Origin of the sequence: Alcanivorax sp. 24 (genome assembly GCF_004360225.1) — a bacterium.
Classification (GTDB): domain Bacteria; phylum Pseudomonadota; class Gammaproteobacteria; order Pseudomonadales; family Alcanivoracaceae; genus Alloalcanivorax; species Alloalcanivorax xiamenensis.
The window spans coordinates 1-57265 of record NZ_SNUA01000006.1 but is presented as its reverse complement, the minus strand read 5'-3'; the positions used below and the strand labels follow the sequence as shown (position 1 = coordinate 57265).

Annotated in this window: 53 protein-coding genes (1 of these 53 cut by a window edge); 26 read left to right on the top strand and 27 right to left on the bottom strand. The window is 62.8% G+C overall.

What is annotated here, in order from left to right; genetic code table 11:
• Both E0L37_RS09935 and E0L37_RS09930 read left to right on the top strand, forming a co-directional pair.
• On the top strand, window positions 1-1041 hold the 3' portion of the coding sequence (locus E0L37_RS09935) for a murein hydrolase activator EnvC (protein WP_133491594.1). 144 nt of this gene lie to the left of the window's left edge; only the last 1041 of its 1185 coding nucleotides appear in the window; the start codon falls outside the window, past its left edge; the stop codon is at window positions 1039-1041.
• A 52-nt stretch (window positions 1042-1093) separates the two neighbouring features.
• Window positions 1094-2383, top strand: coding sequence for a S41 family peptidase (locus E0L37_RS09930; RefSeq protein ID WP_133491593.1), 1290 nt, complete (start codon window positions 1094-1096; stop codon window positions 2381-2383).
• Between the two features lie 141 nt (window positions 2384-2524).
• On the opposite strand, the gene glp is transcribed toward E0L37_RS09930, so the two are convergent.
• The 16 genes from glp to hisB form a co-directional block, all read right to left on the bottom strand.
• A complete protein-coding gene (glp, locus tag E0L37_RS09925) occupies window positions 2525-3760 on the bottom strand; it encodes a gephyrin-like molybdotransferase Glp (protein WP_133491592.1) in 1236 nt (411 codons plus the stop codon).
• A 188-nt stretch (window positions 3761-3948) separates the two neighbouring features.
• Window positions 3949-4878 carry a bifunctional molybdenum cofactor biosynthesis protein MoaC/MoaB gene (gene moaCB / locus E0L37_RS09920; RefSeq protein WP_133491591.1) on the bottom strand — a complete coding sequence of 310 codons (930 nt, stop codon included), beginning with the start codon at window positions 4876-4878 and terminating at the stop codon, window positions 3949-3951.
• Window positions 4875-5402, bottom strand: coding sequence for a molybdenum cofactor biosynthesis protein MoaE (locus tag E0L37_RS09915; RefSeq protein WP_236564097.1), 528 nt, complete (start codon window positions 5400-5402; stop codon window positions 4875-4877). The genes moaCB and E0L37_RS09915 overlap by 4 nt, the downstream gene beginning before the upstream one ends.
• A 2-nt stretch (window positions 5403-5404) precedes the next feature.
• Window positions 5405-5653 carry a MoaD/ThiS family protein gene (locus E0L37_RS09910; RefSeq protein WP_133491590.1) on the bottom strand — a complete coding sequence of 83 codons (249 nt, stop codon included), beginning with the start codon at window positions 5651-5653 and terminating at the stop codon, window positions 5405-5407.
• The gene (moaA, locus tag E0L37_RS09905; RefSeq protein ID WP_133491589.1) at window positions 5653-6657 is read right to left on the bottom strand and encodes a GTP 3',8-cyclase MoaA; all 1005 of its coding nucleotides are present in this window, start codon (window positions 6655-6657) and stop codon (window positions 5653-5655) included. The genes E0L37_RS09910 and moaA overlap by 1 nt, the downstream gene beginning before the upstream one ends.
• Before the next feature lie 2 nt (window positions 6658-6659).
• Window positions 6660-7253 (bottom strand): molybdenum cofactor guanylyltransferase MobA, encoded by a 594-nt coding sequence (gene mobA, locus E0L37_RS09900; RefSeq protein WP_133491588.1) that lies wholly within the window; start codon window positions 7251-7253, stop codon window positions 6660-6662.
• Window positions 7253-9949, bottom strand: coding sequence for a nitrate reductase (locus E0L37_RS09895; RefSeq protein ID WP_133491587.1), 2697 nt, complete (start codon window positions 9947-9949; stop codon window positions 7253-7255). Before E0L37_RS09895 ends, mobA begins: the two co-directional genes overlap by 1 nt.
• The gene (gene nirB, locus E0L37_RS09890) at window positions 9946-11412 is read right to left on the bottom strand and encodes a nitrite reductase large subunit NirB (RefSeq protein WP_133491586.1); all 1467 of its coding nucleotides are present in this window, start codon (window positions 11410-11412) and stop codon (window positions 9946-9948) included. Before nirB ends, E0L37_RS09895 begins: the two co-directional genes overlap by 4 nt.
• A 25-nt stretch (window positions 11413-11437) precedes the next feature.
• Window positions 11438-12781 (bottom strand): MFS transporter, encoded by a 1344-nt coding sequence (locus tag E0L37_RS09885; RefSeq protein WP_133491585.1) that lies wholly within the window; start codon window positions 12779-12781, stop codon window positions 11438-11440.
• 275 nt (window positions 12782-13056) lie between these two features.
• Entirely contained in the window at window positions 13057-13977 is a 921-nt protein-coding gene (locus tag E0L37_RS09880) for a bile acid:sodium symporter family protein (protein WP_133491584.1), read from the bottom strand.
• A gap of 70 nt (window positions 13978-14047) precedes the next feature.
• Window positions 14048-14461 (bottom strand): alternative ribosome rescue aminoacyl-tRNA hydrolase ArfB, encoded by a 414-nt coding sequence (arfB, locus tag E0L37_RS09875; RefSeq protein ID WP_133491583.1) that lies wholly within the window; start codon window positions 14459-14461, stop codon window positions 14048-14050.
• A gap of 118 nt (window positions 14462-14579) precedes the next feature.
• Entirely contained in the window at window positions 14580-15041 is a 462-nt protein-coding gene (locus tag E0L37_RS09870) for a YaiI/YqxD family protein (RefSeq protein ID WP_133491582.1), read from the bottom strand.
• A complete protein-coding gene (gene hisF / locus E0L37_RS09865; RefSeq protein WP_133491581.1) occupies window positions 15038-15811 on the bottom strand; it encodes an imidazole glycerol phosphate synthase subunit HisF in 774 nt (257 codons plus the stop codon). Before hisF ends, E0L37_RS09870 begins: the two co-directional genes overlap by 4 nt.
• Window positions 15812-15825: 14 nt before the next feature.
• The gene (hisA, locus tag E0L37_RS09860; RefSeq protein WP_133491580.1) at window positions 15826-16566 is read right to left on the bottom strand and encodes a 1-(5-phosphoribosyl)-5-[(5-phosphoribosylamino)methylideneamino]imidazole-4-carboxamide isomerase; all 741 of its coding nucleotides are present in this window, start codon (window positions 16564-16566) and stop codon (window positions 15826-15828) included.
• Window positions 16567-16617: 51 nt separating this feature from the next.
• Complete coding sequence (gene hisH, locus E0L37_RS09855; protein WP_133491579.1) at window positions 16618-17259, bottom strand: imidazole glycerol phosphate synthase subunit HisH; 642 nt, start codon at window positions 17257-17259, stop codon at window positions 16618-16620.
• Between the two features lie 101 nt (window positions 17260-17360).
• Window positions 17361-17966 carry an imidazoleglycerol-phosphate dehydratase HisB gene (gene hisB, locus E0L37_RS09850; protein WP_133491578.1) on the bottom strand — a complete coding sequence of 202 codons (606 nt, stop codon included), beginning with the start codon at window positions 17964-17966 and terminating at the stop codon, window positions 17361-17363.
• A 414-nt stretch (window positions 17967-18380) separates the two neighbouring features.
• Between hisB and E0L37_RS09845 the strand changes: the two genes are divergently transcribed.
• Entirely contained in the window at window positions 18381-18689 is a 309-nt protein-coding gene (locus E0L37_RS09845) for a GNAT family N-acetyltransferase (RefSeq protein ID WP_133491577.1), read from the top strand.
• A 93-nt stretch (window positions 18690-18782) separates the two neighbouring features.
• The gene (locus E0L37_RS09840; protein ID WP_133491576.1) at window positions 18783-19598 is read left to right on the top strand and encodes a RimK family alpha-L-glutamate ligase; all 816 of its coding nucleotides are present in this window, start codon (window positions 18783-18785) and stop codon (window positions 19596-19598) included.
• Here E0L37_RS09840 and E0L37_RS09835 read toward each other — a convergent pair.
• Window positions 19523-20746 carry a hypothetical protein gene (locus tag E0L37_RS09835; RefSeq protein WP_133491575.1) on the bottom strand — a complete coding sequence of 408 codons (1224 nt, stop codon included), beginning with the start codon at window positions 20744-20746 and terminating at the stop codon, window positions 19523-19525. The two genes, E0L37_RS09840 and E0L37_RS09835, sit on opposite strands and share 76 nt — an antisense overlap.
• A gap of 135 nt (window positions 20747-20881) precedes the next feature.
• Here E0L37_RS09835 and serB point away from each other — a divergent pair, with 135 nt between their 5' ends.
• The 5 genes from serB (at window position 20882) to E0L37_RS09810 (ending at window position 27429) form a co-directional block, all read left to right on the top strand.
• Window positions 20882-22111 carry a phosphoserine phosphatase SerB gene (serB, locus tag E0L37_RS09830; RefSeq protein WP_133491574.1) on the top strand — a complete coding sequence of 410 codons (1230 nt, stop codon included), beginning with the start codon at window positions 20882-20884 and terminating at the stop codon, window positions 22109-22111.
• A 230-nt stretch (window positions 22112-22341) separates the two neighbouring features.
• A complete protein-coding gene (locus E0L37_RS09825) occupies window positions 22342-22860 on the top strand; it encodes a sigma-70 family RNA polymerase sigma factor (RefSeq protein ID WP_133491573.1) in 519 nt (172 codons plus the stop codon).
• A gap of 2 nt (window positions 22861-22862) precedes the next feature.
• A complete protein-coding gene (locus tag E0L37_RS09820) occupies window positions 22863-23837 on the top strand; it encodes a FecR domain-containing protein (protein WP_133491572.1) in 975 nt (324 codons plus the stop codon).
• 316 nt (window positions 23838-24153) lie between these two features.
• Window positions 24154-26562, top strand: coding sequence for a TonB-dependent siderophore receptor (locus tag E0L37_RS09815; protein WP_133491571.1), 2409 nt, complete (start codon window positions 24154-24156; stop codon window positions 26560-26562).
• 9 nt (window positions 26563-26571) lie between these two features.
• Window positions 26572-27429 carry an alpha/beta hydrolase gene (locus E0L37_RS09810; RefSeq protein WP_133491570.1) on the top strand — a complete coding sequence of 286 codons (858 nt, stop codon included), beginning with the start codon at window positions 26572-26574 and terminating at the stop codon, window positions 27427-27429.
• Window positions 27430-27632: 203 nt separating this feature from the next.
• On the opposite strand, the gene E0L37_RS09805 is transcribed toward E0L37_RS09810, so the two are convergent.
• From E0L37_RS09805 to E0L37_RS21855, 3 genes are all read right to left on the bottom strand, one after another.
• A complete protein-coding gene (locus E0L37_RS09805; RefSeq protein WP_133491569.1) occupies window positions 27633-29132 on the bottom strand; it encodes an NAD(P)/FAD-dependent oxidoreductase in 1500 nt (499 codons plus the stop codon).
• A 259-nt stretch (window positions 29133-29391) separates the two neighbouring features.
• The gene (locus E0L37_RS09800; protein ID WP_133491568.1) at window positions 29392-30261 is read right to left on the bottom strand and encodes a CHAD domain-containing protein; all 870 of its coding nucleotides are present in this window, start codon (window positions 30259-30261) and stop codon (window positions 29392-29394) included.
• 188 nt (window positions 30262-30449) lie between these two features.
• Window positions 30450-30575 (bottom strand): hypothetical protein, encoded by a 126-nt coding sequence (locus tag E0L37_RS21855; protein ID WP_255433142.1) that lies wholly within the window; start codon window positions 30573-30575, stop codon window positions 30450-30452.
• A 59-nt stretch (window positions 30576-30634) separates the two neighbouring features.
• On the opposite strand from E0L37_RS21855, the gene E0L37_RS09795 reads away from it, so the two are divergent.
• From E0L37_RS09795 to E0L37_RS09785, 3 genes are all read left to right on the top strand, one after another.
• The gene (locus E0L37_RS09795) at window positions 30635-31879 is read left to right on the top strand and encodes an acyl-CoA dehydrogenase family protein (protein WP_133491567.1); all 1245 of its coding nucleotides are present in this window, start codon (window positions 30635-30637) and stop codon (window positions 31877-31879) included.
• 101 nt (window positions 31880-31980) lie between these two features.
• Entirely contained in the window at window positions 31981-32226 is a 246-nt protein-coding gene (locus tag E0L37_RS09790) for a type II toxin-antitoxin system CcdA family antitoxin (RefSeq protein WP_133491566.1), read from the top strand.
• The gene (locus E0L37_RS09785; RefSeq protein WP_133491565.1) at window positions 32226-32543 is read left to right on the top strand and encodes a CcdB family protein; all 318 of its coding nucleotides are present in this window, start codon (window positions 32226-32228) and stop codon (window positions 32541-32543) included. Before E0L37_RS09790 ends, E0L37_RS09785 begins: the two co-directional genes overlap by 1 nt.
• Window positions 32544-32557: 14 nt before the next feature.
• Here E0L37_RS09785 and E0L37_RS09780 read toward each other — a convergent pair whose 3' ends face one another.
• The 4 genes from E0L37_RS09780 to E0L37_RS09765 form a co-directional block, all read right to left on the bottom strand.
• Window positions 32558-33100, bottom strand: coding sequence for a CbrC family protein (locus E0L37_RS09780; RefSeq protein ID WP_159660912.1), 543 nt, complete (start codon window positions 33098-33100; stop codon window positions 32558-32560).
• Between the two features lie 394 nt (window positions 33101-33494).
• Window positions 33495-35162 (bottom strand): NAD(P)/FAD-dependent oxidoreductase, encoded by a 1668-nt coding sequence (locus tag E0L37_RS09775; RefSeq protein ID WP_133491563.1) that lies wholly within the window; start codon window positions 35160-35162, stop codon window positions 33495-33497.
• A gap of 52 nt (window positions 35163-35214) precedes the next feature.
• Window positions 35215-36144: a ferritin-like domain-containing protein gene (locus tag E0L37_RS09770; RefSeq protein ID WP_133491562.1), complete on the bottom strand. Its 930-nt coding sequence runs from the start codon at window positions 36142-36144 to the stop codon at window positions 35215-35217.
• A 29-nt stretch (window positions 36145-36173) separates the two neighbouring features.
• Window positions 36174-37019, bottom strand: coding sequence for an SDR family oxidoreductase (locus E0L37_RS09765; protein ID WP_133491561.1), 846 nt, complete (start codon window positions 37017-37019; stop codon window positions 36174-36176).
• Window positions 37020-37132: 113 nt separating this feature from the next.
• Here E0L37_RS09765 and E0L37_RS09760 point away from each other — a divergent pair, with 113 nt between their 5' ends.
• Window positions 37133-37744, top strand: coding sequence for a TetR/AcrR family transcriptional regulator (locus tag E0L37_RS09760; protein WP_133491560.1), 612 nt, complete (start codon window positions 37133-37135; stop codon window positions 37742-37744).
• Between the two features lie 117 nt (window positions 37745-37861).
• On the opposite strand, the gene E0L37_RS09755 is transcribed toward E0L37_RS09760, so the two are convergent.
• Both E0L37_RS09755 and E0L37_RS09750 read right to left on the bottom strand, forming a co-directional pair.
• On the bottom strand, window positions 37862-38311 hold the full coding sequence (locus tag E0L37_RS09755) for a DUF2147 domain-containing protein (protein ID WP_133491559.1): 450 nt from the start codon (window positions 38309-38311) through the stop codon (window positions 37862-37864).
• A gap of 96 nt (window positions 38312-38407) precedes the next feature.
• On the bottom strand, window positions 38408-39532 hold the full coding sequence (locus tag E0L37_RS09750) for an aminotransferase class V-fold PLP-dependent enzyme (protein ID WP_133491558.1): 1125 nt from the start codon (window positions 39530-39532) through the stop codon (window positions 38408-38410).
• A gap of 326 nt (window positions 39533-39858) precedes the next feature.
• Here E0L37_RS09750 and E0L37_RS09745 point away from each other — a divergent pair, with 326 nt between their 5' ends.
• Window positions 39859-40788, top strand: coding sequence for a 2-hydroxyacid dehydrogenase (locus E0L37_RS09745; RefSeq protein ID WP_133491557.1), 930 nt, complete (start codon window positions 39859-39861; stop codon window positions 40786-40788).
• A 207-nt stretch (window positions 40789-40995) separates the two neighbouring features.
• Here the strand turns inward: E0L37_RS09745 and E0L37_RS09740 are convergent, their stop codons facing one another.
• The gene (locus E0L37_RS09740) at window positions 40996-44292 is read right to left on the bottom strand and encodes a carboxyl transferase domain-containing protein (RefSeq protein WP_133491556.1); all 3297 of its coding nucleotides are present in this window, start codon (window positions 44290-44292) and stop codon (window positions 40996-40998) included.
• Window positions 44293-44456: 164 nt separating this feature from the next.
• On the opposite strand from E0L37_RS09740, the gene E0L37_RS09735 reads away from it, so the two are divergent.
• The 12 genes from E0L37_RS09735 to E0L37_RS09680 form a co-directional block, all read left to right on the top strand.
• Window positions 44457-45101: a TetR/AcrR family transcriptional regulator gene (locus tag E0L37_RS09735; protein ID WP_133491555.1), complete on the top strand. Its 645-nt coding sequence runs from the start codon at window positions 44457-44459 to the stop codon at window positions 45099-45101.
• A gap of 85 nt (window positions 45102-45186) precedes the next feature.
• The gene (locus tag E0L37_RS09730) at window positions 45187-46197 is read left to right on the top strand and encodes an ABC transporter ATP-binding protein (RefSeq protein ID WP_133491554.1); all 1011 of its coding nucleotides are present in this window, start codon (window positions 45187-45189) and stop codon (window positions 46195-46197) included.
• A gap of 2 nt (window positions 46198-46199) precedes the next feature.
• Window positions 46200-47255 carry an ABC transporter ATP-binding protein gene (locus E0L37_RS09725; RefSeq protein WP_133491553.1) on the top strand — a complete coding sequence of 352 codons (1056 nt, stop codon included), beginning with the start codon at window positions 46200-46202 and terminating at the stop codon, window positions 47253-47255.
• A gap of 40 nt (window positions 47256-47295) precedes the next feature.
• Entirely contained in the window at window positions 47296-48882 is a 1587-nt protein-coding gene (locus E0L37_RS09720; RefSeq protein ID WP_133491552.1) for an ABC transporter substrate-binding protein, read from the top strand.
• A gap of 48 nt (window positions 48883-48930) precedes the next feature.
• Entirely contained in the window at window positions 48931-49890 is a 960-nt protein-coding gene (locus E0L37_RS09715) for an ABC transporter permease (protein ID WP_133491551.1), read from the top strand.
• Window positions 49887-50783 carry an ABC transporter permease gene (locus E0L37_RS09710; protein ID WP_201303779.1) on the top strand — a complete coding sequence of 299 codons (897 nt, stop codon included), beginning with the start codon at window positions 49887-49889 and terminating at the stop codon, window positions 50781-50783. Before E0L37_RS09715 ends, E0L37_RS09710 begins: the two co-directional genes overlap by 4 nt.
• 162 nt (window positions 50784-50945) lie before the next feature.
• Window positions 50946-52619, top strand: coding sequence for a class I adenylate-forming enzyme family protein (locus tag E0L37_RS09705; protein ID WP_236564098.1), 1674 nt, complete (start codon window positions 50946-50948; stop codon window positions 52617-52619).
• A gap of 110 nt (window positions 52620-52729) precedes the next feature.
• Window positions 52730-54607, top strand: a complete 1878-nt coding sequence (locus E0L37_RS09700) for a choice-of-anchor I family protein (protein WP_133491549.1) — start codon at window positions 52730-52732, stop codon at window positions 54605-54607.
• A gap of 199 nt (window positions 54608-54806) precedes the next feature.
• Window positions 54807-55247: a MarR family winged helix-turn-helix transcriptional regulator gene (locus E0L37_RS09695; RefSeq protein WP_133491548.1), complete on the top strand. Its 441-nt coding sequence runs from the start codon at window positions 54807-54809 to the stop codon at window positions 55245-55247.
• Window positions 55248-55373: 126 nt separating this feature from the next.
• The gene (locus tag E0L37_RS09690) at window positions 55374-55820 is read left to right on the top strand and encodes an antitoxin Xre/MbcA/ParS toxin-binding domain-containing protein (RefSeq protein ID WP_133491547.1); all 447 of its coding nucleotides are present in this window, start codon (window positions 55374-55376) and stop codon (window positions 55818-55820) included.
• A complete protein-coding gene (locus tag E0L37_RS09685; RefSeq protein ID WP_133491546.1) occupies window positions 55817-56287 on the top strand; it encodes an RES family NAD+ phosphorylase in 471 nt (156 codons plus the stop codon). The genes E0L37_RS09690 and E0L37_RS09685 overlap by 4 nt, the downstream gene beginning before the upstream one ends.
• Before the next feature lie 290 nt (window positions 56288-56577).
• On the top strand, window positions 56578-57265 hold a 688-nt coding region (locus E0L37_RS09680; RefSeq protein ID WP_133491545.1), incomplete at its 3' end, for an IS4 family transposase.

Below are 57265 nucleotides of genomic sequence, written 5' to 3'. Positions count from 1 at the left end.
CTGCAGGCGAAGCTGCGCGACACCGAAAAACGCATCGGCACCCTGGGCCGCGAACAACGCCACCTGGACCGGGAAGTTCAGGACGCGGAACAGCGCCTGGCCGAGACCGAACAGCGCCAGGCCGAACTGGCGGCGGAGAAAAAGGTGCAATTATCATGGCTGGCCCGCACCGTGCGGACCAGCTACCAGGCCGGCCGGGAGGAGCGCATCAAGCTGCTCCTCAACCAGGAAGACCCGGAGCGGGTAGCCCGGTTGTTACGCTACCAGGAATACTTCCAGCGCGCGCGGCGGGATCGCCTGGTCAATCTGGAAGGTGAACTGGTCGACCTGCGTCAGGTGGCCCGGGAAGTGGCCGAAGCCCGCGCCGACCTGCTGGACCGGCGTACCGCCCTGGCCCGGCATCGCGAGGAGCTGGAGGCCGCCGGCCGTGAACGGGAGAAGGCGCTGGCCGCCCTTGGTCAGTCATTGGAGAACCGCGGCGGCCAGTTGAGCAGCCTGCGCGCGGATCAACAACGCCTGGAGCGTCTGCTGGAGCAGATGCGCCAAGCCGCCGAACAGGCGGCACGGGAGAGCGCCCCAAGCGGGCCTAGCCGCCCCGCCGCGAGCAGCGGCACCCCCTTCGGCAAGCTGGCGGGCGGTTTGCCCTGGCCGGTGCACGGCCCGGTGCTGACCAGCTACAACAGCCGCCGGGAAGGGGAACTACGTTGGACCGGCGTGATTCTGGGCGTGGACGAAGGCACTCCGGTGCAGGCCGTACACCCGGGACGAGTGGTATTCGCCGACTGGCTGCGTGGCTTCGGCCTGCTCATTATCCTCGATCACGGTGACGGCTACCTGACACTCTATGGCTACAATCAAAGCCTGCTGCGCCAGGTCGGTGACCAGGTCGCCACCGGCGATGTGCTGGCACTGGCGGGCCGTTCCGGCGGCAACAGCCGCAGCGCGCTGTACTTTGAAATCCGCCATCGCGGCAAGGCGGTGAACCCGGCGCGCTGGTGCGACCGCCGTGTTACACTGCCGCCCATTGCCCGTAACGACTGATCGACCGTAACAACTGATCGCCCGCGCCAACTGACGCCAGGATTAGAGCCTCATGTTGAAACTGCCTCACGCTGTTCTGCGCCATACCCTGCTCGCTCTTGCTCTTTCCGTTCCCACCCTGCACGCCGCCACTCCCGAGTCCCTGGACGATCAGGCTCGCGAAGCCGGCGTACCGGTGACCCAGTTGCGGGCCTTCGCCGAAGTGCTGGAACGGGTGCGCGGCGCCTATATCGAGGAAGTGGACGAGAAGGAGCTGCTCAACGCCGCCATCCGCGGCATGCTCTACGAGTTGGATCCGCACTCCGCTTACCTGACGCCGGATCAGTTCGAGGACCTGCAGACCACCACCACCGGCGAATTCGGCGGCCTGGGCCTGGAAGTGACCATGGAAGACGGCTTCGTCAAGGTGGTCACCCCGATTGACGATTCCCCCGCCGCCCGTGCCGGCATCCGCGCTGGCGATCTGATCCTGAAAATCGACGACACTTTCGTCAAGGGCCTGAGCCTGGAAGAGGCGGTGGAGAAAATGCGCGGCGAGCGTGGCTCCAAGGTGTCCCTGTCGATCCTCAGCGAAGGAGAGGAGCAACCGCGCACGGTGGTACTGGAGCGGGACCGCATCAAAGTACAGAGCGTGAAACAGGAAGCCCTGGAGCCCGGCTACGGTTATATCCGCATCTCCCAGTTCCAGAACAACACCGGCATGGAGACCGGCAAGGCGCTGGAGAAGCTACAAAAAGAAGGCAATCTCAAGGGACTGATCCTGGACCTGCGCAATAACCCGGGCGGAGTTCTGGACGGCGCCGTGCAGGTGGCGGATCTGTTCCTCAACAAGGGGCTGATCGTTTACACCCAGGGCCGTGACGAGGCCAGCCGTAACGATTACCGCGCCCACGCCGGTGACCAGCTTCAGGGCCTGCCGCTGGTGGTGCTGGTGAACGGCGGCTCCGCCTCCGCTTCGGAGATCGTCGCCGGCGCCCTGCAGGATCAGGGGCGCGCCGTGATTGTTGGCAATCGCACCTTCGGCAAAGGCTCGGTGCAGACGGTCCTGCCGATCAGCGGCGACAGCGCGCTGAAACTGACCACCGCCCGTTACTACACCCCCGAAGGACGCTCGATCCAGGCGGAAGGCATCGTTCCCGACATCAAAGTGGAAGTGGCCAGCGTCAAATTGCTCAAGGAACACCTGCCACGGGAGGCGGACCTGCCCCACCATCTGATGAACCAGAATGGCGAGAACGGGCCAGCGGAAGAACCGGAAGAAGAACCCCTGGCCAGCCGCGACTATCCACTGTCCCAGGCGCTGTCGATTCTCAAGGGGATTACGCTGGCGGGGAAACGCTAGAGAAGACCCTTCCCACAGACTGGCCTACGAAGCCGCTGTGGGAAGCGGCCTTGGCCGCGAATGCCCCCCATTCGCTTGCAAGCAAGCTTCCCACAGCGGCTTCGTGGCAAGCTCTGAATTCATCTTTCCAGTCACCCGATATCATTTCAGTGCCAGCCAGCGCACCACCGAATCCGCCCTCCAGGCGTCATCACCGGCCGGCACCCAGGCCAGCACATCGGCGGCCATCAGGTTGGACAGCATATGCGACGCCTGACGCGGTAACGGCGCCAGTGCCGTGGCACCGGTGAGGGGGTCGGTTTGCAACCGCATACGCAGCCACTGATCGCGGCGATCGTCCGGACGCGCGTCTTCGAGTAAGCGGGCATGGCCCCAGGGCGGCCCCGCCGGATCGCCTTCCAGTACCCGCAGCACTTCCGCCACGTGCACCGTCAGCCCCACCAGCACCGCCGCCGGATTGCCCGGCAACCCGATCAGCGCGGTGCCTTCCCGGGTCCCGAACCACAGCGGCTTACCCGGCTTTTGCGCCAGCTTCCAAAAGTGCCGTGTCACCCCGAGCCGTTCCGCCACTTCCGGCACATAATCCCGGTCGCCCACGGACACGCCGCCAGTGGTGATAATCACGTCCGACTCCGCCAGCGCCTGCTCCAACGCCTGGCAAACGTCCTCGAAACGATCCGCCACCGCCTGGCAGCGCACCAGCGGCTGCCCTCGCTGCGCCAGCCAGCCACGCACCAGCGGACCGTTGGCGTCATAGATTTGCCCAGGCCTCAGCCGCTCCCCCACCGGCCTGACTTCGTCGCCGGTCACCAGCACCGTCACCCTGGCTTTCGGATACGCCTTCACGTTCGCCACGCCGGCCATGGCCAGTGCCGCCAGCCGGCCGGCGTCCAGCCGTGTGCCGGCCGCCGCCAATTCGGTACCGACTTGCAGTTCCTCACCCTGGTGTCGCAGATCCGTGTCCGGCGCCACCACGCGATCCACGCGGATGGCGTCCTCCTCACGGACCACCCACTCCTGACGCACGATGGTATCGGCCCCCGGCGGTACCGGCGCGCCGGTCAGAATGCGCACTACCGTCTCTCGGGCCAGGGCGGCGCCGGCGCCTTGCCCGGCCGGGTTTTCACCGCTCAACCGTAAGCGGGCCGGGTGCTCCGTCGTGGCGTTCGCCAGGTCCGCGCTGTGCGCCGCATAGCCATCCACCGCGCTCTGATCGAACAGCGGCAGATCCACCGCCGCCCGCGCCGGTGCCGCCAGCACCTGGCCCAAAGCCTCTTCCACCGGACAGTCACTGGCCGATAACGGCGCCAACACGCGCCGGTACGTGGCCAGAGCCTCGGCCACCGGCAGCAGTCCCGGCGTGGTACCGCATCCCATCAGAGCGTCTCCTTCAATCTGGTCTTGGGGATAGGAATTCGGCCATATTCGCTGCCAAGGCAGCTTCCCACAGAGAAAGCTACGGAGCCGCTGTGGGAAGCTGCCTTGGCAGCGAATATGGCTCTCTTCCAGGAAAAGACCTCGATCTCTTTGCGGCCGGCGTCAAACGTCCCGCGCCACTGCGCTTATCACTGATAACCGCCCGGATGCGGGCGGCCGGCCCGGCACACTTCCAGCAGATGCACCAGCCCTGGCAACAGCGCCGCCAGCGTCTCCTCCGCGCCGCGCCGGCTGCCCGGGAAGGTCACCACCACGCTCTCTCCGGCCAGGCCGGCAATGCCTCGGGACATCATGGCGTAGGGAGTGCGACGCTGACCAAAGTCCCGGGCCGCTTCCATTACCCCGGGCAGTTCGGTGGTCAACATGGGTTGCACCGTGTCCACGGTGCAATCGCGGGGACCAACGCCGGTGCCGCCGACAGTCACGACCAGCGCCGTGCCTTCGGCCAGCCGTGCCCGCACCGCCTCGCGCAATTGCTCCGGCTCATCCGGCAACACCTGATAGTGCACCGGCTCAAAACCGGCGGCGGCCAATCCTTCTTCCACCGAGCGCCCGGCGGTATCCGGTTTGCGGCCCGCGGCCACGGTGTCCGACAGCACGATCACCGCGGCGCTCATCGGCGCACGCAGATAGCGACGGAACTGGGACTTGCCACCGGTTTTTTCCAGCAAGCGACCGTCGGTAATTTCCAACTGATCCGGGCGGCAATGTGGCTTGAGCATGTCGTACAAGGTGAGCGCCGCCATCTGCGCGGCGGTAAGCGCTTCCATCTCCACTCCGGTGGGGCCAATGGTTTGCACTTCGGCCAGGATCGTCACCTGCTCCTCACCCAGTTCGAACTCCAGTTCAGCGCGGTGGATCGGTAGCGGGTGGCATAGCGGCAGCAATTCGTCGGTGCGCTTGGCGGCAAGAATGCCGGCGATGCGAGCGGTCTTCAGGGCATCGCCTTTGTCGGTGTCGCCACGGCGCAGGCGCTCGATGCAGTCCTGAGGGGCCCGCAGCCGACATTGGGCGCGGGCGCTGCGGAACGAGTCCGGTTTATTACTGACGTCTTTCAAGAATGGTCTCCATCACAATGGTGGACCCGGTGATGGTCCGGGTGAACGTCACGCTGATTGTCCGAATGAGCATCGGAATGGGTGTCCGGGCGAATGCAGCAACCCTGGACATAGGCGCTGCTGCCGTCGGTATAAAATTCTTCTTTCCAGATCGGCGCCTGATGCTTTACCTCATCGACCAGATAACGGCAGGCCTCGAACGCTTCCGCCCGGTGCGCGGCTCGCGCCACGCAGACGATCGCCACGTCACCGATACGCAGTGCGCCCAGGCGATGCACTACCCGGCAATAGCTCAGCCCAAAACGCTCACGGGCCTGCTGCTCGATCTCGGCGATGCGTTTCTCCGCCAACGGCACGTAGGCGGTATAGCGCAGGCTCTCCACCGGCAATCCCTGATGATGGTCACGCACGGTGCCGGCGAACAGCGCCAAACCGCCGCACTCCGGGTACTGATCCAGCGCCAGCAACGCGTCGATGGCGATCGGCTGTTCGGTCAAGTGCGTCCGGTTACTCGAATCCGTCATGGTCATCCCCCCGCCACCGGCGGCAACAGCACCAGGTGGCCGTTTTCCGGCAGCGGGTCGGAACGCAACAGGACGTCGGTATCGCGCACCGCCGCGCACTGCTCCAGGCGCGGTTGCAGGGCCGGACACTGATCGGCCAACAGCACCAGGGCCTCGGCCACCGTGGCCGGCGCCGTTTCCGCGGCCAGCGTGATACGTTCCCCGCCCGCCAGCGGGATCAGCTCACCGTAAAGTTCAAAGGACAGATTCATCAGCCTCCCATCCCGTGCATGGTGATTGGTCGGTCCACCGGCCCCGGCGTCGCCGCGTAGCCGGCGTCCTTGTACCAGACGCGTTGTTCAATGCGATGCCGCAGCCGCGCCTCGCTCTCCCCGCCGCGCAGCGGCGTCAGCAGATCATGCCCCTGGCGGGCGAACAGGCAAGTGTAAAGGTGCCCGTTGGCGGTCAAACGCAGCCGGTCGCAGTCGGCGCAAAACGGTTTGGTCACCGTCGAGATCACGCCCACGGTGTAGTCGTCATCGAGCCGGTATTCGGTGGCCGGGGCGGCGCCTCGCGCTCGAGCCTGGATCCGATAGTGATCAGCCAGGGTAGCGAGGATCCGGGCCTCGGACACCACCTGGTCCTCACGCCAGCGCCCCGGTTCATCCAAGGGCATATATTCGATGAAGCGTAGCGGCAGGCCCCGGACTTTTGCCCAGTGGGCCAGCGGCAGGATCTGGTCGTCGTTATACCCTTGAATCAGCACCGCGTTCAGTTTCACCGGCAGGCCGCTGTCGCGGGCCTTTTCGATCCCCGCCAGCACCGGCGCCAACCGGCGCCCGGTGAGCGCCTGGAAGCGGCCCTCGTCCACCGCGTCCAGGCTGATGTTCAAATCGTCCAGGCCCGCCTCGATCAGGTCATCAAGCAGCTCCGGCAAACGGGTACCGTTGGTGGTCATCGACAGCCGTTTCAAACCACGCTCACGCAACCCGGACAGTGCCGCCACGCATGCCACCACGTCCCTGCGCAGCAGCGGCTCGCCACCAGTCAGGCGCAGTTCTTCAATGCCGTTGTCCACGAACAGGGTCGCCAGCCGCAGCAGCTCCTCCCGGTTCATCAGTTCCCGCCCGGGCAGCCATTGGGGATGTTCCGGCATGCAATACCGGCAACGGAAGTTGCAGCGATCGGTCAAGGACAAGCGCAGCTTGCGTTTGATACGGCCGAAACGGTCCTGCAATGGCTCTTTTACTGACAACGGCTCAAAGGCTACGCCCATGATCAGTCTCCCCGGCTCAGACGGGCACAAGCGTCGGCCACTTCCGCGGGGTTGTTCAAACTCCACAGCGGCTCCGGCTGCACGTCGGAAAAGTCCACCGGCCGCGCGCCGATGGAGGCGAACCAGTGACGTGGCGCCCGCTCACCAAGCTCCAGCGCTTCGGCAAGCCCGCTCTCCAGATCGCGATTCAGCAGGCAGCACAAGTACTGCCCCTGACCATGCGCCTCAGCATACGCTGCCCGCAAGCCTTGCAGCTTGGCCTGGATCATTAAACGGGGCAGCAGATCGTCGGGCAAGGTCACCGCATCACAGGGGAGAATAAGAACCCACCGAGTGGAGGCAGTGCGTAACGCGGCCAGAATACCGGCCAGGGGCCCACGAAAATCCGGCCAGGGATCACTGACCACCGGCACACCCAATGCCTGATAGGCACGCAGATTACGATTGGCCACGATCAGTCTCGCCGTTCCGGCGGGCACCGCTTGCAGCACCCGCTCCACCAGGCTGCGACCCAATACCGGAATCAGGCCCTTGTCCACACCACCGAGCCGGCGTCCCTGGCCACCCGCGAGGATCGCAACGGTCACGTCCTCCATCACGCGCCCTCCGCCAATCTTGCCCCTTCGATCAGGGCGCGGATTTCCGGCTGGCAGGAGCCGCAATTGGTGCCCGCCCTGACGCAGCGCCCAACGCCCTCCACCGAGGTTAACCCGTTATCGCGAATGGCGTCGAGGATGGTATTCCGACCCACCGAGTAACAAGAGCAGACCGTGGCACCGACATCGTCGGCCGGATCCACCGACCGTCCCAGCTTGAGCCCGACGACATCCGCCTCGGAGACATCCTGCTTGCCGAAAACACGACTCAGCCAACTGCGTGAAGGCAGCTCCGCGCGCGGTGACAGATAGGCGCAGGCCAGCAAGCGTCCTTGCTCCAGAACCACGGCGCGATAGTCGCCGGCACTGTCCTCACCCACTTCCAGCCACTGCGTCTGCTCACCGAGCCCCAACAGCGCCCGGCTCCACAGATGCGGCGCCTCGAGCCGGCCCCGGCCGGCCAGTTCATAGCGCAGAAAACCGTCACCCTGGATACAAACCCAATAGGCCGGTGCCTCGCGGCCTTCAAATTGGAGCGGGGAACGGCTATGGACCACCCCGTGCCAATCCACCGGGAACGGCGACACCATCACTGGCGTGTGTTTGAATTCCGGTTCTCCGGAGAGCGGATCCACCACCGGGTTGACCAGCGCGCCAACGCGGGCATCCGACGCTCGCTGGTCATTCCAGTGAATCGGCACGAACACCGTCCGGCGAGGCTGGTCAGCGGTGCAACGCAACCGCGCCACCATCGCGCCCCAACCACTGGCCACGCGCACCAGGGCGCCATCCTGCACGCCGCACAACATCGCTTCGTAAGGATGCATTTCCACGAACGGCTCGGGCAGGTGGCTGGCCAGACGCGGGGCGCGGCCGGTGCGCGTCATGGTGTGCCATTGGTCGCGAATACGGCCAGTGTTGAGCACCAGCGGGAACTCGTCATCCACCGCATTGACCGGAGCACGGGGTGCGGTAGGCACCAGCCGGGCCTTGCCATCCCCATGGAAAAAGCGGCGGTCCTGGAACAGCCGGGGGGTATGTTCACCAGCTTGCGGCACCGGCCACTGGCACGGGCGCAGGCGATCATAGCCCTCGGCGTCGAGGCCCGCCAAACCGCCAATATGGAAAGCACGCCGCACGCCATCGTCGTCATTGCGCCAGGCCGACAGCCGCGCGTGTTCATCGAAAATTTGATGGGGTTGCTCATAGGCGAAGCCATCGAACCCCAGCCGCCGGGCCACCTCACTGACCGCCCACCAGTCCGGCTTTGCCTTTCCCGGTGCCGGCAGAAAGGCTTTTTGCCGGGACAGGCAGCGTTCCGAGTTGGTCACGGTACCGTCTTTCTCGCCCCAGCCCAGCGCCGGCAGCACCACCCCGGCCTCGGCGGCGGTATCGGTATCGGCAAACAGATCGGACACTACCAGTAGCTCGCATCGGCGCAGGGCCTCGCGGACCCGGTCGGCGTCCGGCAGGCTCACCACCGGGTTGGTGGCCATCACCCACAACGCTTTGATACGGCCTTCGTGTACCGCCTCAAACAAGTCCACGGCTTTCAAACCCGGTTCCCGGGCAATGCGCGGACTGCCCCAGAACTCCTGCACCAGTTGCCGGTGCGCCGGTTCATCCAGTTCCAGGTGCGCCGCCAACGTATTGGACAGGCCGCCCACTTCCCGGCCGCCCATGGCATTGGGCTGGCCGGTGATGGAAAACGGCCCCATGCCGGGCTCGCCAAGCCGTCCGGTGAGCAAGTGGCAATTGATGATGCTGTTGACCTTGTCGGTGCCGCTGGACGATTGGTTCACGCCCTGGGAAAACACCGTCACCACTTTACGGGTGCGCGCGAACAGGGCGTAAAACGCCTGCAATTGCGCCACCGGCACCCCGCAGGCCTTGGCGACCGCTTCCAGGCGGCCGCCACTGCCGCGGGCGACGGCCAGCGCTTCGGCGGCACCGCCGGTGTGGTTGGCGACAAACCCGGTGTCCACCACGCCGTGCTCTTCCAGATAGGTGAGCAGCCCGTTGAATAACCAAACGTCGGAGCCGGCTTTCACCGGCAAGTGCAGATCCGCCTGCTCGCAGGTGGCGGTGCGGCGCGGGTCCACCACCACGATGCGTTTCTCCGGCCGCTCGCGCCGGCTGCGCATCAGCCGCTGATAAACGATCGGGTGACACCAAGCGGTATTGGAGCCCACCAACACCACCAGATCCGCCTCTTCCAGATCCTGATAATTGCCGCCCACCAGATCTTCACCGAAGGCGCGTTTGTGGCCGGCCACCGCCGAGGACATGCACAGCCGCGAATTGGTATCGATGTTGGCGGTGCCAAGCCAGCCCTTCACCAGCTTGTTGGCGACATAGTAGTCCTCGGTCAACAGCTGGCCGGAGACGTAGAAGGCCACCGCCTCCGGACCATGCTGGTCGATGATACGGCGTAAGTCCGTGGCTACCCGGCCCAGCGCCCGGTCCCAGGACACGGTTTGCTCCCGTCCGGCCTGATCCCGCATCAGTGGCCGCAACAGGCGCCCTTCCAACCCCACCGTTTCCGCCAACGCCGACCCTTTCACACAAAGACGGCCATGGTTCGCCGGGTGATCCGGATCACCTTCGATGCGTAACCGGTTCGGCGCGCTCTCATCCCCGGGCGTGGCGATCACGCCACAGCCCACACCACAGTAGGGGCAGGTGGTGCAGGTCATGTTCCCACCTCCGCCAGCCCATCCGCCTCGACGCCGAAAGTGTCCAGCAGCGTCTGAACCATGGGCTCGCAACCGCCACAACCGGTGGCGGCGCCAGTACACTGCTTGATCGCCGCCAGATCACAGTGCCCCTCGGCGATGGCCTGGCACAAGGTTCCCTTGGTCACATTCTGGCACTGGCACAGCGTGGCGCTGTCCGGCAACCGGGTGACATCGAGGGCCGGCGCGGCCCCCTGGGCGGCGGGCAGGATCAATTGCTCCGGCGTTTCCGGCAACGCCATGTCATTGAGCATCAGTTGCAACAAGGTGTTGTATTCCCGTGCGTCGCCCACCAGCACGCCGCCCAGCAGGCGACGACCGTCCTCGCTGACCACCAGCTTCTTGTAAATCTGCTTGCGCTCGTCCTCGTAGCGATAACAGCAGGCTCCCGGCGTGCTGGCATGGGCATCCCCCAGGGACGCCACGTCCACGCCCATCAACTTCAATTTGGTGGACATATCGGCGCCGGTGAACGGTAGCGCCCGTGTTTCATCACGCCGATGCCGCAAATGACTGACGGCGGCGCGCGCCATCTCGTAACCGGGCGCCACCAGGCCATAGATGCGCCCGCCCCAGAGCGCGCACTCGCCGATGGCGTAAACATCCGGATCGGAGGTACGGCAGTGATTGTCGATGATGATCCCGCCGCGCTCGCCCACCGCCAGACCGGCGTCGCGGGCCAGCGTGTCCTGGGGGCGAATGCCGGCGGAAAATACCACCAGGTCCGCTTCCAGGTGCTCGCCATCGGCGAAGTTGAGACGGTGACGGTAGAACTCCCCGTCAATGATTTCCGTGGTGTTCATGCCGGTATGCACGAACACGCCGAGCTGTTCGATCTTGCGGCGCAGCAGCGCGCCGCCGCCATCGTCCACCTGCACCGCCATCAGGCGCGGCGCGAATTCCACCACATGGGTTTGCAAGCCGATATCGCGCAGGGCTTTGGCCGCTTCAAGACCGAGCAGGCCACCGCCTATCACCGCGCCCACTTCCGCATCCCGCCCGGATGCCATGATCGCTTCCAGATCCTCGATGGTGCGGTACACCAGGCAACCGGCGCGGCCACGCCCCGGCACCGGCGGCACGAACGGGTAGGACCCGGTGGCCAGCACCAGCTTGTCGTAGTCCAGCGTGGCCCCCTTGGCGGTCCGGATCGTCTTGCTCTCCAGATCGATGCTGTCGGCGCCCTCACTCAAACGCAGCTCAAGGCCGTGGCGTTCAAAAAAACGCTCCGGCACCAGGGACAAGTCCTCGCTGCTGCGTCCGGTGAAAAATTCCGACAGGTGAACCCGGTCGTAGGCCGGGCGCGGTTCCGCGCATAACACCGTGACCTGATAACGGTGATGCAGCCCGTCCGCCACCAGATGGTCCAGATATTTCTGCCCCACCATGCCGTTCCCAATCACCACCAACCGTTCCTGTTTCATCACCACCTCCATCGGACCCGGTGTCTCAGGCGCTACCGCCGACAACCTGGGCGGACCGCTGTGCCAGGGCTTCCTGGTAAAGTTCTTCTTCACGGGCTTTATGCGCGGCGGAGAAACGCACGGCGATGGCGCACAGGGCGCTGACCAGCACCAAAGCGCCAAGGATGAACAGGGTGTGCTGTACTTCCCCCACCCACAGCAGCAGGAAACCGGCGGCCACCGCGCCCACATTACCGCCGGCGCCGATAATGCCAGCCACGCCGCCGAGCGCCTGGCGGTCGATGAACGGCACCAGAGCGTAGGTGGCGCCGCAGGCCATATGGGTGAACAGGCCGAAGGCGAGCATCGACAGCACCGCCAGTTGGAAATTGTCCATCAGTGAGAACAGCAGCAGCCCCAGCCCCTCGCCAACGATGAGCACGAACAGCACCAGGGCACGGGCATCCAGACCACCCCGGCGTGCCACCTGATCGGAAACCCAGCCGCCGAGCGCGCGGGCGAACAGGGCCAGCAAACCGAAGCTGCCCGCCACCAGCCCCGCGCTTTTCAAGGACAAGTCGAAGTTATCGAGAAAATAGGTGGCGACCACGTTGTGCATGAAAATTTCGACGCCGAAGCAAGCGCCGTAGGTGACGAACAGCATCCATACACGATAGTTGCCCGCGGCCAGTTTGAAGCTGTCCCAACCGCCTTTCTTCCCCGTATCCGGAACCTTGCCGGCGGCACGCAGATCGCTGTAATTGCCGTCCATGCAATCCTGGGTGAAACGCCAGTAAAGAAACGCCATCACCAACATCAGAACCCCGGGCACCAGCAAGGCCAGACGCCAACCGAACGCTTCACCAACGCCAAACATCAACACCGCGCCAAGCACCAATGGCATCAGCGCCTGCGCCGCGCCACCACCGGCATTGCCCCAGCCCGCCGCTGCCGCATTGGCGGTGCCCACCACGTTGGGCGCATACATGATCGAAGTGTGGTACTGGGTAATCACGAAGCTGGCGCCCACGGCACCGATGAGAAGGCGAAAGAACAGAAAGCTCTCGTAGCTCTGCGCCGCCGCCACGCCGAACACCGGAATAGCGCCAAGCAACATCAAGCCGGTGTAGGTCTTGCGCGGCCCATACCGGTCACAAAGCGGGCCGATGATCAGCCGGACGAGAATGGTGATCGCCACGGCGGCGATGTTGATGTTGGCGATCTGCTTGGTGGTCAGACCGAATTCACCGCGAATCACCGGCATCAAAGGGGCGCAGGCGAACCACGCGAAGAAGCAGACGAAGAACGCCAGCCAGGTCAGATGGAAGACCCGGGTCTGTACCAGGCGCAGATCAAAAAGTTGCAATCGGGTTGCTTTATCAGTGTGCATGGTCTGAATTCCTCACCAGAACACACCGCAACTCGCAAGGACCATGCCACGGCCGCCGACCGCCCGAAAGGGCCACCGTGAGCGGACGTCCGCGCGCCCCGACTCCCGTCTTTTTTATTTATAAAACAAGAAACTAGGGCGGCCGCATCGATAGCCGCCACCCCGACTTATGGTGCCGGTGAGACCACCCGGCGGCGTCAATCCGCCCCGCGCCATGCCCATATCGGGTGCAGATTTAATGCACCCGGTGCGTGCACCCGGTGCATCACCATCCTCTACACCACTGTCCGGGACCGACCGATCCCGGTAAGCCGGCTGTAGCCCAGCATCAGGAAGCCGAACAGGAACATCAGCACGCCATACACCGCCGCCGGTACCGACATCGCCTCGGATTGCAGCAAGGTCAAGGTGATCATCAGCCCCAGGGTCCCGTTCTTGATCCCCAGTTCGATCGCCACGGTGAACGCCTGCGGCCGGTCCAGACCGATCAGGCGGCCTCCCAGCATACCCAGCGCCAGACCAATGATGTTCAGCAAAACCACCGCCGCCCCGCCCTGTTTGAGCAACACCAACGCTTCTTCTCCGAGATCAATCAGCAGCAGGGCAATCACCGCCACCAGCACCAGCAGACCAAACACGCTCACCAGTTTTTCGCCTTTCTCCGCCCAGTCACGACGGAAATGGCGCAAGGTCATGCCCAGAATCACCGGGACCAGGATGATGACGAACAAAGTGATGACGGTACGCAGCACCGGTAATTCCAGCACCTGTTCGCTGTCCTGGAAATGGCCGAGAGCCCAACTGGTGAACATCGGCAGGGTGACAATGGTGATCAGACTCGCCGCCACCGTGAGGACAATGGACAGCGCCACGTCGCCTCGGCCGAGAAAGGCAAACAGATTGGAAGTGGTACCACCAGGACAGGCCGCGATCACCACCAGCCCCACCGCCAGCGCCGGCGACAAGTCCAACCACAGCGCCAGTCCCACGCCGACCATCGGCAACAACAGAATCTGGGCCACCAAGCCATACAAGGTGGCCCGGGGCGCCACCAGCACTTCGCGAAAATCCTTGGGGGTAAGGGTCAGCCCCATACCCACCATGATCAGAAACAGGGCAGCCGGCAGCCCCACCGCAATCAATGTCGCCTGGTCCATGCGCTCGTCCTCTTTGTCATTATTAGGACGATCGTACATTGTCTCCACTGATGCGGCTATCGGCCCCATGCACTTCCGTTCACTCAACAGCGAAGGCTGAGAACAGGCTCTAAGTCTTGACCTTGCCGCGCAGCGACTTCACCTGACCGCGATGGCTTTTCTTGTCCATGCGTTTGTTGCGCGCCGATTTCGATGGACGAGTGGGCTTGCGCTTCTTGTGTACCACCGTGGCTTCGAGAATCAGCGCACGTAAGCGCTGCAACGCATCATCCAGATTTTTTTCCTGGGTCCGATACCGCTGAGCCTTGATCACAATGACCCCGTCAGCGGTGATGCGCTGATCGGACAAGGCCAGCAAACGTTCCTTGTAGAACTCGGGCAAGGTCGAGGCACGCACGTCGAAGCGCAGGTGGATGGCGGAAGACACTTTATTGACGTTCTGGCCGCCCGCGCCCTGGGCGCGGATGGCATGCCATTCGATCTCCGCTTCGGGGATAGTCACGTTGTTGGAGATTTTCAGCATGGGAGCGGGCTCTCAATTTGTCTTTGGCGGTTACCACGGAAAGGGCGGCGGGCCGCCGCAAGCGAATCTCTTGAAGCCCGAAAACCCACGCTCTTGCAGGCAAGCGCCTACAACAGCCTTATCGCGCGGTGGCCAGGAACCGGTCAAGGGCGTTGGCGAACGCCTGAACCTGACGTTTATCCAACGCCGAGGGGCCGCCGCTGGCGAGGCCGGCGGAGCGCATCTCTTCCATGAAGTCCCGGCGATTCAAATGCTCACGCACGGTTTCCTTGGTGTAAAGGGTGCCGCGCGGATTAAGACCGGTGGCGCCCGCCGCCACGATCCGGTCCGCCAGCGGCACATCGGCGGTGATCACCAGATCACCGGGGCTCACTTGGCCGGCGATGTAATCATCGGCGGCATCGAAACCGGAGGGGACCTGGATCAAACGGATAAACGGAGAACGGGGCACGCGCATGGCGTGGTTCGCCACCAGCCGGGTGTGCAAATGGCGGCGCTGGGCGGCACGGAACAACACTTCCTTGATCGCGCCGGGGCAGGCATCCGCGTCCACCCAGATCGACGGCGCCGTCTCGGTCACAGGCGCATCTCAATGCCGGCCTGCTGCATGTATTGCTTGGCTTCGGCAATGCTGTATTCGCCGAAGTGGAAAATCGACGCCGCCAGCACCGCATCGGCGCCACCCTGGATCACGCCGTCCACAAGATGCTGCAGATTACCGACACCGCCGGAGGCAATCACCGGCACCGGCACGGCATCGGCAATGGCCCGGGTCAGGGCGATATCGAAACCGTTTTTGGTGCCGTCACGGTCCATGCTGGTCAGCAGGATTTCGCCGGCGCCGTAATCAGTCATGCGTCGCGCCCATTCCACCGCATCAAGGCCGGTGGGTTTGCGGCCACCGTGGGTGAAAATCTCCCAGCGATTGTTCTCGCTCTCGCCGCTGACTTTCTTGGCGTCGATGGCCACCACGATGCATTGGGAGCCGAACCGCTGCGCGGCCTCATGGACAAATTCCGGGCTCTTCACCGCCGCCGAGTTGATGCTGACCTTGTCGGCGCCGGCGTTAAGCAGATTGCGGATGTCTTCCAGGGTGCGCACGCCACCGCCCACGGTGAGCGGGATGAACACCTGGCTGGCCATGCGCTCCACGGTTTCCAGGGTGGTGTCCCGCCCTTCGTGGCTGGCGGTAATGTCCAGGAAGGTAATCTCGTCCGCCCCGGCTTCGTTGTAGCGGCGCGCCACTTCCACCGGATCACCGGCATCGCGGATATCAACGAACTGGACGCCCTTGACCACGCGGCCGGCGTCCACGTCGAGGCAGGGGATGATGCGTTTGGCAAGGCTCATGATGGTCTCCGCGCTCAGGCGCCGGTGAGCTGGTCGGACAGCGCCTGGCCTTCGGCGAAGTCCAGGGTGTTCTCGTAAATGGCACGGCCGGTGATGGCGCCGCTGATGCCCTGGTCCGCCACCGCGCACAGGTTGCGCACGTCGTCCAGATTGGTGATGCCACCGGAGGCGATCACCGGGATGCTCATGGACCGGGCCAGCCGTACCGTCGCGTCCACATTCACGCCCTGCAACATGCCGTCCCGGCTGATGTCGGTGTACACGATGGCGGAAACACCGTCGTTCTCGAATTGCCGGGCCAGTTCGATCACATCCACATCGGTGACGTTGGCCCAGCCATCGGTAGCCACCTTCCCGTCCTTGGCATCCAGACCGACAATGATATGGCCCGGAAAACGCTGGCACATTGCCTTGACGAAAGCCGGTTCGTTAACCGCCTTGGTACCGATGATCACCCACTGCACCCCGGCGTCCAGGTAGGCCTGGATGATCTCCGGGGTACGGATGCCACCGCCAATCTGGATCGGCAGGTCCGGGTGGGCCTTGGCGATGGCCTTGACGATCTCGCCATTCACCGGCTCGCCAGCAAAGGCCCCGTTCAGGTCCACCAGGTGCAGGCGGCGGGCGCCCCGTTCCACCCAGTGAGTGGCGACGGCCACCGGGTCTTCGGAGAAGACGGTGTCGTCTTCCATGCGCCCTTGCTTGAGGCGTACGCACTTACCGTCTTTCAGGTCGATGGCGGGAATCAGTTGCATCAAAGTCTCTTTCTATCAACGTGTATCGGCGTTTTGTCGGCACGGCGACGGTCAGGGCTGCCAGCGCAGGAAGTTTTCCAGTAGTTGCAGGCCGGCGTCGGCGCTTTTTTCCGGATGGAACTGCACCGCGAAGACATTTTTCTTGATCACCGCGGCGGCGAAATCGCGGCCGTAGTGACACATGCCGGAGATATTCTCTTCCGGCACGTCCACGGCACAATAGCTGTGCACGAAATAAAAACGGCTGTTGTCGGCGATGCCCGCCCACATCGGGTGCGGGTGCGTCTGGCGCACTTCGTTCCAACCCATGTGCGGCACTTTCAGGCGGTTTCCGGTTTCCCCGTACTGCTCACCGAAATGGGCGACACGGCCCTCGAACACACCGAGGCAGTCGACGCCATCGTTTTCCTCGCTGTGATCCAGCAACGCCTGCATGCCCACGCAGACGCCAAGTAGCGGTTTGCGCGCATCGATCACATCGAGAATGGCCCGGTCCAGCCCGGTCTCGGTGATCACCCGGATACAGTCACGGATGGCGCCGACACCGGGAAACACCACCCGGTCCGCGTGACGGACCTGGTCCGGATCCCCGGTGATCACGATGCGTTGACCGGAAGCCACTTTATCCAGCGCCTTGCCGGCGGAGTGCAGATTCCCCATGCCGTAATCGACCACGGCGACGGTTTCACTCATACCTGGATTCCTCATTTTGTCCGCCGGTGATGACAATTGATCAATGACCGTCGGATGGCGCGGCCCCGGGAGACCGGGGCGCCCGGGTTGGTCATTCAGGATTACTCGGTTTCCGTCAAGGTGCCCTTGGTGCTCGGGGTGATATCCCCCATGCGCGGATCCCTCTCCACCGCCACGCGCAGAGCACGGCCAAAGGCCTTGAACACGGTTTCCGCCTGGTGGTGCGCGTTCTTGCCACGCAGGTTATCCACGTGCACGGTGATCATGGCGTGATTCACCAGGCCCTGGAAAAACTCGTGGAACAGGTCCACGTCGAAGCCGCCGATCATGCCACGGGTAAACGGCACATGCATTTCCAGGCCGGGGCGGCCAGACAGGTCGATCACCACCCGGGACAAGGCTTCGTCCAGCGGCACATAGGCGTGGCCGTAACGGCGAATGCCTTTCTTGTCGCCCCAGGCCCGGGACAGCGCCTGCCCCAGGCTAATACCGATATCCTCCACGGTGTGGTGGGCATCGATATGCAAATCCCCATTGGCGACGATGTCCAGGTCGATCAGACCGTGACGTGCCACCTGATCCAGCATGTGCTCCAGAAACGGCAGGCCGGTGTCCAGCTTACAGGCGCCAGTGCCATCCAGATTCACGGCTACCCGGATCTGGGTTTCCAGTGTGTTGCGCTCGACAGTGGCGCGACGTTCGCTCATCGGTACCTCCAATATGAGAGCCTGTTTATGATCTCTACACCGCCGCGTTGCCGCTGGAAAAACCGCCAGACGGCGTTGCGGACTGCAGGCTCTGGTGGGCCAAAGTCAAAGGCCGCAGCGTCGTCTGGTGACTTTTCCAGCGCAACCCGAAGGGCCGGGCTCCCCTGTGCCCTCCGGGTATTTTGCCGCCAGGCCGCGATTACGCTTGTTTATGTAGATGGGCTACACCGCACAATCGGAATCACACCCTGACGACACTTTCTACCAGGTGAGAAGAGAACTCCGGCGCGGTGGCGTAGAGATCATAAACAGGCTCTTAGACGGGTAGTATACTAGGGAACCGACCCTTTAGCCTACGTGACCCGCCGAGATCGGCCGGGCACGGACGTTTTTTGACCGTCTCCGGGAGACCGCATGCCGATTCAGCTCCAGATTCACGCCGCCAGTGACACCCTCAACGACACGTTCGCCAAGACCCTGCGCGAGGATCCCGATCACGCCCGGGCGCTACGCCAGGCCATCGCCGCCGGGCACACCATCGCTGGCGCCCATTTCAACGGTCAGCCGGTGGCGGTGGCCGCCGTGGACGACGGGACCCTGCTGTGGATGGTGGTGCACCCGTCCACCCGGGGACGGGGCGTCGGCACGGATTTTCTGCGGCTGCTGGAACAGCACCAAGGCGGCCCTTTGTCGCTGCCGCCGGAGTGCCGCCGGCCAGGCTGAATCGCCGCCGCGGGACAGCGCTGAATTTGCTTGCCGAGCCTCCGATTTAGCCCTATAAAATCGTCCGTTACGGCTGAATGGTGCTGTCCCGCGTTGAAACTGATCACCTTTGATCCCTTCCGCACCCTGGGGCTGGCTTCGGTTCGCTACATCAAACCGGAACACGCCGCCGCCCACGTGAGCGAATTGAGCGAAGCCGACTGGTTGCTGTTCCCCGCGTATTGGCAGTTGCACGGCCTGCACTACGTACTGCGGCGGCCCATTTTTCCCAGCCCGGCCTCCTATCATCTGGGCCACGACAAGATCGAAATGACCCGGGCTCTGGAGTTGGCCTGCCCCCAGCATCTGCCAGCCACCGAGGTGCTGCCCTCCGACAGCGTTTCGGTAAGCCGTATCCTGGACACCTGGACATTCCCGTTCGTGGGCAAACAGGTCCGCTCCAGCCGTGGCGAGGGCGTGTTCCTGATCGAGAACCGCCCGCAATTACAGGCGTTCGCCGCGCAAAACGATGTGCTCTACATCCAGAGGCTATTGCCGATCGTGCGCGATCTGCGCGTGGTGGTGGTGGGCCGGAAGGTGATCGCCGCTTACTGGCGCGAGGGCGAGGGCTTCCTCAATAACGTGGCACGCGGCGGCCGGGTACGCCATGACCTGCCGGTGCCGGAAGCCGCGGTGGCACTGGTGCACGACCTGGCCCTGCGGCTGGGCATCGATTACGCCGGCTTCGACGTGGCCTGGGTGGACGGTCATCCCTATGTGCTGGAGTTCAACCGTCTGTTCGGCAATCAGGGCATGCCCGACCTGCCCCAGCGCATCGCCGTGGCGATGAATGATTACCTGCTCGGCGAGACACCGTCCTCGCCCGCCGGGCCGGAGCCCAACCCGTCGCCCATCACCGCTTCCGCCTGACTGCGCAGCAGCGCCTGGTAACGGTAGGCCAGCTGCTCCACCGGCTGCAGCCGCACCTGGCGCTCACCGGCCATCACCGTCAGTGCCCGCTCCGGCTGGTACAGAGCTTTCACATCCAGTTCTCCTCGGGTGAGCTGGCTTTCCGGCACCTGTAACCGGCCCGGTACGCCGGCCACGCACAACGCCCAGCTCTCCTCTTCCCCGAAGTTGTCACAGACCAGGGCTTTGAATTCCAGCGCCGGCGCCTGGTGGGATTTGCGGCGGGGCCCCTGCAGGCGCACCAGGCGCAGGAACAGCAGGCCCGCGCACAGCGCGGCGAAGGAAGTGGACGACAACGGCTGTCCGGGGAAACGCACCAGCGCACGATCCCCCAGCCCACGCTCCACCTGGCCACCGTACAAGTGCGCCACTTCACTCAACAGATGATGATAGTCATCCAGCAAGGCCCGCAGAGCCTCGGCCGTATAGCGCTGCCGGAAGTGATCAAAATTGACGATACTCAGGCGCAGATCGCTGCCGTCCGACCCGCCACTGCTTTGCGGACGCTGGAAAACGATGGACGGCGGCGCACCATCCAGCGCGTCGGCGTCGTCACATCCGCCACTGCTGCCCGACGCCTCATCGTCCCTCCTGGCCGGCAGTCCTCGCTGGATTCGACGCCACATGACTTCACCGGCCACTCTCAGCAACAACACGCCAAGCACCACCAGCACATAACCGGATTCCAGCCCCTCGCGGGCGGTGCTCGGATGGGCCGCCAGCACCAGGGCTCCGGCCGGCTCGCCGTCGGGCAGCGCCACCGGCACTTCCACTCTCACCGTGGCCGCCGAAGGCGGTTCCCCTCCCGCCAGCGGTTGCCGGGCCACGCTAAGGAAACGCGCCTCGCTGACGGTATCCAGAGCGCGGGTTTCACGGGCGATGACATTGAGACTGATAAGATCGTCACCGGCCATGGACTCAGCCGCGCGCAGGGCGGTCTGTCTGGCCAGGGAGGCCAACTCCCGCCGCTGCTGTTCTTCCAGACGAGTGGAAAAATGCTCCAGAAAGTAGACTCCGATCACCAGCGCCATCAGCAGCATGGTGGCCAGTTCCACCAGCAGAACGCGCTCCTGACGCAGCCACGGGCGCCATCGTTGCCAAAGGGACATGTTCCGTATTTCCTGTTGGGTGAATCGCGGGGCCGAGTATACCTGTTTAGAGCCTGTTCATGGCGCCAAACCGGGCTGCCGCTGGCCCGCGCTTTTTGCTACGCTACGCCGACCTTTTACCAAGGACCATAGTTAGTGCGCGAGATCATTCTGATCCAGGTGTCCGGCAACGACCGACCTGGCTTGACCGCGGCCTTCACCGCGATACTGGGCCGCTACCAGGTGAACGTCCTGGATATTGGCCAGGCGGTGATCCACGACACCCTGTCCCTGGGCATTCTGGTGGAGGTACCACCGGAGGGGGAAGCGTCGCCGCTACTCAAGGATCTGTTGTTCGAGGCCCACAAGCGCAATGTTTCGGTGCGCTTCCGGCCAATTGATGAGGGCCGCTACGAGGAGTGGGTGGCCGGCCAGGGCAAGGACCGCCACATCATCACCCTGCTGTCGCGCAAGATCACCGCCGAACAACTGGCCGAGGTCACCACCGTGGTGGCCGACAACGGTCTCAACATCGACAGCATGACCCGCCTGTCCGGCCGGGTTCGCCTGGAAGGCGAGCAGGAGAATCCGGACACCCGGGCCTGCGTGGAAATCTCCGTGCGCGGTGAGCCCCGGGACGCGGCGTCCATGCGCGCCGCTTTTCTGTCCATCGCCAACGAACGCAATCTGGACATCGCCTTCCAGCGTGACAGCGCCTTCCGCCGCAACCGGCGGCTGGTGGTGTTCGACATGGATTCCACCTTGATCCGCTCGGAAGTGATCGATGAGCTGGCCGCCGAGGCCGGCGTGGGCGAGCAAGTGGCCGCCATCACCGAGCGCGCCATGCGCGGTGAACTGGACTTCAATGAAAGTTTCCGTTCCCGCGTGGCCCTGCTCAAGGGGCTGGACGAAGGCGCTCTGGAACGGGTGCGCGACCGCCTGGAACTGACCGAAGGCGCCCAGCGTCTTATCCCCACCCTCAAGGCACTGGGCTACCGCACCGCGATCCTGTCCGGCGGCTTTACCTGGTTCGGTGAATGGCTCCAGCGCACATTGAACATCGACTACGTCTACGCCAACGAGCTGGAGATCGAGGACGGCAAGGTCACCGGCCGGGTGGTGGGCCAGATCGTCAACGGTGAGCGCAAGGCGGAACTGCTCAAACAGATCGCCAGACAGGAAAATATCAACCTGGAGCAGGTCATCGCCGTGGGCGACGGCGCCAACGATCTGCCCATGCTGGGCGCCGCCGGTCTTGGCATCGCCTTCCGCGCCAAGCCGCTGGTGAAAAAGAACGCCGAGCAATCGATTTCCACGCTGGGCCTGGACGGCATCCTCTATCTGATCGGTGTGCGCGACAAGGACCAGGCGGAACTGCTGAACTAGTCCGTATTCGCTGGCAAGCCAGCTTCCCACAGCAGCTTTCTTGGACCTCCGTGTGAAGCTGGCTTGCCAGCGAACAACTTTGCACCTGGCCTCCACGGCTCTTCATACTGAAAAGAACCGCGTTGGGCCGTTGCTATTGCCCCTTGTAATGAGACTGATTCGCGTTTAATGTGTGTTTTCAACGCCTGCTTCCAGGCATCGCACTTTCGCCAACCACCCGTCTCCGTCCCATGCCCGCCACTGAAATCGATCCGTCCCATCTGGCCGAGCTGTATCGTGACCACCACGGCTGGCTGCATCTTTGGTTGCGGCGCAAGCTGGGTTGCACCGAGCAGGCCGCCGACATTGCCCAGGACACCTTCGTGCGTGTGCTGGTGCGCGGAAAGCCGGTCACCGGCGAAGCGCCGCGAGCTTTTCTGGGCACTATCGCCAAGGGGCTGGTAATCGATTTCTGGCGCCGCGGCGCTCTGGAAAAAGCCTACCTGGAAGCATTGGCACAGTTGCCTCAGGGATACGCACCCTCCGCCGAAACCCGTAACGAAGCCCTGCAAATGCTGGAGCGGGTGGCGGCCATGCTGGACGGTCTGAAGCCCCGGGTACGTCGAGCCTTCCTGCTTTACCAGTTGGGTGGCCAGAGTCATCGCCAAGTGGCCGAACAGCTCGGCGTCTCCACCCGCACCGCCGAGCGTTACGTGGCCGAAGCCCTGATGCACTGCTACCGGCTGCGCTTCGAGCAGGGCGGCGCCTGACCATGACCCACGAGCGGACTCTGCCGGAATCGGTGGTGCACACCGCGATCCAGTGGCAATTGCGTTTGGACGGCACCGATGATCGCCAGGCGGCCTGGCAGGACATCCTCGAGTGGTGCGAACACCATCCCGACCATGCTCTGGCCTGGCAACGGCTGTGCAGCCTGCGTGGCGAATTCCGTTCACTGCTGGAGACTCTGCCGGACAGGGACATGGCCTTACCGGTGCTGAACAATGCTGGTGCCGATCTGCATCGGCGCCGCGCGCTGAAGAGCCTACTCGCACTGTTGGTGGGCACCCCCGGTGGTTGGCTCGCCTACCGACACTCACCACTACACGCTGACTACCGTACCGGTGCCGGAGAACAGCAGCGTCTGACGCTGGAGGACGGTACCCGCATCCAGCTCAATACGCGCTCTTCCCTGGACGTGCGCTATAGCGACAACGAGCGGCGTCTGGTGCTGAATCACGGCGAAATGTGGGTGGAAAGCGGAGCGGATGCAGGCTATGCCTTGCCTCGACCGCTACGGGTCGAGCATCGTTTCGGCCATTGCGAAACCAGGCGGGCCCGGTTTCTGTTACGGGACCACCAGGGCGATTTCGCCACCCTCTGGGTGGAACAAGGCGAGGTCACCGCCATCACCGCCACCGGTCAACAGCAGCGTTGCGCCCCCGGTGAGCACTGGCGGCTGGGCGACTTCGCCGCCACCCCTCTGGCCACACCAACGCAACCGCCAACGGCCTGGACGAGCGGCATGCTGGTGGTGGACGACATGCGCCTGGAAGAGTTCGTCGCCGAACTGGCCCGTTACCGTAGCGGGCACACTGGTTGTGATCCGGCGGTGGCGGATCTGCGTCTCTCCGGCGTATTCCAGTTGGACCATCCCGACGCCTTGATGGAGGACCTCGGCCGCCTGCTGCCGGTGGAGGTAGTCTGGCGTACATCCTGGTGGGTCCGGGTGATGGCCCGGGCATGACGCCGGAGCACCGCCGGGACGACAAAGAAAGCCGCCGTGGGAAGCGGCCTTGGCCGCGAATGCCCCCGGGCCGTTGGCCATTCGCTTGCAAGCATGCTCCCACGGCGGCTTCGTAGCATGATCCGTGAGAGCCAGCCTGCTGGCGAGTGGCGCACTAGCGAGCTTGCAAGGCACCAGAGAAGCTCCCACGGCGGCTCCGTGGCAATCGCCGAGTCGCGGTCATCAGTGTTAGCAGGAAATCAGAAAGTGTGTCGGTTTTTCCCCTGTCGTTCGGTTAACGGGATGACACGTCCTTAAACGATAGCGGAACGACACCATGCTTTTCTCTTTTTCTCACCACCCCAGCCGCCCATGGCGCCGGCGTACGCTCGCCTCCGCGCTGGCGCTAACCCTGGGCTGCGGCCCCGCCCTTGCCACCCCACCCGCCGAAACAGCACCGCCCCCCGCGGCCCTGCGCGACATCCGTATAGACGCCGGCCCGCTGGCTCCCGCTCTGAGCCGGTTCGCCCAGCAAACCGGCATCACCCTGTCCTTCTCTCCGGATCTGGTCAAAGCACGGCGAACCCACGGACTCCGCCAGCCCACCTCGGTGGCGCAAGCCCTGGCACAACTGCTGGCCGGCACCGGGCTCACCGTGGAGCAGGGCCGCGGCGGCTACGTAGTAGTTCCGGTTCAACAGGGTGCCCCCGAGCACGTATTGGACCCGGTCACCGTGCGAGGTCAGCCCGGCGGCACCAACGGCGTCGACCCGGTGGACGGCTATCAGGCCGGTTACAGCCGTACCGCCACCAAAACCGATACTCCTGTCCTGGAAACGGCGCAGAGTATCAGCGTGGTCACCTCCGATCAGATCGCCGACCGCAAAGCCTCCAGCGTCGAGGAAGCGGTGGCCTACACCGCCGGGGTCAGCGTCGGTGGCGCTGGTCTGGATCCCCGATTCGACCAGATCAAGGTGCGCGGCTACCCGGCCACCACCAACGCCGACTTCCTGGACGGGCTGCGCCAACCCAACACCGGCTGGCTGTCCTACTACATCAGTGAACCCTACGCGCTGGAGCGGGTGGAAATCCTTAAAGGTCCGGCCTCGGTACTGTATGGACAGATCAGTCCCGGCGGCATGGTCAACCGGGTGAGCAAAAGGCCGAGTTTGTCGGCACGCAAGGAGGTGGAATTGCAGGCCGGCAACAATGATCACCTGCAAGGCCAGTTCGATGTCGGCGGCAAGCTGGACCGGAACGCGGATGTGCTTTACCGGCTGGTCGGTGTCGCCCGCGACGCCGAGACCGATATCGAGCAGGTGGACAACGATATTACCCTGCTGGCCCCATCACTGAGCTGGCGCATCGACGAGGACACTCAATTGACGTTGCTGGCGCAGTACAGTGACCGTCTCACCAGCGGCTCGCCGCGGCCCTACCAGCAAGGCGACACCCTGACCCGTTTCTGGCCCGGCGACGAGGCATTCGACAAACTGGAGCAACAGCAATGGAGTCTGGGTTATGAGTTCGAGCACGCTTTCAATAACAACGTCCGCTTCCAGCATAATCTGCGTTACGGAAACGTTGATACCACCAACCAGTATCTCGGAGTCACTGGCGCCGACAGCAGCAACCCGAATCTGCTGCGGCGCTCCAGCTACGGCATTTACGAAACCATGGAGTCGGTGACTTCCGATACCCGTCTGGTCACCGAACTGAGCACTGGCCCGGTCCGCCATACCCTGCTCACCGGTATCGACTACACCTGGCTGAACTACGATGTGGTCTACGCGTCCGGCACGGCACCGGCCATCGACATCACCAACCCGGACTATCATCAGCCGGTCCCCAAACCGACCACCGGCACGGTGTTCACCGATCAAAGCGGCATCTCGCATCGCGGCGGCCTGTATCTGACGAACCAAATGGCGTTCGGTGGCTGGCGGCTGTCCGCCGGACTTCGTCAGGACTGGAGCGCCACCGACAAGAAGAATCGCCTCAACGGCAGTCACGACAAGAGTCACAATGACAAAACCACCGGGCAGATCGGTGCTCTCTATCTGTTCGATTCCGGCGTCGCGCCTTACGTCAGTTATGCCCAGTCCTTTCTTCCCGAGAATGGCGCCAATATCCACGGTGAGGATTACCAACCCACCGAGGGAGAACAGGTCGAACTCGGGGTAAAATACCAGCCACCGGGCAGCCGCACCCTGCTCACCGCGTCGCTGTATCAGTTGACGCAAACCAATGTGCTCACCCGCGATCCGGACAATGCCCTGAATCACTTGCAGACCGGCGAAGAACGTTCCCGGGGCATCGAACTGGAAGCGGTTTCCGACATCAACGAGGCCCTGCGCATGACCGCCAGTTATGCGTTCAACGACGCCGAGGTGACCAAAAGCAACGACGGCGACGAAGGCAGGGATCCGATCAACCGGCCCCGCCATCTGGCCAGCCTGTGGTTGGAATACCATCAGTACGGAGGCGTTCTCGATGGCCTCGGTGTGGCCGGTGGCGCCCGCTATGTCGGCAGCAACTACAGCGACAGCAATAACGACAAAAAAAACGAGGCCTACACGTTGGTGGATCTCGGCGCGCACTATGACCTGCGTGGCGCGCTCACCGGATTCCGTGTCGGCGTCAACGCCAAGAATGTGCTCGACAAACAATACATCGCCTGCGAGGCCGGTTATTGCTATCGCGGCGAAGGCCGCAGCGTGATCGGCAGCGTCAGCTATCGTTGGTAGGAGCCCCCCATGTCCATTGTCTTCACTGCCCGCTGGTTGATCACTCTGTTTTTCTGCGGCATCACCATGCCACTGATCGCTGCCGCCAAAGACACTCCGGTGACGTTGAGTGGCACCGTGGAATGGCGGCTCGTCAACGCCGAAGGCCACTCCTACCGCATCATGATCAGCGAACCGGAAGGGGAACCGCCCTACACCGGCGGCTATCCGGTGCTGTATGTGCTGGACGCCAACGCCTATTTCGCATCGCTGCACGAAGCGAAACGGGCGCAAAAGGCGTACCGGAAAGCGATCATCGTCGGCATCGGGTACCCAGGAGATGAACCGCTCAACTTCCTGCGCCGGTCCTATGATTTTTCGCCGCCGGTCCCCGAGGATCGCAACGACCCGCCCCAGGGTGGCCAGGACCAGTTGCTGGATTTCATGGAGAGAACACTGATGCCGAAGGTCGCGGAACACTACACCGTGGACGAGGATCAACAAAGCCTCTATGGCCACTCGTTCGGCGGCATGTTCACGGTTTACGCGCTATTCACCCGACCGGAACTGTTCGATCACCATATTTCCGCCAGTCCCAGCCTGTGGTGGCACGACCATTATCTACTGCCCCCCGAGCGCCGCTTCACCGAACAGGTCACCAGTCGCGAGATCGATGTGACACACACCAGTCTGGCACTGATCGTGGCGGAGCGGGATTCACCCCAGGAGGTGCAGAACACCGTGGCATTGCAAAAGCGTCTGCAGCCGTTATCCGCCTGGGGACTGCGCAGCAGCGTCACCGTGATCGGGAATGAAGATCACATGTCGTTGCCGTTTCGCATCGAGAATCGGGTATTACGCGAAGTGCTGACCGCGCGGCGGCGGTAAGCGTTGCTGCTTTGGCATAACCACTTGCCTACGGCACGCTATTCGCGAGTAAACTCGCTTCCCACGGACGGGACGACAAAGCTCCCGTGGGAAGCTGCCGGGACGGCGCTCCGCTTGCCGGCGAAGGGCGCCGCCTGCCTGTAGGCGAATTGTGAGACACCAATAGCCCTCTCCATGCCGGAAAGGAGCGCGTCATCGGCCCGTCAGCTCCGCAACATCGCCAGCAAACCACCACGGCGACGGCTGGCCGGAGCCGGTGAGAACTCCAGGGTGTCGTCCTCGATCCGCCCGAACCGCAGCGCCGGCAAATCCTTGAAGTAGTTGTTCAGCACCTGCCAGGGCGCCTTGTTGCCCTGGCGGGGCAGACGGTCGGCGGCGCGCTGCACATAGCCGGATTGCAGGCCGACGAAATTGTCGTCGGTATCGCAACCTTCCTCGTCACGCGGCGTCACTCGTTCAATACCATTGCGCGCCATGTAATTGAGCAGGCGGCACACATACTCGCTGACCAAGTCCGCCTTCAGGGTCCAGGAAGAATTGGTGTAGCCGAACACCAGCGCCATGTTGGGCACGTCACGCAACATCAGCCCGCGATACACCAAAGTATCCTTGGGCACCACTTCCTCACCGTCCACGGTCAGGCTGGCGCCGCCCAGCAGTTGCAGGTCCAGACCGGTGGCGGTAATGATGATGTCGGCCTCCAGCTCCTTGCCGGATTTCAAGCGAATACCGTTCTCGGTGAACGTGTCGATATGGTCGGTCACCACATCCGCCTTGCCCCTGCGCAGTACCTTGAACAGATCACCGTTGGGGACCGCGCACAAGCGCTCGTCCCACGGGTTGTACTGAGGCTTGAAGTGGGTCATGTCGAATTCGGTGCCCAACTGACGACGGGCGGCGGCCAGCAAGGCGCGGCGCACCAGCTTGGGCCGCTGCTTGGACAGCTTGAACACCATGCGTTGCAACGCGATATTGCGCGCCCGGGCCAGACGGTACACCGCCATCTCCGGCAGGAACCGGCGCAGATTGGCGGAGATCGGGTCTTCCTGCGGCACCGTGGCCACATAGGTAGGCGATCGCTGCAGCATGGTGATGCTGCCGGCTTTGTCCGCCATCGCCGGCACCAACGTCACGGCGGTGGCGCCACTGCCGATCACCACCACCTTCTTGCCGGAATAATCCAGGTCCTCGGGCCATTTTTGCGGATGGACCAGTTGGCCTTTGAAGTCGTCCACGCCGGGGAAGTCCGGGGTATAGCCGGCATCGTAATTGTAGTAACCGGTGCAGCAGTACAGGAACTGACAGGTGATCTGTTCGGTACCGCCATCTTCCTCGCGCACCAGATCCACGGTCCAGCGGTTCTGTGTCGAGGACCAGCGCGCCCCGGTCATCTTGCGGCCATAGCGGATCTTGTCCTCGACCTTGTATTCCTTGGCGGTGTCGACGATGTAGTTGCGGATCGACGGCCCGTCCGCCAGCACCTTGGCTTCGGTCCAGGGGCGGAAGTTATAGCCGAGCGTGAACATATCCGAGTCGGAACGGATCCCCGGATAACGGAACAGGTCCCAGGTGCCCCCCATGCGCTCACGACGCTCAATGATAGCGTAGCTGCGCTCCGGGCATTGGCGGCTCAAATGACAAGCGGCGCCGATACCGGACAGGCCGGCGCCAATGATCAGAACATCGAAGTGGTTATTGGCCATGATTCTCTCCGCCGAATGGGCTGAGCCGCCATCCTCGCGTGGTCGGCGGCTCGTGACATTGGCCCATAATGCGGGGGTCCCGGGGTGACCGGAAGGTCGGATGGTGCCGAATCAGCGGCGCTACGGCCAAGCGGATGGCTCAATCAGGGCGCTGCGGCCAATGTCCATGACATTGACCGATGTAAAGGACGTTTGCGCCTTCGAAGCGCCGGGCCCGGACTGGCGCGAGGGTCATTCCAGCGCTTGTCTCCGGTGACGCTCAGGCGGGAAAAGAAAGCTGCTCCAGGGCCTGCCGCAACATTTTCGGCTTCAATTCAAACACACGGCGGGTACGCTGCCGGCACTCCGTCATCACCCTCTCTTCGCGGCGGGCGGTCAGTTGGCGCGCGCAGACCAGCGCTTCACGGAGTTCAGCGTCCGAGGTTTTCTTGAGGCGGCGTTTCAGATGGTCATCCAACATGTGCAAATCGTGCAGGTCACCAAGGCAACTGCCCAGCTTGCGGATCCGTTTTATATCCACATCGGCGTCCGCCAGCGTGCCGCCCAGAGGCTCCAGTTGATAAAGCATATATTTCACGTCGCGGCGCAAACGGTGCCAGTCCTCGTCCTTGCCCTCGGACAGGGTCTCCAGGGCCTGCTGACGTAATTGCCGGTACAACGTGACGTACCCCTTGCGGATGACCTCCTGATCCTCCCCCTTGCGCTTGAGCGCCTGCCAGGCGTCCAGGTCTTCCTGGAACACCAGAGGCAATACTTCCGGCACTGGCGGTGCCACCGGCTCGCCCTGCTCCTCCGTCAGCCAGGCAATCACCCGCTCCAGTGCCTGCAGCTCATAATCCCGGCGCGTGGTCAGCTTCAATGAAGCCAGCGTCTCTTCGGTGACCTGGCGATCACGGGAAGCGGCCAGCAGTCTGGCTCCGGTACGCAACGCCTTGTCCTGCTTCTGGCCGCGCTTGCTTTCACCCTGGGTGGACATCAGCTGCCACAACGCGCGCTGACGTTTGATCAGCACACGCAGGGAATGAACCTGTTCCGGTGTCAATTGCCGTTGATCCATCAACGATGCGAGAGCCTGGCAATCCTGGTCACAGGCCACGGCCACCAGCCGTTCCAGCATGGGGGAACTCATGGATACCTCCGGGGTGCGAAAAGCCGCTCGATTATGGCAGGCCCCCAGCGGGATTACCGTGACAAGGAAATGACAGCGGATTCTCGTTGGCGAATCGTTATCGCATACGGGACCGTCTCAAGAGTGAGTTGAGCTGGGCCGGACGCTTTAGAGCACTCTGTCTGAAAGCTTCGCGGATACAAGTCCAACTACTTTGAGCGTTTGCAGGGGCGCAGGTTCAGGTTCTCCTCTTTTGGCGTCCGGCTCAATACTATCGCCTCATACCTCGCCGCCGCCCAGCGTATTGTGTGCTTACCATTTTTCTTGATCATCATCAAAAGCCTCTCCTCCCCAGTGCCCTAGGCTGAAGGGTCCAATCAGCGAGGAGCGCCCCATGGAGTTTGAATTCTCCGAATACAGCCGCCAGGTCCAGGACGTGATGCACCAGTTCATGCGACGCCGGGTGATGCCCCGCAACGCGGAATGGCACCGGCTGGCCAACGCCGGAGAATACCCTCTCCCGGTGATCGATCCGCTCAAGCTTCAAGCCCGGGAGGATGGCTTGTGGAATATGTTCCTGCCGGAACTGCGCGAGGACGAACCGGGAACCCGTCTGGATAACCTGGATTACGCCCCGCTGGCGGAAATCATGGGACGCATCCCGTGGGCCGCGGAAGTTTTCAATTGCAGTGCCCCGGACACCGGCAACATGGAATTACTGCACCGCTTCGCCAGCCCGGCGCAGTACGACCGCTGGCTGCGCCCTTTACTGGAAGGCGAGCTAAGATCCTGTTTCGCCATGAGCGAACCGGACGTGGCGTCCTCCGACGCCACCAACATCGCCACCACTTTGCGCCGGGACGGCGATCACTATGTACTGGACGGTCGCAAGTGGTTCATCACCGGCGCAGCCCACCCCCGCTGCGACTTCGCCATCGTGCTGGCACGCTGCGATGATCATGAAGGCGGCGGCCCCCACCACCAGCATTCCATGATCATGGTGCCTCTCGATACCCCGGGGGTGAGTGTGGAACGCAACATTCCCATCCTCCAGCACCACTCCCCGGAAGGTCATTGCGAGTTGCTGTTTCGTCAGGTGCGGTTGCCCTTCGAGTTTCTGCTTGGCGAGCCCGGCGCCGGTTTCACCATGGCCCAGGCCCGGCTTGGCCCGGGCCGCGTGCACCATTGCATGCGCACCATCGGGCAATGCGAGCTGGCCCTGGAGATGATGTGCGAGCGGGCGCTGGAACGGCGCGCCTTCGGCAAGTTCCTGTGCGATTTCGACAATATCCGTGACTGGATCGCCGAGAGCCGGCTGGAGATCGACCAGGCCCGTTTGCTGGTTCTTCAGGCCGCCTGGCGGATGGACCGCCATGGCAACGCCGCCGCCAGAGTGGCGGTCTCCGCGATCAAGGTGGTGGCCGCGCGCCTGCAAACCCGGGTACTGGACCGGGCCATGCAGATTTTCGGTGCCATGGGACTCAGCCCCGACACACCGCTCGCCTATCTGTGGACCTGGGGCCGCGCCCTGCGCTTCATGGACGGTCCGGATGAAGTGCACCTGCGCACCGTGGCCCGGGATGTACTACGCCGGGCGCGGGAAAACCGTGGTGCCACGGCGGTGTATTTCACGCTGTGATGCCTGGCGACGGCGGAGTGCTCCGCGGTCAGCGCCTTGTATGCGCATTTCAATGCGCATACACTTCAGGAACGTTACCCACAGCGCTCATGGAGGCTGCAATGCGCGAAATCTACGACACCACCGCCCCCAAGAAAGCAGCTAATTTGTCCATTAACAGTGACCTTCTCAAGAAGACCCGAGCCCTCAATATCAATCTGTCAGCCACTTTGGAGCGGGCACTCAGGGAAGAACTGGCCCGGCACGAGGGCGCCCGCTGGGTCGAGGAGAACCGGGCAGCAATCAGGAAGTATAACGAGAGCGTTGAGCAGCACGGCTGTTTCGGAGATGAGTTTCGGGAATTTTGATGGCCCAGTTCGACGTTTACCGCAATCCGAGCAATACCAGCAGCACCCTCTATCCCTACCTGGTGGATATACAGAGTCCCATTCTGGAGGATCTGGCGACACGCATCGTCATTCCGCTGGCCAGGCGCTCCGCCTTTGGCGACCAGCCCATGCGGGGCCTGACCCCGGAAATCCATTTTGAAGATGAGGTGCTACTGTTGCTGACACCTCAGATTTCTTCCCTGCCGGTGAAGCGTCTCGATGCTCCCGTCGGTTCTCTTGCGCATTTCAGGGAAAACATCATCGCGGCCCTGGATTTCGCGGTTACCGGTATTTGAGTGGGACATTCGAATCAGGTGAACTGGTCTATGTGCGTTTCCCGCCGGCAATGGTGACAGCGGAAGAACGAAATTTCCCGCAGGGATTCCGGAGCCCCGTCTCTCCTGAAATCACGGCGATAGGCGGTGAGTCCCCGATCCCAGGCGCGGGATTGCTCGTGGCGCTCGATCAGACTCTGGTGGTTTTCCGCGCAACCGACAAACTCACACCAGTCGCCGCAACACAAAGGCCAGTCGAATCCCTGCAGAAACAACGGTATTTCCGGCAACTGCTGAAACTCCCGCCACAGCCGCTCGACATCGGAGAGTTTGTCGACCACGGCGCGCAAACGGTCATCCATGTCACGAACCACGTTCCCGCCGAGAATACAGTCGGCACATAACTCCGACACTTCCGGCTCCTCCTCGGCCAGCGCCGGATCGGCGGCCAGCTTCGGATCAACGATCCGGCCGGAGTATTCGAAGATCGGACGGTCCTCACACTCGCAATGATGACAGACCGTACCTTCACAGGGTTCCAGAGCACTGTCCGCAATGTGTTTGAAGCGTTGTCCCATGTGCTCCATCCTGATGCCTGTTCTCGTATCAAGGCCCGTTAGCGCGGTGTTTCAGAGAGTATACGTAAACCGCTTATAACCCTCGAACGGGCATTGGCGAACCCCTGCGCCGATTCGCTGCCAAGCGGAGCGCCGCCCGGGCGGCCCAAACGGCGGCTCCGAGGCTCTCCCTCTGTGGGAAGCTGGCTTGCCAGCGAATAACAGCGCGAGTTCTTCTCTCGGGACCCATTCGCTGCTAAAGCCGCTTCCCACAGCGGCTTCGTAGTCCAGGGTTGATTCGGAGCGAAGAGTTTCAGAGCTCGTGGAGAGCCAGCGGTCGGTGTTCCAGGGCCGTGCTTCTCCGTGTCCTGGAACACCGACCGCCGGCTCTCCCTCCCTGATAAGCGTCCCCGACTCACGCGCTCCCGCTTTGCGGCACCCGCCGATAGTGCTGATCCACGAACCGGGCCATCTGGCGGCGGTACTGGCTGGCGAAGCCCGGGTACATGGTGGCGTTATAGCCATCCTCCGTCAGATACCAGCTTTTACACCCGGAGTTCCAGTTGGTCCGGGCCAGCCGCTTTTGCAAATGACGATTATGGCGCTGCTGCACACTCTCGCGCACATCAAGGATCTTCAGGTCATGATCGAGAATGCGGCGAATACCCTCTACCGCATAGTCCAGTTGCGCTTCCATGTACACCAGCGCCGAATTATGGCCAGGACCGGAGTTGGGCCCGAAGGTAAAGAACAGGTTCGGATAACCGGCCACACTGACGCTCTTGTAGGCCCGCGCGCCGCCGGACCATTCCTCCCCAAGCTCGCGACCATTGAGACCACGGATCGGGAACGGCGTGCCACTCTTGGGCACATCAAAACCGGTGGCGAAGACGATGCAGTCGAACTGGTGCTCAATGCCATCACAGGTGCGGACGCCGTTCTCCGCGATGCGGGCGATGGGCCAGGTGATCAGGTCCACGTTGTCCCTCTGCAGAGCAGGGTAGTAATCATTGGAGAGCAAGACCCGCTTGCAGCCGATGCGGAAATCCGGCGTCAATTGCCGGCGCATCCAGTCGTCCTTCACCTGGCTACGCAGGTGCGTCAGGCTGAGCCGCTCCGCCAGACGGGTCAGCGGCGAATTCCAGATCACCGCCAGCGCCATGGTTTCATGCGTCCAGTACAACGCCTGGCGCATGGCCTTACGGGTCAGCGGCAGTTTCTCGAACAGCGCCTTGTTCCAATCCGGAGTGGCGTAATCCGGGCGTGGAATCACCCAGGCCGGAGTACGTTGAAACACTTTCAGAGTACCAGCGGTTTTCGCCAATTCCGGAATGATCTGCACCGCGCTGGCGCCGGTGCCGATCACCGCCACCCGCTTGCCGGAGAAATCGTAATCGTGGTCCCAGCGGGCACTGTGGATGCGCTTGCCTTTAAAGTCCGTCAGACCTTCGATGTCCGGGAAGCTGGCATTGGAAAGCGGCCCCTGAGCCATGACCACCGCCCGCCCCTGCCAGACATCACCCTGGCGGGTATCCACGCGCCATTGGCCTTTCGCTTCGTCGAAGCGGGCATCGGTGACGTCCTGCTGAAAGTGAATCTTGTCGCGCAAACCGTACTGTTTCACCAAGTGCTCGATGTAACCCAGGATCTCGGCACTGCCGGAAAAATGCCGGGACCAATGCGGATTCGGCGCGAAAGAGTAGGAATAAAGGTGGGAGGGAATATCACAGGCGGCGCCGGGGTAGGTGTTGTCGCGCCAGGTGCCGCCCACCTCGTCGGCCCGCTCCAGCAACACGAAATCGTCTACCCCGGCCTGACGAAGCCGGATCGCCATACCCAGACCAGCAAAACCGGCGCCGACGATAACCACGGACGCTTTCTTCACCGTCTTGCGTTTGCCTTGGTCAACGCTACGGCGGCTGGGTTTGGCGGCAACGGCTTTCTTCCGTGCCGTGCCTTTACGTTTCACCGCGGCTTTTTTGGCCGTCGGCCTGGCTGCTGTCTGGCGGATGGCGGCCTTTTTCTTTTTCGCCGGTGGCGCCGACGCGGTGGTGTCCTGATTCTGCTCGTTCTCGTTGCTCATGGCGGTCCGTTCAGTGTGTCAAACAATCGGATAGCGAATAGCGCATCCAGGCTCAGGCGGTGGGCCGGTAGCTGATGCCCTTGACCCAGGTGGGCACTCGCGAGGGCATGAGCCGCTCGGGGATGTAATCCGTCAACCGCACCATCAGATCCACCGGCGCGTGATAAACACGGTTTTCGCGGTTCACCACCATACGGCCGTGGCGGCTGATGATCTGATACCAGGGATTGCGGCGCCCCTGGGCGGTGCGCCCGCCGATGCGCTCGAACTTCTTCATGCAGGCATAGAGCTTTTCTTCGCTCAACCCCATGGCCACCACGTTGTCGCGCATACGATTCAGCAACGGTACGTAGGAGGCGATGCCGAGGATCAGGCGCGGATCAAGCACCGTGGCCACGGTTTTCAAAGCCTTGATATAGAGATCGCCGCGCCCCTGCATTTCCAGAACATGGAAACCGACCCCCAGGTGCCGGGACTCATCGTCGTTGATGCGGGCAAAGGCCTGGTGGCATACCGGATCGTCCACGGTATCCAGCAGGAAGGTGCACAGTGCCCCGTCCAGGGCGATTTCCAGCATCGGAATCACCGACCCCAGCACTTCCAGCGGCATCTCGTCGCTGTACTTGTCCAACCACTGAATCACCAGTTTCAGGTTTTTGTTGGGTTCCGGCAGCTCGTCGCCATCCAGCATGCCCCAGCGTTTCATCAGTGCCATTTCCGCATTGGCGTGACGCTGCTCCTCGGCATGGAAATAGGTATAGATTTGCTTGAGGGTGTCATCGGGCGCCTTCTTGGCCATGGCGGCGAAACCACGGGCGCCGACGTGTTCGATCCACATCAGGTCGGCCATGAACGCTTTCAGTTTCGGCCACTGTTCTTCGGTGATCAGCTCCGCGCCAGGGGCATCCCAGTCAATGTCCGCCAGCGCCCACTGGCTGCTTTTCACCTTGGCCAGCATTTTATCCAGATCGATATTCGCCATTTTGGCTCTCCTGTTACTGAGTGGGCCTGTTACTGAGCCGGATTGGTTTTGAGGCGTTCGCTGACCAGCCTGCCGAGCAGGCTGGCGCCACGGGTGTAGGTCACCGGCAGGAAGCGTTTGGCACGCCAGATCAGCCGGGCATCGAGTTGCGGCATGACGTAGAAGCGGCCTCGGTCCAGGGCTTTCAGCGTCGTGGCCGCCACGCTTTCGGCGGAGACACCAGTGAGCGAGATAATCCGGTCCATGAACGGGGTCAGCGCCTGGTCGATGCGGCCGGCGCTGAAGATGTTGGTTTTCACCACGGTGGGGCACAGCGCGGTCACGCGCAGACCGCTGCCGGCGTTTTCCGCCGCCAGGGTTTCCGACAACGCCAGCACCGCGGCCTTGCTGGTGTTGTAGGCGCCCATGCGCGGCGCGGCGGCGAAGCTGGCGGTGGAACAGACATTAATCACGCCCGCCCGCGGCAGCTCGCGCAGCAGTGGCGTGAACACGTGGCAACCGTGAATCACGCCCCACATATTCACATCCAGCACCCACTTCCAGTCCGCCATGGACATGTCACCGATGGCCTTGCCGCCGGCGCCGACGCCGGCGTTGTTGATCACCAGATTGGGAGACTCGCCGAACCAGTCCACGGCCTCGGTGGCAAGGCGTTCCACCGCCGCCAGCTCGGACACGTCGCAGGACACGGCCAGACCGTGGCCACCCGCCTGCTCGATGATCGCCACGGTATCCTCCGCGGCGGCCAGGTTCAGATCGGCGCAGACCACGGAGCCTCCCCGCCTGGCCAGTGCCAGCGCGAACGCGCGACCAATGCCGCTACCCGCTCCGGTGACCACCGCGCGAGCGCCATGGGACAAATGTTGTTGGGGCATACCGGCTCCTCGCGACAACGATGACAAATTGACCGTTACATTCAGTAATGGCAAATTAAACCGACTGTTTGTTCGGATTCAATTCGGATTCCCGCCGCCAGCCAGGAGCTCAGATGCCACGCACGCCCCGCCAACCGCGCGCCAAAGCCACCGTCAATGCCATCGTCGAAGCCGGCTTCCTGTCTTTGTCGGAGCACGGCGTGCAAGGCACCACCACCCGCCATATCGCGGATCTGGCGGGAGTGAGCGTTGGCTCACTTTACGAATACTTCGCCAATAAGGAGGAGGTGTTCGAAGCCATGCATCACCACATGGTGGCGGAGGTGGTGGCCATGGTGGAACCGATGACACCGGCGTTGGTGAAGATGGAAATCCGCGACCTGATCAAGGAGCTGCTGTTCGGATTCCGGGATCTGCTGGAAAAAAACCACGGCCGCTACCTGCGTTACATGAGCTACGCCGCCTACTTCGCGCCCCGCAATCACATGGAACCGATCCAGCGGCTACTGATGAACCTGCTACTGCAGTATGTGATCCACAACCCGCGGCTGGCGCGCCTGGGTAACCTGCCGGCCATGGGCTACATCATGATCAACGGAGGGGTATTCACGGTATTGCGCTATCTCAGCGAACCCAATCCCACCATCGGTTTCGAGGAGCTGGTCAAAGGGTTGGGTGACATGGTCGCGCACTTCGTCGAAGGGGAATTAAGGAAGGAGGGCTGACCGAAAAGCACGGTCGGTAAACACATCATTCGCTGCCAAGGCAGCTTCCCACAGAGGGGAGGAGCTACGAAGCCGCGGTGGGAAGCTGCCTTGGCAGCGAATGGCGTGTTGCCGATATTACTGCAGAAACTCCTTCTGCAGGTGCGGCGCGCTTTCATCGATGCGGTGCCAAGTCTGGCTGCGGCCCAGCAGGCTGACACCAATATAACCGCGCACCTTCAGTGTATCCTGATCCTTCAGTTCGGCGCTCAGATCGTAGGTCTTGCCGTTATCCGGCGAGTAGACCTCACCATCGTCCCAGCGATCATCACCGTCGTACTTCAGGCCGGTGACCACATCCACGCCGAGCAACCGGCGCCCGCGCAATTTCTCATCAGGGTTCTCGTTATCGAAACGGTGCACACCGTCCCGTGACCCCACCGCGGTACCCACCCAGGTATCGCCTTCCGGGTGGATATAGACGTAGCCGCCGTCTTCCGTCTCCCAAATACCCTGAATCGCATCAGCGCCAGCGTAGGCATACACACTCATGAGCAGCAAAACACTGCTGGTCAGGACTTTCAGCATATTGGAACCTCCGCACGCGTATACAAAGTGCGATGAAGAGTATACCAATTACGCTGACTTGTCCTTGCACGACATCATGATTACCGCATCGGATCGTTAAATGTTGTCCAACGCCTCGGCCAAACGCTCCACCGCCCGGTCCACGTCGTCCAGTTTATCCAGGCCGAACAGGCCCACGCGGAACGTCTTGAAAGCGGCCGGTTCATCGCACATCAGCGGCACCCCGGCGGCGGTCTGCAAACCCTTGGCGATGAACTTGCTGCCGTTATGCATGCCGTCGTCGTCGGTGTAGCACACCACCACGCCCGGCGCCTCGAATCCCGGCGCCGCCACGCTGGCCAGTCCCCGTTCCGCGAACAATTCCCGCACCCGGCGCCCCAATTCCCACTGCTTCTCCCGGACCACTTCAAAACCGGTGTCCCGGGTTTCCAGCATGGCATCGCGGAATTTGCGCAAGGCATCGGTTGGCAGGGTGGCATGGTAGGCGTGCCCACCATTTTCGTAGGCTTCCATGATCCGCCGCCATTTGAGCAGGTCCATGGCGAAGCTGGTGCTTTGTGTCCGCTCCAGACGCCTGGCCGCTTCTTCACCGAACATCACCAGGGCGCTGCACGGCGAGGAACTCCAGCCTTTTTGCGGCGCGCTGATCAGGATATCGACGCTGTTGGCGGCCATATCCACCCACAAAGTGCCTGACGCAATACAGTCCAGAACAAACAGCCCGCCGTGCTCATGCACCGCGGCGGCCACCGCTTGCAGGTAGTCGTCCGGCAACAGCAGACCGGCGGCGGTTTCCACGTGAGGAGCGAACACCAGATCCGGCTTTTCGCCGCGGATACGCGCCACCACTTCGTCAATGGGAGGCGGGGCGAACGGCGCCTGGGGCTGATCGGACACCATCCGCGCCTTCATCACGGTCTCCTCGGCGGGAATCGCGCCCATCTCGAAGATCTGGCTCCAGCGATAGCTGAAAAATCCGTTCCGGATCACCAATACCTTCTTGCCGGTGGCGAATTGACGGGCCACCGACTCCATGCCGTAGCTGCCCCCGCCCGGCACCACCGCCACCGCGGCGGCGTTGTAGACTTGCCGCAGGGTCCCGGAAATATCCCGCATCACGGCCTGAAAGGCCTGGGACATATGGTTCAGGGAGCGGTCGGTGAAGACCACGGAGTACTCCAGCAGGCCCTCCGGATCGACCTCGGTTTTCCGTTCTGACATAGGCCGTTCTGACACAAGCTCTCTCCGCTATCGTTATGCAACAGCCCCTCGTTATAGAGCATTCGGCGGGCGGACGGAACCCTGAGACGGCCCGACACCGGACGCTTGACGCCGGACGCTTGAAAACCAGGTTCTGGACGCTCATTCGCTGCCAAGGCAGCTTCCCACAGAAAGGGAGGCCAGGAAGCTGCTGTGGGAAGCTGCCTTGGCAGCGAATGCGGAACGAATTGATATATTCAGAGCCGACGGCCAACAACCTATGCCTCTCCGGCCCCACCCCCTACAATGGAAACCCTCTTGCCCTATCACCTCCAAGGGAAACCATCATGACCACTCTGGACATCAAAACCCTTGCCCTGCCCACTTCCTGGCATATGGATACTCTACGGGACGTGGCGGGACCATTGCGGCTGGTGAAGTGGGATTTGCGCGATGATCCTCCGGTGTCGCCGGAAGAGATCGACGCGGTAGTGTTTCATCATCCCGCCGGCAGCACCGGACTGGCACGCCTGGGGCAGCTTCCCAATCTGAAACTGGTGCAGACTCAATCCACCGGGTACGACGGCTTTGTCGAGGCCGCCGGCGGCGCCACCGTGGCCAATGCCTATGGCCTGCACGCGGAAGCCACCGCCGAATTGGCGCTGAGCCTGATTCTGGCGGGCCAGCGGGCCCTTTATGATTTCGCCGTGGACCAGAAAGCCCACCGCTGGGCCCCGAAACAAACACCGGGGCTGGTGGACCGCACCGTATTGATCATCGGCGCCGGCGGCATCGGCCGCGCCATCGCCATGCGTTTGCTGCCATTCGGCGTGACCCTGCTGCGGATGGGACAAAAAGCCCGGGAAGATGATCTTGGCATTGTCCACGCCAATACCGAACTGCCCACGCTGCTGCCGCAAGCGGAAATCGTGGTGCTGATCACCCCGCTTAATGACGCCACCCACCATCTGGTGAACGCCGATTTTCTGGCACGCCTACCCGATGGCGCACTGGTGGTGAACGTGGCACGAGGCCCGGTGGTGGACACCGATGCCCTGCTGGCGGAACTGCGAAGCGGACGGCTGCGTGCCGCTCTGGATGTGGTGGAGCCGGAGCCCCTGCCCGAGGATCATCCTCTGTGGGATGCGCCGAACACTCTGATCACACCGCATGTGGGCGGCCGTAGCGAGGCACTGAAACCCCGGCTGTCGGCGTTCCTGCGCGATCAGGTGGGGCGGATCGCGCGGGGGGAGTCGCTGTTGAATATAGTGGGTTGAAGATAAGGACGCTGGCACGCGTGCACGCAACACGCTGGCACGCGAAAACATCAACACCAAAGTCGATGGATCGCATGCCAGCGTACCCGGGCAAAGACTTGTGGTCGCCCAGCGTTGCCGAGCAGTGTGGCGTTTCCGGGCTCCGCTCATATTCGTTGCAAGTATGGCGTGCCAGCGAGCAAGCGTGTTGCGTGCCAGCGCTTCTTTTTACCACGTATCAATCATCGGCCGCCGCTTGCCGGTGATCGGCGCCATGCCTTCCGGCGGCTGAGCCCGCAGGCCGCGCATCACCCAGGCACGGGTATCCACCGGGTCGATCACGGCGTCGATTTCCAGGGCCGCGGCCATGCTCAGCGCCTGCCCTTTCTCGTACAGCTGGGCCACCAGCTTCTCATACAGCGCCTGACGTTCTTCCGGCGTTTCCTGGGCATCCAGTTCCTTGCGATAAGCCAGATTCACCGCACCCTCCAGTCCCATGCCACCAAATTCACCGGTGGGCCAGGAAGCGCAATAGAACGGTGCATGGAAAGAGCCACCGGTCATGCCCTGAGCCCCCAAGCCATACCCCTTGCGCAGCACGATGGAGAACAGCGGCACGGAAAGACTGGCGGCGGTGACGAACATGCGGCAAGTGTGGCGCACAGTGGCGGTCTTTTCTTCATCGGGACCAACCATGAATCCAGGGGTGTCGCACAAACTCAGCATCGGAATACCGAAGGCATCGCACAACTGCATGAAGCGGGACGCCTTGTCCGCCCCCGGTGCGTCGATGGCGCCACCCAGCACTTTCGGGTCGTTGGCGATCAGTCCCAGCGGACGACCTTCGATGCGGATGAACCCGGTGATCATGCCCGGCGCGAAATCCGGCCGCAGTTCCAGGTAGGAATCGCTGTCCACCAGAATGCGAATCAGGGAGCGCACGTCATAGGCGTGCAGACGATTTTCCGGGATCGCCCGGCGCAGCCAACGCTGATCCTCGCAGTCCCAGTTGTCCACCGGCCCCTGGAAATAGCCCATCAGTTTCTTCGCCAGGGCGGCGCCTTCTTCCTCATCCTTGACCACGCAATCGATCACGCCGTTGTGGCGCTGCACCGACACAGGCCCCACTTCCTCGGGCCGGAACGAACCCAGGCCGCCCCCTTCGATCATCGCCGGGCCGGCCATGCCGATGCAGGCGTTCTCGGTGGCGATCATCAGATCGCTGCAACCGGCGAACACCGCGTTGCCGGCAAAACAGCGTCCGGACACCACCGCGATACGCGGCACCAGACCACTGAGCCGGGCGTATTGCAGGAAGCTGGGACCGTCCAGACCCGCCACCTTGGTGGCGTTGTCGGTATCGCCGGGACGGCCACCGCCGCCTTCAGCGAAAAAGATCACCGGCAGACGGTGCTTTTCCGCCACTTCCAGAATCCGATCCGTCTTCTTGTGGTTCATGGTGCCCTGGGTGCCGGCCAGCACGGTGTAATCGTAGGCCAGCACCACGCAGCGGCTCTTGCTGTCGTCGAACAGGTCACCATTCACCGATCCGATGCCGGTGACCATGCCATCCGCCGGGGTATTCTTGATCAGATCCTCGACACTGCGGCGGGCTTTCTGGGCAGCGATGGTCAGACCACCGTATTCAATGAAGCTGTCTTCATCGCAAATCGCCGCCACGTTTTCCCGGGCGGTACGCTGGCCGGTGCGACGGCGTTTGGCCACCGCATCGGGGCGGTTCTCATCCTCCAGCAGCGCCAGCCGCTGTTTCAGCCGCGCCAGATCGGGACGGATGTAATCCAGATCAATGTCCTCTTCCTCGGCACCCTGCTCGTTGCCGACCTCCGCCGGCTCCACGAACAACAGCGGCTCGTCCTTACCGACGGCATCGCCTACCTCCAGCGCGCACAAGCGCACGATACCGCTCACCGAGGCCACCACCTGGTGCTGCATTTTCATCGCCTCGACAAAGGCCACCGGCTGCCCGGCCCGCACCGTGTCCCCTTCCGTCACCAGGTATTCCACCAGCACGCCCTGCATCGGCGTGATCACCGCTTCGCTGCCCGCCGGCCCCTCCACCCGTTGAGAGGCGGAAGCCTGTTCCTCGGCGCCGCTGCTGAAGTGCAATTGCCGGTGCTCGGCATCGCCCACCAGTTCCGCCATGTGCTCATCCACGAAACGGGTGTGCAGCGTGTTGCTCACCACCTCATCGCGTTGCAGCAGGTTCTGCAGAAAGCCGATGTTGGTTTCCACGCCTTCGATACGGAACTGACACAAGGCCCGATAGGCCCGCCCCACGGCGTCGGCGTAATCCGCGCCGCGACTGTGCACGATCAGCTTGGCCAGCAGGGAATCGTAGTGAGGGCTGGTGCGGTAACCGCGGTAACCGAAGGTATCCACGCGCACACCCGGGCCGCCGGGGGCCTCGAAGGTGGTCAGGGTACCACCGCTGGGCTGGGTGTCCCCGTTGGCGCTCATGGTTTCCATGTTGATGCGCAACTGGATCGCGTATCCCGTCGGCGCGGGCTCACGCCCGGACACCAACCCCAGCTCGGCCAGGGAGGAACCGCCAAACAGGCGCAGTTGCGTCTGCACCAGATCCACACCGGTCACCTCCTCGGTGACGGTATGCTCCACTTGCAAGCGCGGGTTCGCTTCGATAAAGGCGAAGCGGGATTCATCCGCGTCGACCAGAAACTCAAAGGTACCGAGGCCGCGATAACCGACCTGGCCGGCGATACGCCGGGCCGCGTCCAGCAATTGCCGGCGCATGTCCTCCGAGAGCGTGGGGCTCGGCGCGATTTCCAGCAGTTTCTGGTTGCGGCGCTGCACACTGCACTCGCGCTCCCACAAATGCACCGGCTCGGCCCCGCCATCGCCGACAATCTGAACTTCAATGTGACGGGCCCGCGCCACGAAGCGCTCCACGTAAACGGCATCGTTGCCGAATGAGGAGGCGGCCTCCGCCTGACAGCGGCGATAGGCTTCGTCCAGGTCATCATCCGGGCCGACGATACGCATGCCGCGTCCACCGCCACCCGCGATGGCCTTGACGATCACCGTGCCCTGCTCACCCAGTTCCGCACGGAACGCCCGGGCCTGCTCCAATGAAGTGGCGCCATTGGTGCCCGGCACCACCGGCACATCGCATTCCTGCGCCAATTCCCGCGCCCGGGCCTTGTCCCCCAGCAGCGACAGGGTTTCCGATGAAGGACCGACGAAAGTGATACCGGCCTGTTCGCACAGGGCGGCGAAGGTGGGGCTTTCGCTAAGAAAGCCGTAGCCGGGATGGACCGCGTCGCAACCCTGCTCCCGGGCCACTTTCAGCAATTGCTCACCGTCCAGGTACGCCGCCACGCCGCGCCCTTCCAGGGCCACCGCCTGATCCGCCAGGCGGGTGTGCAAGGAGGTGGCGTCGTCCTCGGGGTACACCGCCACGGTGGCGATGTTCAGGTCGGCGGCGGCTCGGGCAATGCGTACCGCCACCTCTCCGCGGTTGGCAATCAGCAGTCTGGAAATGGTCATGGGGCTGGTCCGTCCTGTTATTCGAATGGGTGCGCAAACCTGGTTGCACCGGTCACGGGGTACGACGATAGCGATTTACTTACTTACACGTCAATTAGTATTGACAGGGTTTTTATTTACTTGCAGATTAGGAATCCAATTTGGACCAGTCGGAGACAGCCCCCGTGGGACGTCCGGAGAAAAAAGCACGACTCGGCCAGCCGCCCATGAAGACACAGATCAAGCAGGCGGCCCGGGAGCTGTTTATCCAGCGCGGCATCGGCGACGTCAGCTACGGCGATATCGCCGAGGTCGTGAATACCACCCGGGCCAACCTGCATTACCACTTCGGGAACAAGGAAGCGCTGATTGAAGCGGTGTTCCAGGAGACCTTCGACAGCGTCGAGAACACCTTCCAGGAAATCTGGGCCAAGCCCGGCCTGACCCTGGACCAGCGCATCGAACTGGCCGCGAAGGACAGCGCGGAGCGCTTCTACCAGTTCAACGATCACGAAAAAGGCCGCCGGCCCTGGAGTCTCTCCGCCCAGGCCCGCTTCACCAGCCAGCATATTTCCACCAAGGTTCAGGCCGGCATTTCGAACATGTCCCGAAGTTTCGAGGACTATGTGACTCACGCGGTGAAACTGGCCATCGGCAATGGCGAGCTGCGTCACGATGCGCCAGTCCGCACCATCGTGTTAATGATTTCACCGATATGGAATTTCGGTTCGCTGCTGACTCAGCACAGCGGCCTGAAAAAACTGATGGACCATTACGCCGCGGTGCGCACCACCATCAAAGCGGCTTATGGCGCACCTGACGACGCGTGATTTCACGCACGACAGGGCCCTGCACACATTCAGATAACAACAGACCCGCGACAACACATCATGCGGGCCAGTGCCGGAGGCAAACATGGCGCAAACGCCGGAAGCGCGCACCAACAGGCCGCTGTTGGAAGTGCGTGATCTGAGTATTTCCTTCGCCCGACCCGGTGGCGAAACCTCGATCACACGCAACGTGTCGTTCGATGTGAACGCCGGCGAGCGAGTCGGCGTGGTCGGCGAAAGCGGCTGCGGCAAAACCGTCACGGGCCTTGCCCTGCTGGGCCTGCTGCCAAGCCGCACGGCCCGGATCCGCGGCCGGATTCTGTTCCAGGGCCGGGATCTGCTGACCATGCCGGCGCGGGAATTCCGGCGCCTGCGCGGCCGCGACATCAGCATGATCTTTCAGGAACCGATGAGTGCTCTGGACCCGGTGTTCACGGTCGGCGAGCAACTCACGGAAACGCTGCGCAGCCACGAAAAAGTCAGCCGCGCGGAGGCCCGCGAGCGGGCCATCGCCGCCCTGGAAGAGGTTGGCATTCCTTCCCCCCACACCCGCATTGACGAGTACCCCTATCAGTTCTCCGGCGGCATGCGGCAACGGGTAATGATCGCCATGGCGCTGATTTGCCGGCCGAAGCTGGTCATCGCCGACGAACCCACCACCGCTCTGGACGTCACCGTACAGGCCCAGATCATTGATCTGCTGCGCTCGCTCAGCGACAGCCACGGCACCGCTCTGCTGTTCATCACCCACGACCTGGGCGTGGTGGCGGAAACTTGCTCTCGACTGCTGACCATGTACGCCGGCGAGGTGGTGGAAAACGCGCCGGTGGACGATGTTCTGATCCGCCCGGGCCACCCGTATTCCTCCGGCCTGCTGCGTTCCCTGCCCGGGCTGAGCGAGCGTGGCAGCCGCTTGCCTTCGATTCCCGGCCGGGTGCCGGCACCGGATCACATGCCCGCGGGCTGTCGCTTCCAGCAGCGCTGCCCGCACGCCGCGCCTTTATGTGAACAGCATCCTGAGCTGGAGCCGTTCCAGGACCTTCGGGAAGTGCGCTGCTGGCGCAAGGATGAACTGACGCTGACGGGAGCGGTATGAACATGAACGCTTTGGCTTCCCAAACCGTCGCCGACCGTGACGATGCCGTTTCGGTGGACGACCTGGTGATTCATTTCCATACCCGTGCCGGTACCGTGAAGGCGGTGGATGGCGTCAGCTTCCATATTCGTCCCGGTGAAACCTTCGGCATCATCGGTGAATCCGGTTCCGGCAAAACCACCCTGGGCCGGGCCCTGGCCGGTTTGCTCAAAGCCACCGACGGACACATCCGCTATCAGGGCCGGGAGCCGGCGACGCTGTCCAAGGCCGAGCAACGCCAGATTCGCCGGGATTACCAGATTATTTTTCAGGATCCCCATGCCGCGCTGAACCCGCGCATGAGCATTCTGCAATCGGTGATGGAACCGATGGAGATCCTGCGCGAGGGCGACGCCCGCCAGCGCCAGCGGGTCGCCAAGGAAGCGCTGGAGCGAGTGGGTCTGCCGGCGGAAATCGGCAGGCGCTACCCACACGAACTGTCCGGCGGCCAGAAGCAACGGGTGAACATCGCCCGCACTCTGACCCTGAAGCCCCGCTTCATTGTTTGCGATGAGGTGGTGGCGGCGCTGGACGTGTCCATTCGCGGATCCGTGCTGAATCTGTTCGCCGATCTGCAAAAAGAGCTGGGTATCACCTACGCCTTCATTACTCATGACATCTCGGTGGTATCCCACGTCAGTGATCGCGTTGGCGTGCTGTATCTGGGCCGCCTGATGGAAGTGGGGCCGGCGGCGGCGGTGACCAAGAAACCGATTCACCCCTACACCCAGGCACTGCTGTCGGCGGAACCTCTGCCGTTGCCCAGCGGCCAGCGCGACCAACGCCGCGCCATCCGCCTGCAAGGGGAAATTCCCAGCCCGCTGGCGCCGCCTTCCGGCTGCCGCTTCCGCACCCGTTGTCCGGCGGCCCAATCCCGCTGCGCCGAACAGGAGCCAGCCTGGCGGGAAGTCGCGCCCGAACATTGGGTGGCCTGTCATTTCGCCGACAGTGAAGGCGGTCCACTGGACCGGGAGCAACCGATCTCGTTTGGACGGGAAAGCGCCACCGAAACGGTCTAGCGCGCCCGAATTTGAGCACAACAACAACAGGTAGGGCATCATGAACCATCACGATAACAACGACGACGATCTGATCATCAACGGCGTGCCCATGGGCCGCCGCGCTTTCCTCGGCATGCTGTCCGGCGCGGTGGCGGCCGGCACCTTGATGTCGCCCTCATGGAGTTGGGCGCAGGCCGGAGGACAGGCCACCCTGACCGTGAGCGCGCCAGCCAATCCTTCCAGTCTGGACCCCGCCACCGGCGGCTCCGGTTCCGATCATGCGTTGCTGTTCCCGATGTACGACACTTTGGTCAATTGGGACCCGACCACCCTTAGCGCCACCCCCGGACTGGCACAGAAATGGTCTTTCCCGGATCCCAAGACCCTGGTGCTGGAACTGCGCCCGGGCGTGACCTTCCATGACGGCACCCCGTTCAATGCCGAAGCGGTGAAAACCAACCTCGACCGCAGCCGTACCGCCGAGTTTTCCAACATTCGTCAGGACCTGAGCTCGGTGGATCGCGTCGAGGTCAACGGTGAGCACGTGGTCACCCTGCACCTGAAGAACCCGGACAGCGCCTTGCCGCTGATTCTTTCCGACCGCGCCGGCATGATGGTCAGCCCCAAGGCCCTGGCCGACAACAATAACCGGGTGGACCGCAACCCGGTGGGCGCCGGCTTCATGCGCTTCCAGAAGTGGGACGATGGCAGCGAAGTCGCGATGACCCGTTACGCCGACTACAACGGCCCCAACAAACCCGCGGTGGGCGCCATCAGCTTCAAGATCATCACCGACAGCGCCACCCGTCTGCGCTCGGTGATGTCCGGGCAGGCTCAGGTGGCCTACCACCTGGACGGCCGGCAGAAACAGATGATCGAGCGACTGCCCACCCTGCAGGGCTTCGCCGATCCCACCATCTACTGCTATCAGTTCTACATGAACATGGCACGCAAGCCATTGGATGACGAACGGGTAAGACAGGCCATCAACTACGCGGTGGATCGCGAGGCCTTCGTCCGCGTCGCCATGGCCGGCGCTGGCGAACCGGCCTTCATGAACCTGCCGAAAAGCCACTGGGCCTATGATCCACAAACCGCCAAACTCTATCCCCATGATCCGGACAAGGCGCGGGCCCTGCTCAAGGAAGCCGGACACGCCGACGGCATCGAGCTGGACCTGCGCGGCTATAACGATCAGTCCTCGGTGCAGATGCAGGAAGTACTGATGGAGCAACTCTCCAAGGCCGGCATCCGCGGCCGCTTCCGCACCGGTACCATCGCGGACATGTCCGCCGCCTATTTCGGTCAGCGCAAGGAAGGGCACATGCTGCTCTCGGCCTGGACCGGCCGCCCCGATCCCAGCCTGACTTACAGCCTGCTCTACAGCAGCACGTCCTACTTCAACGCCGGCCAGGTCAAAGCGCCGGAAGGCTTTGATCAGGCGTTGCTGGATTCACGCAGCAGCGATGATCAGGGTAAGCGCCAGGAAGCTCTGGCCCGGGCGCAACGCATCGCCATGGAGAACGCCCTGGTGGTGCCGCTGGCATTCCGCCAGAGCATCGTCGCCACCACCGCCGAAGTGCAGGGTTTCAAGAACAACCTGCTGGGCAAACCCAAATTCGACAACGTTTCCCTGAAAGCCTGACGTCCGTGGCGCGCGCCTTGGTGCGCGCGCCCGGGCGGGAGTTTCCCCATGGTTACTCGTGTAAAACAACGGATGGTGATGTCGCGTCTGCTGCAGGCGTTGCCCATCCTGGTACTGGCCACTTTTATAGTCTTTTGCCTGATGCAATTGATACCGGGTGACATCGCCGTCACCCTGGCCGGAGAAAACGCCTCCCAGGAGCGCATCGAACAGATTCGCGAAGCCTACGGTTTGAACCAGCCGTTTCTGGCGCAATACGGCCAGTGGCTGTGGCACGCCGTCACTGGCGATCTGGGCACCGCTCTGCTCTCCGGCGAACCGGTGGCGCAGACCATTGCCCGCACCTTTCCGAACACCTTATTGGTGGCGCTGTACGCCACGATCCTGTCGGTGCTGATCGGCGTGCCGCTGGGTATCCTGGCCGCCACCCGTTCCGGCTCCAAGCTGGACGGCGCCATCATGGGCACCGCCTCACTCGGCGTGGCCCTGCCTAATTTCTGGTTCGGCATGATCCTGGTGCTGTTCTTCGCCTTGACCCTGCGCTGGTTCCCGGCCACGGGTTTCGTTTCCCCATTCGAGGACTTTAGCCAGGCGCTGTGGTACGCCACCTTGCCAGCGCTGGCACTGTGCACCAATGGCATCGCCGAGGTGGCGCGGCAACTGCGCAGCTCCCTGGTGGAAATCCAGTCTTCCCAACATGTACGCACGCTACACGCCAAGGGGCTGAGCCCGGCGCGCATCCTCTGGCTACACGGTTTGAAGAACGTCAGCGTCAACCTGCTCACCGTGGTCGGGCTGCTGTTCAACAAGATTCTCGCCGCCACCGTGGTGGTGGAAGCGGTGTTCGCCATTCCCGGCATCGGCAGCAGCATCGTCAAGGCGGTATTGGAAGGCGACTTCCCGGTGGTGCAAGGCGCGGTTCTGGCAATGGTGGTGACGGTCATCCTGATCAACCTGGTAACCGATCTGCTGTGCACCCTTCTCGACCCGAGGATTAACGCATCATGACCCATCTGACGCTGTCCGAAGCGGAACCCTTGCCGCACTGGGAAGAGCCGGCGCTACCGGTTCGCCTGCTGCGCTGGCTGCGCCGCGATCCGCGCGCCGCCATCAGTCTCGGCATTCTGGTGATCATTCTTGGCGCCGCTTTGCTGGCGCCGTGGATCGCGCCCTACTCGCCCACGGACCAGAACGGCGAGCTGATACTGGCCGGCCCCAGCGCCGCGCACTGGCTCGGCACCGACGACCTCGGCCGGGATGTGTTGAGCCGTCTGATCCATGGTGGCGCCAATTCCCTCTACGCGGCGCTACTGGCGGTTTCCGTGGCACTGGTGATCGGCCTGCCGCTGGGACTGATTGCCGGCTTCGCCGGCGGCTGGGTGGACACCGTCATCAGCCGCCTGATCGATACCTTCCTGTCGTTCCCGGCCATCATTCTGGCGGTGGCGGTCACCGGCGCCATGGGCATCGGTCTGACCAACGCGATGATTTCCGTGGGGCTGGTGTTCGCACCGCAGATCGCCCGGCTGATTCGCGCCCGCACCCTGGTGGTACGACAGGAACTGTACGTGGACGCGGCGCGCTGCTTCGGTGCCTCGCCGGCACGACTGCTGATCAAACACGTACTGCCGAACGCGGTTCAACCGGTGATCGTGCAGAGCACCTTGCTGCTGGCGGTGGCGTTGCTGGCCGAGGCGAGTTTGAGCTTTCTTGGCCTCGGCGTGCAGCTGCCCGAGGTGAGCTGGGGCTCGATGATCGCCCGGGGTTACCTGTACATGTCCATCGTGCCCGAGCAAATGTACGCCCCCGGGGTGCTGATCATGATCACCGCGGTGGCCTTCAACACCCTGGGCGAGTCCCTGCGCGCGGCACTTGATCCCACCACCCAGGGCCACGGGTGATGCCTTTTTATGACCGCCGCCCGCGGTCACCCGCGGGGCCATCGCTGCAGCGACGTTAAAAAGGGCGCCCGGCCATTTTTTTTAGCGCCCCGCCGTCAGAGGCAGGTCGGGGCGCTCTTTGTATTGATCGAGGCCGATGAGGCCGATAAGGAGAGCAACCTGATGTCCAGCCAGACCCAAGCCGAGTTCAATCCGGTCGCGGTCCCCGGTTCCGCCTGGGCCGGAGAGACCGTGGAATACCTGCGCGGCGAGAAACCTCTGCATGAATACCTGCAACAGCACGCCGAGGAAGTGCCCGATCGCCGCGCCTACATTTATTACGGCACCGAGCTGACCTGGGGCGAGGTGGGCGACAAGGTACGCCGCCTTGCCGCCTACCTGAGCCAGCAAGGCGTTGGCGAAGGTGACCGGGTAGCGCTGTACATGCAGAACTGCCCGCAGTACATCATTGCGCACTACGCGGTTCAAAGCCTGGGCGGTATCGTGACACCGGTGAACCCGCAGTACAAAGCGGCGGAAATCGCCTACCAGTTGAGCAACGCCGAGGTTTGCGCGCTGATCGCCGCGCGCAATCTGTACCCCAATGTCGCTCAGGTTCGGGATCAGGTCCCGACCCTGAACACAGTTCTGACTCTCGCCTACGGCGACTACCTGCCGGCGGAGCCGACCCTGGAAATCCCCGGCGAACTGCTGGACGAACCGGACCAAGCGCCGGCGGACACCGTGGATCTCAGCCTGGTATTACGCGACACAGTACCGCTGACCGAATTGCCGTCCGCCGATCTTTGGAACGGTATCGGCCTGATGACGTTCACCTCCGGCACCACTGGCCGCCCCAAGGGGGCCATGCTCAGCTACGGCAGCAGCCTGTTCAAAATGGCGGCGTCGTTCCAGGCCAACCGCCTGAAGGCGGATGGCATTGGTCTGGCCATCGCGCCTCTGTGCCATATCGCCGGCATGAACATGGGCGTGTACATGCCGGTATACGCCCGGCGCACCACCGTGATCCTGGCGCGCTTCGATCCGGAAACCACCGCCAGGGCGTTGCACCAATACCGTTGTGACATGTGGTACTCCATCGCGCCGATGAACCGGGCGCTGCTGGACATGCCCAACATCCGCGACTACGACCTGAGCAGCCTGATCAATAACCCGGCCACCAGCTTCGGCATGCCGGTGACGGAAAAGCTGGCCGAGGAATGGAAGGCGCTGACCGGCTGTCAGATGCACGAAGCCTCCTATGGCCTGAGCGAAACCCACACTTCCGATACCTTCATGCCCAAGGATCGCATCAAGTGGGGCAGCTGCGGTGTGCCGGTGGCGGGCAACGAGATCCGCATTCTCGATATGGAAAACAAAGCGCCACTGGGTCCCAACCAGAGCGGAGAGATCGTGGTGCGCAATCCAGCGGTGTTCAAAGGCTACTGGAAGCGGGACGAAGCCACCGCCGAGACGCTGCGTGACGGCTGGGTGCACACCGGCGATGTCGGTTACCTGGACGAGGACGGCTATCTGTTCTTCACCGGCCGGGTAAAGGAAATGATCAAGTGTTCCGGCTACAGCGTTTTTCCGGAAGACGTGGAAGCACTGATGCAGGATCACCCGGCCATTGCCCAGAGCGCGGCCATTGGTATTCCCGATGACAAACGCGGCGAGACCGTCAAACTGTTCGTGGTGCTCAAACCCGACCACAAAGACAAGGTCAGCGAGCAGGATCTGATCGATTGGGCCAGGGAGCACATGGCGGCGTATAAATACCCACGCCACATCGCCTTTGTCGATAGCCTGCCGGCCACCCCCGCCGGCAAAGTGCTGCGCCGCTTACTGAAGGATTAAGAGCCTGTTCACGAGACCGCCGTCATGCGGCGGTCACTGTTTCGTCACACCAGTGTCATCGCCGTTCTGTACACCCCAAGGGCAACCAAAATGACAACGGGAGACGATTCATGGCGACTTGGCGACTTCTGGCCACCACTACGGTATTGGCCGCCGCCCTCAGTGCCTGTGGGGGAGACAGCGACAACAACGACAACCCGGCGCCGCCGGTAATCACCCCGGAAAGCATCAGCCTGCAACTGCTCGGCCGCTACAGCAGCGGCGAATTCGGTGTCAGCGCGGCGGAAATTCCCGCCTACCACGCCGGCACCAAGCGGGCTTTCGTGGTCAACGCCCGGAAAGGCGCGGTGGATGTATTGGATCTGAGCGACCCGGCCAACCCGGTGCACGCCGACACCCTGACCACCGAAACCATTGGCGAGGGCACCGTGGTCAACAGCGTCGCCGTGCACGGCGATCTGGTGGCGCTGGCGGTGGAGGCACCGACCAAGACCGACCAGGGCCATCTGGCGCTGTATGAGGCCGACACCCTCGAGCTGATCTCCACCACGACGGTTGGCGCTCAACCGGACATGGTGACCTTCACCCCGAACGGCCGGTACGTTCTGCTCGCCAACGAAGGCGAGCCCAGCGACGATTACAGTGTGGACCCGGAAGGCTCCATCAGTGTCGTCGATATTACCGAACCGGCCAGCCCGCAGCCCGCTATCGCGGATTTCACCGCCTTCAACGACCGCAAGGACGAGTTGTTGGCCAACGGCGTGCGCATTTTCGGCCCCGACGCGTCCGTGGCCATGGACCTGGAACCGGAATACATCGCGGTTTCCGCCGACAGCAGCAAGGCCTGGGTCACTCTGCAGGAAAATAACGCACTGGCCATCGTCGATATCGCCAGCGCCACCGTCAACGACGTGGTCGCACTGGGCGCAAAGGACCACGGTGAAGCCGGCAACGGGCTCGACGTCTCCGATGACGACGGCGCCATCACCATCACCACCTGGCCCGGTGTCAAAGGCCTGTACCTGCCGGATGCCATCGCCGCCTACCCATCCGGTGACGCCACCTATCTGGTCACCGCCAACGAGGGCGACGCCCGCGCCTGGGGCGAGGACAATGCCGCCTACTTCGGCACCGAGGACGCCGTGCCCTGCGATGGCGATGCGAGCCAGGGCTTCGTCGAGGAATGGCGCGTAAAACATCTGGTCCACGCCAACGGTTTTGATCGCCGCTGCGGCGACGATCTGCCGGCCCACCTGCGCGCCCTCGCCGTCGGCGCCCTGCTCAATCCGGAAACCTTCGCCTACTGCGGCGCCACCGCCGGCGATCCTGGCGACTGCCGCGAAGACGAGCAACTCGGCCGTCTGACCGTAACCTGGACCCTGGGCTACCGCACCGACGAGAACGGTGAGCCGGTGATGTTCAACGACCAGGGCCTGGAAGACGCCAACGGCGATCGTCTCATGTATGACGACCTCTATGCCTTCGGCACCCGGTCCTTCTCGATCTGGAACGAGGACGGCGCCCTGGTATGGGATTCCGGCGACGCCATCGAAACCTTCCTGGCCAGCGACGAATGCAAGCTGGGCGCCGAACGCGCCCTCGACTGCAAGACCTTTTTCAATAGCAACCACGAAGAAGGCAGCACCTTCGACGACCGCAGCGACAACAAAGGCCCGGAGCCCGAAGGCCTGACCATCGGCCAGATCGGTGACAAATACTTCCTGTTCCTGGGCCTGGAGCGGATGGGGGGCATCATGGTGTATGACATTACAGACCCCGCCGCGCCCCTTTTCCAGGACTACCTGAACACCCGCGAGGAATGGGTGGCTGAGGACGTCTCCTCCGGGGACGTCGGCGACCTGGGCCCGGAAGGCCTGGTGTTCATCCCCGCGGATCAGTCGCCCAACGGCGAGGCACTGCTGATCGTGGGCAATGAAGTGAGCGGCACCACGGCCATTTACCGGGTTCTGTCCGAACTGGCGGACTAATACCTGTCCTGCCCGGGGCGGCGTCCGGCGACTACCGGCGCCGCCCCTGTTTTTATCCGCGCACTTCATTAATATCGTATTATTTACTTGTCGGCGCGCGCGCCCGACTTATCTTTTAGCCCCAATCGGGTTGCATAATACCCCCAAGAAAGTCAATCATTCTGACCAATGACCCTCAGCCAATCGAGACAGTGAGTCGATGATGACAGAGAGCCTTTCCCCCGAAGACCTGGACGCCACCCTGGAGACCCTCCATTTCGCCTTTCGCGGCCTGGTCGCCGAACCGGACGCCATCCTCAAGAACTATGGCCTGTCCCGCATCCATCACCGTCTGCTGTTCTTCATCAGCCGCTACAATGACCTCAGCGTCAATGAGCTGGTGGAAGCCATGCGCCTGACCAAGCAGGCCATTCACAAACCGCTGAAGACCCTGGCCGAGCAGGGTTACGTGAACGTGCGCCGGGACGATAACGACAAACGCATCAAACGCCTGTCCCTCACCGAGCAAGGCAAGGCCCTGCAGGCTCACCTCACCGGCATTCAGCACAAGCTGTTAAACGAATCCTTCGCCGAAACCGGCAATGATCACGAGGGCTGGCGCCGCGTCATGGAAGCCATGGCACGGCGGCTGGGCGGCTGAGCCTGAAACCCGGGCTCTTTGCCTGGCAGGCATCGCGGCATGCTCTGTTGAGGTAACTTGCCCCCCTACACCCAAGTGATAGATTGAAAACCCACCAAATGATTTCACCAGGACCCGGTGATTGTAATGAGTTCCCCTGATACTGAAGGCAATGCCGCCCGCGTCCATGCCCGCTTCTGGAAAGCCGTGGGAATCCCATCCCGGGGGGCTAAACTGCATAAAACGCTGCGGGACGGGATGCCTTACACGGTGTACATCAAACTCGCCGCGGAAGCGGGTTTGGAACAGAAAGAGCTGGCCCGGTATGTGATCATCCCTCCCGCTACCCTACAACGCCGGGCCAAGACCGGGCGCTTCAAGATGGAGGAAGGCGACAGGTTGTACCGGTTCGCGGAGGTGTTCAAGGCGGCGACGGACCTGTTCGAGGGAGACAAAGCCCGGGCCCGGCAATGGTTACTCAATCCCGTTCGTGGCCTCGGTGGACGCCGCCCGGTCGAGATGATCGCCACCTCGGCGGAAGCGGAGGCCGTGCTGAATCTGATCGGCCGCCTGGAACACGGCGTGGCCGTATGAGTTCGATTCCAGCGTATCGCCTGGTAAAGAAGAAGTGGCAAGCAACCGCCTTCGACGGCGAGGGAGCCCGTCTCTACGGCGGGTGCTGGAACAGCCGGGGGCGCTCTTGCGTCTACCTGGCGGGCTCGGAGTCACTGGCCATCCTGGAAGTGATGGTGCATCTCGGTGACTATAGCCTCCTGCACCATTACGCTCTCATGGAGGTGCGGTTGCCAGCGAAGGCCGTACAAACGCTCCCGGACAAGCAATTGCCAGACGACTGGCGGGATGAGCCGGCTCCACCGTCCACAGCCAACGTAGGAGACAGCTGGCTGGACGCCAATACCGGTTTGGCGCTAGCCGTTCCCAGCGTGGTGGTCCCCCGTGAACAGATCTATCTCCTCAATCCAGGCCACTCCGCCTTTCCGAAGACCGTTGCCGCCGCCACGCCCCTCCCTTTCCGGCCAGATGCGCGACTTGCCCAATAAACACGACCTGATTTATTTTTGTAAAGACATCCCCAACCACCAACTCCCGCCGCCTGTATCTACCGGCCACCTCCAACACTGATCGTACGAAATCCAGGAGTCTGGCTTCCCATTCAGGGGCGAGTCTTGCTTTTTGCCCCTATTGCCATCTAATAAAGGGAAAAGGCAAGACCTGACGCGAATGGCACTTACTTAGTCGATAAGACCTTGATCCAGAAACAAAAAAGCTGATCCAATGGCAGCGTGTTTATCTCGCCAAAGAATCCACACCCCGCCAAGGATCAGCTCCCATGGATGCTAAACAGAATCGATTTCAGCAGCAAGCAATCAAACAGCAGTTGTCCCGCCAAGATGCCATCCGTTTTTTCAATCTACTCACCTCGGCAGAACTCTTTGATGTACTGGAATCCTTATTGCCCGAGCACCGCGAGCGCCTCTTCCCGCCAACGGAAACCTTGGCGATGTTTCTGAGCCAGGTGATGCAAGCGGATCGCTCCTGTCAGCGAGTGGTCAACGAAGCTGCGGTGGCACGCTGGCTGGGAGGGCGCAAGGCGTGCAGTACTTCCACGGGCGGCTATTGCAAAGCTCGGCAGCGTTTACCACTGGAATTGGTCTCATCTCTGGCACGTGCCACAGGCGCGTTGATCAACGAGAAAGTACCTGATGACTGGCTCTGGCAGGGGCGGCCTGTTCGCATCGTTGACGGCACCACAGTGACCCTGCCGGACACGCCCGCCAATCAAGAGGTTTACCCCCAGCAGCGCTCGCAGAAGCCTGGTCTGGGCTTCCCACTGTGTCGTATTGTCGCCGTCACCTGTCTGGCCAGTGGTGCCGTACTGAATGCGGCAATGGGGCCTTACGCGGGTAAAGGCGCCAGCGAACACACCCTGTTCCGTTCGTTGCTGCCTGGCTTCAATGCCGGCGATATCCTCCTGGGGGACGGTCTGTATGGTAGTTATGTGATTCTGGCGGACTGTC

Excerpts from the sequence above, each read along its gene's own strand:
- E0L37_RS09760 (WP_133491560.1), top strand. The coding sequence starts at position 37,133 with ATGCCACGCACGCCCCGCCAACCGCGCGCCAAAGCCACCGTCAATGCC.
- E0L37_RS09880 (WP_133491584.1), bottom strand. The coding sequence starts at position 13,977 with ATGTACGATCGTCCTAATAATGACAAAGAGGACGAGCGCATGGACCAG.
- E0L37_RS09700 (WP_133491549.1), top strand. The coding sequence starts at position 52,730 with ATGGCGACTTGGCGACTTCTGGCCACCACTACGGTATTGGCCGCCGCC.
- E0L37_RS09895 (WP_133491587.1), bottom strand. The coding sequence starts at position 9,949 with ATGACCTGCACCACCTGCCCCTACTGTGGTGTGGGCTGTGGCGTGATC.
- E0L37_RS09695 (WP_133491548.1), top strand. The coding sequence starts at position 54,807 with ATGATGACAGAGAGCCTTTCCCCCGAAGACCTGGACGCCACCCTGGAG.
- hisA (WP_133491580.1), bottom strand. The coding sequence starts at position 16,566 with ATGCAACTGATTCCCGCCATCGACCTGAAAGACGGTAAGTGCGTACGC.
- E0L37_RS09745 (WP_133491557.1), top strand. The coding sequence starts at position 39,859 with ATGACCACTCTGGACATCAAAACCCTTGCCCTGCCCACTTCCTGGCAT.
- moaA (WP_133491589.1), bottom strand. The coding sequence starts at position 6,657 with ATGGGCGTAGCCTTTGAGCCGTTGTCAGTAAAAGAGCCATTGCAGGAC.
- E0L37_RS09790 (WP_133491566.1), top strand. The coding sequence starts at position 31,981 with ATGCGCGAAATCTACGACACCACCGCCCCCAAGAAAGCAGCTAATTTG.
- E0L37_RS09775 (WP_133491563.1), bottom strand. The coding sequence starts at position 35,162 with ATGAGCAACGAGAACGAGCAGAATCAGGACACCACCGCGTCGGCGCCA.
- E0L37_RS09820 (WP_133491572.1), top strand. The coding sequence starts at position 22,863 with ATGACCCACGAGCGGACTCTGCCGGAATCGGTGGTGCACACCGCGATC.
- E0L37_RS09740 (WP_133491556.1), bottom strand. The coding sequence starts at position 44,292 with ATGACCATTTCCAGACTGCTGATTGCCAACCGCGGAGAGGTGGCGGTA.
- E0L37_RS09915 (WP_236564097.1), bottom strand. The coding sequence starts at position 5,402 with ATGACGGATTCGAGTAACCGGACGCACTTGACCGAACAGCCGATCGCC.
- hisF (WP_133491581.1), bottom strand. The coding sequence starts at position 15,811 with ATGAGCCTTGCCAAACGCATCATCCCCTGCCTCGACGTGGACGCCGGC.
- E0L37_RS09720 (WP_133491552.1), top strand. The coding sequence starts at position 47,296 with ATGAACCATCACGATAACAACGACGACGATCTGATCATCAACGGCGTG.
- E0L37_RS09825 (WP_133491573.1), top strand. The coding sequence starts at position 22,342 with ATGCCCGCCACTGAAATCGATCCGTCCCATCTGGCCGAGCTGTATCGT.
- E0L37_RS09780 (WP_159660912.1), bottom strand. The coding sequence starts at position 33,100 with ATGGGACAACGCTTCAAACACATTGCGGACAGTGCTCTGGAACCCTGT.
- E0L37_RS09835 (WP_133491575.1), bottom strand. The coding sequence starts at position 20,746 with ATGTCCCTTTGGCAACGATGGCGCCCGTGGCTGCGTCAGGAGCGCGTT.
- E0L37_RS09715 (WP_133491551.1), top strand. The coding sequence starts at position 48,931 with ATGGTTACTCGTGTAAAACAACGGATGGTGATGTCGCGTCTGCTGCAG.
- E0L37_RS09685 (WP_133491546.1), top strand. The coding sequence starts at position 55,817 with ATGAGTTCGATTCCAGCGTATCGCCTGGTAAAGAAGAAGTGGCAAGCA.
- E0L37_RS09930 (WP_133491593.1), top strand. The coding sequence starts at position 1,094 with ATGTTGAAACTGCCTCACGCTGTTCTGCGCCATACCCTGCTCGCTCTT.
- E0L37_RS09805 (WP_133491569.1), bottom strand. The coding sequence starts at position 29,132 with ATGGCCAATAACCACTTCGATGTTCTGATCATTGGCGCCGGCCTGTCC.
- arfB (WP_133491583.1), bottom strand. The coding sequence starts at position 14,461 with ATGCTGAAAATCTCCAACAACGTGACTATCCCCGAAGCGGAGATCGAA.
- E0L37_RS09705 (WP_236564098.1), top strand. The coding sequence starts at position 50,946 with ATGTCCAGCCAGACCCAAGCCGAGTTCAATCCGGTCGCGGTCCCCGGT.
- E0L37_RS09910 (WP_133491590.1), bottom strand. The coding sequence starts at position 5,653 with ATGAATCTGTCCTTTGAACTTTACGGTGAGCTGATCCCGCTGGCGGGC.
- mobA (WP_133491588.1), bottom strand. The coding sequence starts at position 7,253 with ATGGAGGACGTGACCGTTGCGATCCTCGCGGGTGGCCAGGGACGCCGG.
- E0L37_RS09750 (WP_133491558.1), bottom strand. The coding sequence starts at position 39,532 with ATGTCAGAACGGAAAACCGAGGTCGATCCGGAGGGCCTGCTGGAGTAC.
- E0L37_RS09785 (WP_133491565.1), top strand. The coding sequence starts at position 32,226 with ATGGCCCAGTTCGACGTTTACCGCAATCCGAGCAATACCAGCAGCACC.
- E0L37_RS09690 (WP_133491547.1), top strand. The coding sequence starts at position 55,374 with ATGAGTTCCCCTGATACTGAAGGCAATGCCGCCCGCGTCCATGCCCGC.
- E0L37_RS09730 (WP_133491554.1), top strand. The coding sequence starts at position 45,187 with ATGGCGCAAACGCCGGAAGCGCGCACCAACAGGCCGCTGTTGGAAGTG.
- E0L37_RS09885 (WP_133491585.1), bottom strand. The coding sequence starts at position 12,781 with ATGCACACTGATAAAGCAACCCGATTGCAACTTTTTGATCTGCGCCTG.
- E0L37_RS09755 (WP_133491559.1), bottom strand. The coding sequence starts at position 38,311 with ATGCTGAAAGTCCTGACCAGCAGTGTTTTGCTGCTCATGAGTGTGTAT.
- E0L37_RS09795 (WP_133491567.1), top strand. The coding sequence starts at position 30,635 with ATGGAGTTTGAATTCTCCGAATACAGCCGCCAGGTCCAGGACGTGATG.
- glp (WP_133491592.1), bottom strand. The coding sequence starts at position 3,760 with ATGGGATGCGGTACCACGCCGGGACTGCTGCCGGTGGCCGAGGCTCTG.
- nirB (WP_133491586.1), bottom strand. The coding sequence starts at position 11,412 with ATGAAACAGGAACGGTTGGTGGTGATTGGGAACGGCATGGTGGGGCAG.
- E0L37_RS09810 (WP_133491570.1), top strand. The coding sequence starts at position 26,572 with ATGTCCATTGTCTTCACTGCCCGCTGGTTGATCACTCTGTTTTTCTGC.
- hisB (WP_133491578.1), bottom strand. The coding sequence starts at position 17,966 with ATGAGCGAACGTCGCGCCACTGTCGAGCGCAACACACTGGAAACCCAG.
- E0L37_RS09710 (WP_201303779.1), top strand. The coding sequence starts at position 49,887 with ATGACCCATCTGACGCTGTCCGAAGCGGAACCCTTGCCGCACTGGGAA.
- E0L37_RS09800 (WP_133491568.1), bottom strand. The coding sequence starts at position 30,261 with ATGAGTTCCCCCATGCTGGAACGGCTGGTGGCCGTGGCCTGTGACCAG.
- E0L37_RS09725 (WP_133491553.1), top strand. The coding sequence starts at position 46,200 with ATGAACGCTTTGGCTTCCCAAACCGTCGCCGACCGTGACGATGCCGTT.
- E0L37_RS09845 (WP_133491577.1), top strand. The coding sequence starts at position 18,381 with ATGCCGATTCAGCTCCAGATTCACGCCGCCAGTGACACCCTCAACGAC.
- E0L37_RS09815 (WP_133491571.1), top strand. The coding sequence starts at position 24,154 with ATGCTTTTCTCTTTTTCTCACCACCCCAGCCGCCCATGGCGCCGGCGT.
- E0L37_RS09770 (WP_133491562.1), bottom strand. The coding sequence starts at position 36,144 with ATGGCGAATATCGATCTGGATAAAATGCTGGCCAAGGTGAAAAGCAGC.
- E0L37_RS21855 (WP_255433142.1), bottom strand. The coding sequence starts at position 30,575 with ATGATGATCAAGAAAAATGGTAAGCACACAATACGCTGGGCGGCGGCG.
- hisH (WP_133491579.1), bottom strand. The coding sequence starts at position 17,259 with ATGAGTGAAACCGTCGCCGTGGTCGATTACGGCATGGGGAATCTGCAC.
- E0L37_RS09765 (WP_133491561.1), bottom strand. The coding sequence starts at position 37,019 with ATGCCCCAACAACATTTGTCCCATGGCGCTCGCGCGGTGGTCACCGGA.